The sequence below is a fragment of the Streptomyces sp. NPDC001914 genome, from assembly GCF_042891215.1.
Classification (GTDB): domain Bacteria; phylum Actinomycetota; class Actinomycetes; order Streptomycetales; family Streptomycetaceae; genus Streptomyces.
Genome location: NZ_JBIASW010000026.1, coordinates 1 through 57,671 on the forward strand (window position 1 = coordinate 1; position 57,671 = coordinate 57,671).

38 protein-coding genes (1 of these 38 running past the window's edge) are annotated in these 57,671 nt (G+C 69.9%); 21 read left to right on the forward strand and 17 right to left on the reverse strand.

Annotation, left to right across the window (positions count from 1 at the left end):
* Positions 1-80 precede the first annotated feature (80 nt).
* Positions 81-698 carry a hypothetical protein gene (locus ACFYYF_RS39095; RefSeq protein ID WP_388783640.1) on the forward strand — a complete coding sequence of 206 codons (618 nt, stop codon included), beginning with the start codon at positions 81-83 and terminating at the stop codon, positions 696-698.
* A 179-nt stretch (positions 699-877) separates the two neighbouring features.
* The gene (locus ACFYYF_RS39100; protein ID WP_388783643.1) at positions 878-1,822 is read left to right on the forward strand and encodes a serine/threonine-protein kinase; all 945 of its coding nucleotides are present in this window, start codon (positions 878-880) and stop codon (positions 1,820-1,822) included.
* 33 nt (positions 1,823-1,855) lie between these two features.
* On the opposite strand, the gene ACFYYF_RS39105 is transcribed toward ACFYYF_RS39100, so the two are convergent.
* Both ACFYYF_RS39105 and ACFYYF_RS39110 read right to left on the reverse strand, forming a co-directional pair.
* On the reverse strand, positions 1,856-4,114 hold the full coding sequence (locus tag ACFYYF_RS39105) for a UvrD-helicase domain-containing protein (RefSeq protein ID WP_388783646.1): 2,259 nt from the start codon (positions 4,112-4,114) through the stop codon (positions 1,856-1,858).
* Positions 4,111-11,010, reverse strand: coding sequence for a DEAD/DEAH box helicase (locus tag ACFYYF_RS39110; RefSeq protein ID WP_388783649.1), 6,900 nt, complete (start codon positions 11,008-11,010; stop codon positions 4,111-4,113). The genes ACFYYF_RS39105 and ACFYYF_RS39110 overlap by 4 nt, the downstream gene beginning before the upstream one ends.
* Before the next feature lie 405 nt (positions 11,011-11,415).
* On the opposite strand from ACFYYF_RS39110, the gene ACFYYF_RS39115 reads away from it, so the two are divergent.
* Together ACFYYF_RS39115 and ACFYYF_RS39120 are read left to right on the forward strand one after the other, a co-directional pair.
* Positions 11,416-13,110, forward strand: coding sequence for a hypothetical protein (locus ACFYYF_RS39115; RefSeq protein WP_388783651.1), 1,695 nt, complete (start codon positions 11,416-11,418; stop codon positions 13,108-13,110).
* Positions 13,107-13,544, forward strand: a complete 438-nt coding sequence (locus tag ACFYYF_RS39120) for a hypothetical protein (protein WP_388783654.1) — start codon at positions 13,107-13,109, stop codon at positions 13,542-13,544. The genes ACFYYF_RS39115 and ACFYYF_RS39120 overlap by 4 nt, the downstream gene beginning before the upstream one ends.
* Positions 13,545-13,787: 243 nt before the next feature.
* On the opposite strand, the gene ACFYYF_RS39125 is transcribed toward ACFYYF_RS39120, so the two are convergent.
* From ACFYYF_RS39125 to ACFYYF_RS39140, 4 genes are all read right to left on the reverse strand, one after another.
* On the reverse strand, positions 13,788-14,414 hold the full coding sequence (locus tag ACFYYF_RS39125; RefSeq protein WP_388783657.1) for a DUF4276 family protein: 627 nt from the start codon (positions 14,412-14,414) through the stop codon (positions 13,788-13,790).
* Positions 14,411-15,832, reverse strand: coding sequence for an AAA family ATPase (locus ACFYYF_RS39130; RefSeq protein ID WP_388783660.1), 1,422 nt, complete (start codon positions 15,830-15,832; stop codon positions 14,411-14,413). Before ACFYYF_RS39130 ends, ACFYYF_RS39125 begins: the two co-directional genes overlap by 4 nt.
* Before the next feature lie 111 nt (positions 15,833-15,943).
* Positions 15,944-16,369: an ATP-binding protein gene (locus ACFYYF_RS39135; RefSeq protein WP_388783663.1), complete on the reverse strand. Its 426-nt coding sequence runs from the start codon at positions 16,367-16,369 to the stop codon at positions 15,944-15,946.
* 233 nt (positions 16,370-16,602) lie between these two features.
* The gene (locus tag ACFYYF_RS39140) at positions 16,603-17,724 is read right to left on the reverse strand and encodes a hypothetical protein (RefSeq protein WP_388783666.1); all 1,122 of its coding nucleotides are present in this window, start codon (positions 17,722-17,724) and stop codon (positions 16,603-16,605) included.
* 546 nt (positions 17,725-18,270) lie between these two features.
* On the opposite strand from ACFYYF_RS39140, the gene ACFYYF_RS39145 reads away from it, so the two are divergent.
* Together ACFYYF_RS39145 and ACFYYF_RS39150 are read left to right on the forward strand one after the other, a co-directional pair.
* Positions 18,271-19,086: a Scr1 family TA system antitoxin-like transcriptional regulator gene (locus ACFYYF_RS39145; RefSeq protein WP_388783668.1), complete on the forward strand. Its 816-nt coding sequence runs from the start codon at positions 18,271-18,273 to the stop codon at positions 19,084-19,086.
* A complete protein-coding gene (locus ACFYYF_RS39150) occupies positions 19,083-19,289 on the forward strand; it encodes a DUF397 domain-containing protein (RefSeq protein WP_388783670.1) in 207 nt (68 codons plus the stop codon). Before ACFYYF_RS39145 ends, ACFYYF_RS39150 begins: the two co-directional genes overlap by 4 nt.
* Before the next feature lie 116 nt (positions 19,290-19,405).
* Here the strand turns inward: ACFYYF_RS39150 and ACFYYF_RS39155 are convergent, their stop codons facing one another.
* From ACFYYF_RS39155 to ACFYYF_RS39170, 4 genes are all read right to left on the reverse strand, one after another.
* Complete coding sequence (locus ACFYYF_RS39155) at positions 19,406-24,508, reverse strand: class I SAM-dependent DNA methyltransferase (RefSeq protein ID WP_388783673.1); 5,103 nt, start codon at positions 24,506-24,508, stop codon at positions 19,406-19,408.
* A 22-nt stretch (positions 24,509-24,530) separates the two neighbouring features.
* Positions 24,531-27,422: a DEAD/DEAH box helicase gene (locus tag ACFYYF_RS39160; RefSeq protein WP_388783676.1), complete on the reverse strand. Its 2,892-nt coding sequence runs from the start codon at positions 27,420-27,422 to the stop codon at positions 24,531-24,533.
* A 136-nt stretch (positions 27,423-27,558) separates the two neighbouring features.
* The gene (locus ACFYYF_RS39165) at positions 27,559-28,815 is read right to left on the reverse strand and encodes a protein kinase (RefSeq protein ID WP_388783679.1); all 1,257 of its coding nucleotides are present in this window, start codon (positions 28,813-28,815) and stop codon (positions 27,559-27,561) included.
* Positions 28,816-29,009: 194 nt separating this feature from the next.
* Entirely contained in the window at positions 29,010-31,205 is a 2,196-nt protein-coding gene (locus ACFYYF_RS39170) for an N-6 DNA methylase (RefSeq protein WP_388783682.1), read from the reverse strand.
* Between the two features lie 233 nt (positions 31,206-31,438).
* Between ACFYYF_RS39170 and ACFYYF_RS39175 the strand changes: the two genes are divergently transcribed.
* The 7 genes from ACFYYF_RS39175 (at position 31,439) to ACFYYF_RS39205 (ending at position 42,035) form a co-directional block, all read left to right on the forward strand.
* A complete protein-coding gene (locus ACFYYF_RS39175) occupies positions 31,439-32,665 on the forward strand; it encodes a DNA sulfur modification protein DndB (protein ID WP_388783684.1) in 1,227 nt (408 codons plus the stop codon).
* A 121-nt stretch (positions 32,666-32,786) separates the two neighbouring features.
* Positions 32,787-33,356: a hypothetical protein gene (locus tag ACFYYF_RS39180; RefSeq protein ID WP_388783687.1), complete on the forward strand. Its 570-nt coding sequence runs from the start codon at positions 32,787-32,789 to the stop codon at positions 33,354-33,356.
* Positions 33,357-33,528: 172 nt separating this feature from the next.
* Complete coding sequence (locus ACFYYF_RS39185; RefSeq protein WP_388783690.1) at positions 33,529-37,092, forward strand: HelD family protein; 3,564 nt, start codon at positions 33,529-33,531, stop codon at positions 37,090-37,092.
* Between the two features lie 85 nt (positions 37,093-37,177).
* Positions 37,178-38,875: a hypothetical protein gene (locus ACFYYF_RS39190; protein WP_388783692.1), complete on the forward strand. Its 1,698-nt coding sequence runs from the start codon at positions 37,178-37,180 to the stop codon at positions 38,873-38,875.
* Positions 38,872-39,432 carry a hypothetical protein gene (locus ACFYYF_RS39195; RefSeq protein ID WP_388783694.1) on the forward strand — a complete coding sequence of 187 codons (561 nt, stop codon included), beginning with the start codon at positions 38,872-38,874 and terminating at the stop codon, positions 39,430-39,432. Before ACFYYF_RS39190 ends, ACFYYF_RS39195 begins: the two co-directional genes overlap by 4 nt.
* Positions 39,429-41,486, forward strand: coding sequence for an Hsp70 family protein (locus ACFYYF_RS39200; RefSeq protein ID WP_388783697.1), 2,058 nt, complete (start codon positions 39,429-39,431; stop codon positions 41,484-41,486). Before ACFYYF_RS39195 ends, ACFYYF_RS39200 begins: the two co-directional genes overlap by 4 nt.
* A gap of 147 nt (positions 41,487-41,633) precedes the next feature.
* Positions 41,634-42,035, forward strand: coding sequence for a hypothetical protein (locus ACFYYF_RS39205; RefSeq protein WP_388783747.1), 402 nt, complete (start codon positions 41,634-41,636; stop codon positions 42,033-42,035).
* A gap of 39 nt (positions 42,036-42,074) precedes the next feature.
* Here the strand turns inward: ACFYYF_RS39205 and ACFYYF_RS39210 are convergent, their stop codons facing one another.
* The 3 genes from ACFYYF_RS39210 to ACFYYF_RS39220 form a co-directional block, all read right to left on the reverse strand.
* Positions 42,075-43,745, reverse strand: a complete 1,671-nt coding sequence (locus ACFYYF_RS39210; protein ID WP_388783700.1) for a protein kinase — start codon at positions 43,743-43,745, stop codon at positions 42,075-42,077.
* Between the two features lie 66 nt (positions 43,746-43,811).
* The gene (locus tag ACFYYF_RS39215; RefSeq protein ID WP_388783703.1) at positions 43,812-45,536 is read right to left on the reverse strand and encodes an aromatic amino acid ammonia-lyase; all 1,725 of its coding nucleotides are present in this window, start codon (positions 45,534-45,536) and stop codon (positions 43,812-43,814) included.
* A gap of 110 nt (positions 45,537-45,646) precedes the next feature.
* Positions 45,647-46,591: a glycine betaine ABC transporter substrate-binding protein gene (locus ACFYYF_RS39220; RefSeq protein WP_388783750.1), complete on the reverse strand. Its 945-nt coding sequence runs from the start codon at positions 46,589-46,591 to the stop codon at positions 45,647-45,649.
* Between the two features lie 359 nt (positions 46,592-46,950).
* Between ACFYYF_RS39220 and ACFYYF_RS39225 the strand changes: the two genes are divergently transcribed.
* The 4 genes from ACFYYF_RS39225 to ACFYYF_RS39240 all read left to right on the forward strand — a co-directional run bounded on the left by ACFYYF_RS39225 (position 46,951) and on the right by ACFYYF_RS39240 (position 51,082).
* Positions 46,951-49,512: an ATP-binding protein gene (locus tag ACFYYF_RS39225; protein WP_388783706.1), complete on the forward strand. Its 2,562-nt coding sequence runs from the start codon at positions 46,951-46,953 to the stop codon at positions 49,510-49,512.
* A gap of 2 nt (positions 49,513-49,514) precedes the next feature.
* Positions 49,515-49,988 (forward strand): roadblock/LC7 domain-containing protein, encoded by a 474-nt coding sequence (locus ACFYYF_RS39230; protein WP_388783753.1) that lies wholly within the window; start codon positions 49,515-49,517, stop codon positions 49,986-49,988.
* A 73-nt stretch (positions 49,989-50,061) separates the two neighbouring features.
* Positions 50,062-50,493, forward strand: a complete 432-nt coding sequence (locus tag ACFYYF_RS39235; RefSeq protein ID WP_361692326.1) for a DUF742 domain-containing protein — start codon at positions 50,062-50,064, stop codon at positions 50,491-50,493.
* Positions 50,444-51,082: an ATP/GTP-binding protein gene (locus tag ACFYYF_RS39240; protein WP_388783709.1), complete on the forward strand. Its 639-nt coding sequence runs from the start codon at positions 50,444-50,446 to the stop codon at positions 51,080-51,082. The genes ACFYYF_RS39235 and ACFYYF_RS39240 overlap by 50 nt, the downstream gene beginning before the upstream one ends.
* Positions 51,083-51,193: 111 nt before the next feature.
* Here the strand turns inward: ACFYYF_RS39240 and ACFYYF_RS39245 are convergent, their stop codons facing one another.
* The 4 genes from ACFYYF_RS39245 to ACFYYF_RS39260 all read right to left on the reverse strand — a co-directional run bounded on the left by ACFYYF_RS39245 (position 51,194) and on the right by ACFYYF_RS39260 (position 54,690).
* Positions 51,194-51,868, reverse strand: a complete 675-nt coding sequence (locus tag ACFYYF_RS39245; protein ID WP_361692324.1) for an ABC transporter permease — start codon at positions 51,866-51,868, stop codon at positions 51,194-51,196.
* The gene (locus ACFYYF_RS39250) at positions 51,865-52,572 is read right to left on the reverse strand and encodes an ABC transporter permease (protein WP_388783712.1); all 708 of its coding nucleotides are present in this window, start codon (positions 52,570-52,572) and stop codon (positions 51,865-51,867) included. The genes ACFYYF_RS39245 and ACFYYF_RS39250 overlap by 4 nt, the downstream gene beginning before the upstream one ends.
* The gene (locus ACFYYF_RS39255) at positions 52,569-53,708 is read right to left on the reverse strand and encodes an ABC transporter ATP-binding protein (protein WP_388783714.1); all 1,140 of its coding nucleotides are present in this window, start codon (positions 53,706-53,708) and stop codon (positions 52,569-52,571) included. Before ACFYYF_RS39255 ends, ACFYYF_RS39250 begins: the two co-directional genes overlap by 4 nt.
* Before the next feature lie 175 nt (positions 53,709-53,883).
* Entirely contained in the window at positions 53,884-54,690 is an 807-nt protein-coding gene (locus ACFYYF_RS39260; protein ID WP_388783716.1) for a CDP-alcohol phosphatidyltransferase family protein, read from the reverse strand.
* Between the two features lie 108 nt (positions 54,691-54,798).
* Here ACFYYF_RS39260 and ACFYYF_RS39265 point away from each other — a divergent pair, with 108 nt between their 5' ends.
* The 4 genes from ACFYYF_RS39265 to ACFYYF_RS39280 form a co-directional block, all read left to right on the forward strand.
* Positions 54,799-55,779 (forward strand): FAD-dependent oxidoreductase, encoded by a 981-nt coding sequence (locus ACFYYF_RS39265; protein ID WP_388783719.1) that lies wholly within the window; start codon positions 54,799-54,801, stop codon positions 55,777-55,779.
* Positions 55,780-55,916: 137 nt separating this feature from the next.
* Positions 55,917-56,315 (forward strand): 6-carboxytetrahydropterin synthase, encoded by a 399-nt coding sequence (locus tag ACFYYF_RS39270; protein WP_361692312.1) that lies wholly within the window; start codon positions 55,917-55,919, stop codon positions 56,313-56,315.
* Positions 56,312-57,535 (forward strand): glycosyltransferase family 4 protein, encoded by a 1,224-nt coding sequence (locus ACFYYF_RS39275; protein ID WP_388783721.1) that lies wholly within the window; start codon positions 56,312-56,314, stop codon positions 57,533-57,535. The genes ACFYYF_RS39270 and ACFYYF_RS39275 overlap by 4 nt, the downstream gene beginning before the upstream one ends.
* Positions 57,532-57,671: the 5' end (the start) of a class I SAM-dependent methyltransferase gene (locus ACFYYF_RS39280; protein ID WP_388783724.1), read on the forward strand. It continues 796 nt past the right edge of the window; the window shows 140 of its 936 coding nt (coding positions 1-140); the start codon lies at positions 57,532-57,534; its stop codon lies off the right edge, out of view. Before ACFYYF_RS39275 ends, ACFYYF_RS39280 begins: the two co-directional genes overlap by 4 nt.

A 57,671-nucleotide genomic window follows, 5' to 3' on the forward strand; every position in this document is an offset into this window, starting at 1 on the left:
AGAGACATCGACAGCCCCCAAGAACTCGCCTGCACCACCATCCATCACCCAGAGAATCGCCTAATAACCAGGCAAGACAGATGAAAACGACCTCTCAGACGGCGTATGCGAAGGAGGAGTGGAACAGCCTCGCCAATCTCGCCTTCGTGACCGGCCAGACGAACAAGATGATCTCTGCCAAGCTGCCTGCCGAATACGCCGTGGGGATCGCGCCGGAGCGCTTGACCGAGCAGTGGATCCCCGACGACCCGGACCTGCGGTCCCTGGACCGATTCCCCGATTTCCTGGCCGCACGCAGGCGCTTGCTGGCCGAAGTGCTCAACCAGATGCTGGGTCTTCCCTCGGGAGTCGGCCAGACCGACGGCCGGGACGTCGACGAGCTGCCGGCCGACGAGGAGGTGATCGCGGAGGACACCTCCGCGCCCACTCTTGTCGGAGCGGAGGCGCAAGAGCTCCGCACGGAAAACGGCGTTGAGGTCCACGCCGTTTACGACGGTCGGCGTGTGGACGGCTACTACGACCCGTCCTCGCGAGGAGTGACCATTCCGTCCGGCCCCGGCCAGGGTGCGTACGAGAGTCCCAGCGGAGCGGCGGTCGCCGTCGTGATGGCCCTCAACCCGCACGTCAGACCGCAGCGCAACGGCTGGTCCTTCTGGTTTGTCACGGCGACGGGGAAGCTCCTACAGAGCATTCGTTAGCGGAGCACCCCTCTGTAGGCAGCGGTTGTTCGCGGTCCGGGTCGGCTCCTCCTTCAGACGGGTGCGTTCCGCCTCGATGAGCGGGCTGGTTGACTACTCTCGCGGGCTGTCAACGGTGAGCCACTGGTCGGACAGTCGTGCGCCGACATCACCGCTGGCGCTCATCGGAGGAAGTGAACGTGGAGCAGTTCGCCGGGGGCAAGGTTCTGCGCGGCAGGTACCGGCTGGACCGGATCCTGGGCAGGGGAGCCATGGGACAGGTCTGGCAGGGGACGGACGTCTATCTGGAGCGTCCTGTCGCGGTCAAGACCGTAGCCGCTGATCTCCTGGCCCTGCCGGACTGGCGCCCCACCGCCCTGGCGCGCTTCGAGAGGGAGGCCAAGGCCGCCGCCGGACTGGACCACGTCAACATCACCACCGTGTACGACGCGGCCGTCACCGAGGACGTCTGCTGCCTGGTGATGCAGCTCGTCGACGGGACGACCCTCGACAACGTGATCGACGCGGCCGACGACGGGCGCCTGCTCGTGCCCGCAGCCGCGGCCGCCGCCGCACAACTGTGCTCGGGGCTGTCCGCCGCACACGCGGTCGGGCTCGTGCACCGGGACCTCAAGCCGCAGAACGTCATGGTGCGTGGCAGCGGTCTGGTGAAGATCCTCGACTTCGGTCTCGTGAAGGTCCTCTCGGACGCCGACCCGCGGCTCACCATGACGGGGGAGACGCTCGGGAACGTCTCCTACGCCTCACCCGAACTGCTGGCCGGTGAGAAGCCGTTGGACGGTCGCAGTGACCTGTACGCGGTGGGATGCCTGCTGCACCACATGCTCACCGGCCGGCCTCCCTTCTCCGGCGAGGGCCCCGCCGAGCTGGTGACCCGGCATCTCACCGCTGCCCCGCCCCGGTTGGCCGACTGCGGCGTCGATGCCCCGGTAGCGCTCCAGGAACTGCTGCACGGATTGCTCGCCAAGCGTCCCGAGGACCGTCCCGGCGACGCGACGGAGGTCTATGCGGCCCTCGCCCCGTTTCTGCCGGCCCCCGATCCGGCACTCGCGACCCGCAGGATGCCGCCAGAGGACCCCCGGCGGCCCTTCATCGTGCCTCAGGGGCCGGTCGTGCCGCGTTAGCCGAGGCGAGCCGCGGCACGATCCCAGCTTCGGTCAGGCCGCGGCCGGCGGCCGCACCCTGATCAGCTCCTGGAGGAACGGGCTCGGCTCCCCGTGCCAGAAGACGTCCAGACTGTCCCGGGCACGAGTGGCCGCCACGAAGAGCAGCGACCGCGCGCGCTGCATCTCCGTCCGGTACCGCGCCGGGTCGGTGGTACGTCGCTGCCGGACACTCGCGCGTGGCACCAGCCCGTCGGTCACCCCGGCGATGATCATGCGCTGGTACTCGAGCCCCTTGAACCGGAACATGGTGCCGATGTGGACGCCGGTGTCGCCGCGGGGGCCGTCCGGGCCGATCTCCATTGCCCGAATGCCATGCTGGGCCAGCGTGTACGCGGTTTCGCTCGCCATGTCGTTGGTCGGAACGGCGATGGCGATCTGCTCGTGCGGCACCTGGCCCCAGGATTCGATCAGCGCGGCGATGGCCTCCCGCTCGTCGGCCCAGTCGCCCAGCCTGTGCAGGTCGGGCACGCCGCCGCTGAGCACGGACCGGTACCCGGCCAGCGTCTCGCTGCCGCCGTCGAGGTCGTCGTACATCTCGTCGCCGAGAACGTTCAGCGCGGTGCGCAGGATCTGCCGGGTGGTGCGATAGCTGAGCGACAGCTTCGACGACCGGCCGCGGATGTTGATGCCGAGGCTGCCGAGCGTCACCTGGTTCTTGTAGATGCGCTGGTGGGTGTCACCGACCAGGAAGAGGTCGTTGCGGTCGGCGGCGGTCATCGCACGCAGCATCTTCCAGTGTGCGGGCCGCAGGTCCTGGGCCTCGTCCACCACGATGTGCCGGTACCGGTAGCGCAGCCAGCCGCCCGAACCGTCGGCCACGTGGATGTTGTCGAGGCCGCCGGCCTCGTCGCGCTGCCGGTCGAGGGCCTGGATACGCCGTGCGCGGTCAGTCTCCAGCTGAGCCGCCCGCTCCGCGATCTGATCCCATGTCTGGACCTCGAGCCGGTCCAGGCGCTGGGCGAACCGCTCGGCGAGCTGCCAGATCTCGGCCCGCTCGGACCGGCTGACCGTGCGCCCGCGACCGGCACGGCGTGCCCGGAAGTAGTCGGTGCGGGAAGTGACGGCCTGACCGAGGATCACCTGGGTCCACTCGTCGTGCAGGAACTCCGCGTCCCAGGCGTCCTCGCCGAGCTCGTCCAGGAGCGAGCGCCATTCGCGGACCGCCTGCGCCTCGTCGATGATCCGCTTGCGATTGCCGGGCTCCGCCTCCCGGACCGTGCGCAGAGCGAGCTGGTCGACGTGACTGATCTCGACCCGCGACAGCAGCGACTCGCCGCCCAGGGCGAGCAGCCGCGACCGCAGGTCCGCCGCGAGGTTCTTGTTGTACGTGGTCAGCAGGACGGGCTTGTTCCGGCCGGCCGGGAGCCGCTCGACCAGGTGCTTGACCCGGTGCAGCGCCACGATCGTCTTGCCGGTGCCGGGCCCGCCGCCCACCCGGGCCGGACCGCTGTAGTCCCGCGAGACGAGCTTGGCCTGCGTAGGGTGCAGGAACACCTTCCAGCGCCCGAAGTCCTCGCCCTCCAGCGCCTCCCGCAGCGCGTCGTCGGTCGTGGTGACGATGGTTGCGGGACGTTCGGCGGCGGCCCGGAAGTCCTCGGGGTCCACGTGATCCGGTGCCGCGACGGGAGCGGTGACCTGCTCCAGGACGTCGTCGTACTCCTTGCCGTCGTACAGCGCCAGCAGCACCTCGCCGGAGAGCTGCGGCGCGTACTCGACGAGGCCGAGGAGCTGGTCCTCGGTGGTCAGCGCGGCGACGACCGGGACGAGGGACGGGGCCACACCCAGATCGGTGAGCTGCTCTTCCGACCACTTCGCGAACAGCGGCCGCGGAGCGGCCGGCTCGGCGGGTGTGGCAGGTACGGCCGGTTCGGCGGTCTGCGGGGCCGGGGGAGTGAGTACCTCCTCCTGCACGACCTGCAGGTCCACGTACTCGATGCCGCCGGTGATGCGGTTGACCGAGTACGTGAGCCGGTCCAGGTGCGCGTACACGTCCTTGCGGTGCTTCACCGAGACGATCAGCCAGTCGTCGTCGGCTAGGCGCAGCAGCAGCGCCCGGTACTCGTCGTTGACGCGCGCCGAGTGCAGCTTGTCGTGCCCCTGCAACTGCTTGAGACGCAGTCCCGCGGAGTCGGGGTTGGTCTTGAACTTGTGCTGGAAGTCGTAGATCGCACCCTTGACCGGCCGGGGGAGCTTGAGGATCTCCCGGTCCGCCTTGTCGAGCAGGCGCAGCGTCACGTTCTTGCCGGTCACGGTTGTCCGTTCTCCCCGTTCTCAGTGATGGTGCCGTCGATCGGGGGACGTCCCCGGTCGCCGGACTGTGGTGCGCTGACGAGGCGATCCGCGATGTCACGGGCGGTCCAGTCGGCGGCGGACCGCACCTCCCAGCCCGCCGCCTCGAACGCCCGGTCGCGGTCGGCTGCCTCCGGATCCTCGTCCTCACCCTCCGGCAGGCGCGGGGCAAGGACGACACCGACGCGTGCGGCGGGCCAGGCGAGCTCGGCCAGCCAGCCGTTGTCGTCCAGCTCGTAGCCGTCCTCGGGAACCGGGGCGCCGAGTGCGGCAAGAGCCTCGGCGAGTGCGAGCAGGCCGGGCTCGTCCGGGTCGAGATATCCGACGACACGGTCCCATGCCGTGTCCCGGGCGCCGGTGGCGGGCTTCTTCGCCGCGGCCGGGACCTGTGGCGGGGGTACGACGGTCTCGGCCCGCGCAGGGGCGGTGTCGGCAGTCGCGGCTTTGGCGAGCGTGGCGCGGACACTGTCCAGGACGCCGCTGCCGCCCGTGACCGCCAGCGTCTCGACAGGGAACCCGTCGAGGAGGGAGGCCGTGAGCTGGACGGCGTCACCTCCGCCGCCGTCCAGGAACTGGAGCAGGTTGGACCAGTACAGCCAGGCCCGCCAGCGGCGCTTGTGAGCTTCCTCCTGGGCATGCACGCCCGGCGTGTCGTCGAGGAGACAGACACCGGTCCACGCGGGGGGCTTCACCCGGCCGTCCGCGGCGAGGACCAGGGGCAGTCCCGAACGGTCGTTGACCGCGAACAGCTGCACGGGGCCACTCGGCCCCGTGGGCTTTCCGCCGCGCAGCGCGAGCGCGATCTGCTCGCCGAGCACCTCCGGCGGCAGCGCGACGGGACGTGTTCCGCCGCCGATGAAGCCGGCCAGGGCCGCCTCCGCCCGCCACTGCCAGCGCTCGGCGTGCGGTCGGCGCAGATACTCCACGAGCTGCACGGCCGGGTTGACCCACACGGTCTCCGAGAGTTCACCGGGCAGCCCGCCCCGCACCCTGGCGTAGTAGTCGCGGGCCTTGCCCCGTGCCTGGTCGCCGTACGGCTCCCACACGGGGTCGGCCGGGCCGGCGCCCGCGTAGCCGGTGTCCCGGACGCGGCGCTGCCATTCCCGCACGTCGCCGTAGGTGAGCTGGAAAACCCTGAGGCCCTCCGCGCGCAGTCGGGTGCGCTTGTCCGCGTCGTCGCCGACCCGGTTGTGCTCCCGGCCGGCGTGGAACTCGTAGCCGTCCAGGTAGAGCGCCACGCGCGGGCCGGGCGCGTCGACCCGTTCGAAGAGGACGTCGGGGCGGGTGCCGTCGAGGACGCGCTGCTGCGACACGCGCCAGCTCAGCGTGGTGCCATCGGCGGCGGTCAGCCGCAGGTCGAGCGCATGGGTACCGGCCGGCGTTATGTACGCGTCGCCGCTCGCGTGGCTCTCCGGGAGCGCGGCCCATTCCCGCAGCGTGTCGATGAAAAGGACTTCGAGGTCGCTCTCGGCCTGCCGGTGCATCGGGATGTGCTGGGTGGTGGCGACGGGCGAGGTGTGCCAGCGCTCACCGTCCGCACCGAGCAGTTCGTCCAGCATCTGCCGGACCTCGTTGCGGCTGACCTTGTCGTAGTCGGCCGGGGGGACGCGGCGCAGCAGGCAGCGGTGGCAGCCGTCGAGCCCCTTCTCCAGACAGCCGCAGCCCTCGATCACCTCACGGGCTTTCAGCAGGACCTCGCGGAAGCCGTCGGAGGTCGCCAGCCGGTGCAGGTACCCGGTGCCGCCGGGCAGCCGGTCGTACACGACGAGGAACCGGCGCGGCCAGTCGCGGTCCTCGCCGTCCGGCATGGACGCGGCGGTGATGTCGATGTGGTCGGGGTCGCCGCCGTACCGGGCCGCGATGCCGGCGAACAACGCGGCGGTGAACGAGGCGAGCCGCTCCTTGGCCCGGGCCACGGAGGCCGGCAGCAGGATGCGCACGGCCTCCGTCGACAGCTCGTGCGCCAGCAGCAGCGGTACGTCCGTACCGGCGCCCTGCTCCTCGCCGCTGCCGCGCAGGCGACGGCGTGGGCACCAGAGCTGGTGGTGGGCGCTCGCGCGGGTGGAGCGGGCGAGCGAGGCGGTGAGCGCGTGCTGCGACTGGTCGACGACCGGCCGCCCGTCGGCCGTCGCCCCACCGCAACTCGTGCACACGTAGAACGGGTTCAGGCGCACATCGTCACCGGCCAGCGGAACGGTGCTGCTGCCGTCCTGCCGGTCGACTCCCAGGTTCAGGGTGCGGACGACTGCCTTGCGCGTGAAGTCGGCGCCGAAGACAGCGGTGTCGTGCCGCCACGAGCCGGCCGCCAGGTGCGCCGGGTCGATGTCGACCGTGGTGAGGACCGCGTACCGCTTCCGGTCCCGCTCGTCACGGTCGTCCCGCACCCGGGCGTCGTCCCGCTTGTCCCGGGACATCACCCGCCGGGGCTCCAGCACGTGGTGCACGCAGCCCGCGTCGGCGATCTCCCGGGAACCGCACCGGGGGCACGGCGAGGTGTCGTTCTTCGGGTCGCCGTGCGTGCGCGCGTATCCGCAGGCCGGGCACAGGCGCCACACCGCCCAGGCGCGCCGCTCCGGGCTGCCGATGTCGAGGGCGCGCACGACGTGCCGGTAGCCGTTGACGTAGAAGCTGTTGCCCGGTGCGAGTTCGGTCAGGGACAGCTTGCGGGAGCGCTCGTAGTCGCGCACCTCGCTGCGGTACACCCACTCCCGGCGCTCGTCGTCGCCCTCCGGGGCCTCCTGGCCCTCGTCGTCCCCGGCGGCCTCCTTCCAGTAGAGGGTGGCCTCCAGCGAGGTCGTCGTGTCGGTGAGGCTGTAGTTGGGCAGCAGACCCAGTTCGACGAGGGTGCCGTGCGCGCTGGTCTGACTCAGCTCGCGCAGCAGCTCGCCCGTGGCACGCCGCTCCGCGAGCAGCTCGCGCCGCTCGGCACCCTGTTCACGGTCCTCGGCGAGCAGCCCGTCCACCGCCGTGTCGATGGCGGCGATGCGACGGCGCAGCTCCTCGCGGCGCACCGTCCACTCCTCCTCGGCCTCCTGGAGGGCGCGCGCGATGCCGCCGGTGGCGTAGGCGCGCAGTTCGTCCGCCGCGTGCGAGGACACCCCCCGGTCGTCGTCCGGGCCGCCGTGCGGCTGCGGGAACAGCGCCAGGAACTCCTCCACCAGCCGCGCCCCATGGGTGAGCGCCGCGTCCGACAGGTCCTGGCACCAGCCGGTCGTGCCGAACAGCGCCGACGACAGGCGCGGCACCGGCATGAGCGGCTCGCCGTCCGCCGTCGTCAGCTCGCCGCGGGCCGCCCGGTCCAGCAAGTGGGCCGTGTACTGGCGGCGCAGGATCTCGACGGCCGACAGGTAGCAGCCCGGCGGCACGATGTCGCCGGCGATCATCTCAGTCGGGTCGTCGAGGTAGTACCGATCGCGGGCTCGGCGTCCGCCGAAGGCGACCACCAGGGCGTTGCCGGTCCTGCGCCCGGCGCGTCCGGCACGCTGCACGTAGTTCGCCGGACCGCCCGGCAGCGAACCGAGCAGCACCGCCGACAGGTCGCCGATGTCGATGCCCAGCTCCAGGGTGGGCGTGCAGGAGAGCACGTTGGGGTCGGTGTAATGGGTGCCCTGCCGGAACGTACGCTCCACGCGCTCCCGTTCGGGCCGGGTCAGCATGCCGGTGTGCTCGGCCGTGACGACCCGGTAGGTGCCGCCGGTCAGGTACAGGCGGCGGTAGTAGTCGGTCCGGTAGTCGCGCTCCAGCTTCCCGCCGAAGCCGCCGCTGCCCGCTCCGGTCGACGACATGCCGTACTGGGGAGGGGTGAGCAGGCCGGTGCAGCGCCAGCGCGGGCAGGGGTGCCCGTACCAGCGGGTGCGCCGCTCGGGCGGCACGACCTGCTGCCACCCGCACTCCTCGCACGACACGAACGCCTTGTTGACCAGGTCGTCCGCCAGCAGCCGTACGTGGATGTGGCCCGGCTGCAACCCGTACACGCGGGTCGTACGGTCCTTGGCGGTCCGCGCCGACAGCACGCCCTCGTCCGCGAGGACGGGCAGCAGCCTGCGCAGGTACTCGGTCGACTGTGCCGCGTCCAGGCCGAGACAGCGCCGCGTCCAGTCCTGGTACCAGGTGCCACGACCGGTGATCGTGTCGAACTTCGACTTCTCCTTGGGGCCCGCGAGCAGAAACCTCGGCGGTGCCACGTACCCCTCGGGGAAGGCGGGCATGCCCTCCGGTCGCTGCCCGGAGATCAGGTACTGGTTGACGCCCGCTTCCCTGATCCAGGTGTCCAGCCATCGGTGCCGCACGCCGCCGCGCAGCCGCACCCGCTCCAGCAGCCCCCGCACGAATGCCAGGTACCGCTCGGACGTGGGCAGGCCGCCGTCCAGCCCCAACTGACCCGGCAGCGTGAGGTGCAGGTCGCGGGCGAGCGCCACGATCCGGTCCGGATCGGCGACCACCACCTCCGCGGCCGTGGTCCGGGTCAGCTCCAGCGTGCGCCCGAGCCGCGAGCGCAACCCGAACTCCATCACGGTCGCGAAGGCGAGCCGTTCACCGATGAGTTTCCAGGTCCGCGCGTCCCCGGTACCGCGTCCCGACAGCAGCCGGTCCACACCCGGTTCGTCGTGCAGGTCCGGCGGGACGACCGCGGCCAGCGTCTGCGGGTCGTCCACGGAGTCCAGGACCTCGCCGATGAGGTCGTTGAGCGGAACCGGCGTACCGGCGTCGTCCAGTTGGTGCGCCAGCAGCGAGCGCAGCGAGAACTTGTACGAGGCGTTGGCGACGTACCCGGCGCGGTGCGCCGCGTCCTGCGTGGAGTCGTTGAACAGCAGCGTCTTGCGCTCCTCCGGCGCCAGCGCGATCTCGTGGCCGCCGGTGAACAGCTGGGTGACGGTGACGGATGCCAGCGCTGCGAGCGCCGTGCCGAGGAACCTGATGCCGTTGTCCGTGTCGCAGGCCGGACAGGTGTCGTCCTTGGCGGCCTGGTCGGCGGTCTTTTTGTCCAGGATCGCCCGCGCGAACCACGCGTCCTGCAGCCCCTCCCCGTCCTCGGCGACCGGCAGGCGGTAGGTGCCCTGCGCCCCGTCCAGCACGACCACGGACTGGGGGTCGACACCACCGGCCTGCTTCGGCGCGGTGCCGGTGAGCGCCGCGAGGGCGTCCCGCGCCTCGGCCGGCGTCGCCGAGATGAAGTACCGCAGCCGCCGCTTGTCCCGCCCGACGGCCGCCGACCAGATCCGCTGCGGGCTCGTCTCGAGCTTCTGCGGATCGGCCTCCGGGGACAGCGCCGCCCAGCCCGAGCGGCCGCACCCGCGGCAATAGACCGCGGGCAGATGGGCCTGGGCCGGCCGCTGCACGGTGTCCGAACCCGGCAGCGCCTGTGGCCGGCGCGAGTCCGCCGTCGGCCACTCGTCACTGTCGGACGGGTCCTCGGAGGCGGATGCCGTGGTGAGAGCGGAGCGCCGCGCGATGGTCCGCTCGTCCTCGTACCAGCGGAACTCCGGCCGTACGCCCACTCCGCCGAGCATCCGGCTCACCGGACGGACCCACAGATGCGCCTCGATGTGCAGCAGCGGACGCGGCCTGCGCTCGTCGGACCAGGGATCCCGCGCGGACGACAGCAGCGCCACGAACCGCGACAGCGCCTCCAGTGCGAGCCGCGGGTTGTCCCGCGCGGTGCGCGCCCACGCGTACCCGAAGCGGGCCATGCGGTCCCGCAGTCCCCACTCGTCGAGCGGCTCGCCGTTCAGCAGCGCGAGCACGCCGTGGGTGAAGTCGTGTTTCTTCAGCAGCCGCCCGATCTGGAAGGCGTCCAGCCCGCGCCGCCCCAGCAGCCGCTCGGCGAGCCCGTCCAGGTCGAGGCGGTCGGGGTCGGACTCGATGTCCGGACCGCCTGAGACGTCGATGACCTCCTTGGGGCTGGGAGGCTCGGGCAGCTCGTAGTCGATGTCGCCGACGAAGTCGTCGGCACTCAGCCGCTCCTCGCCGATCACCGCGTCCGGACCGAACGGCACACCGAACACCTGCTCGGCGACGGTGAGGATGCCGCCGGTGTCGCCGCCGCCCTCGCCGAGGGTCGCCGAGGTCGCCACCGGGCAGATCGAACCGAGCGGCCGCTCCGGCTTCGAGGCGCCCACGGCCGCCGCCAGCCGCCGCAGCAGCATCGCCACGTCGGTGCCCTGCGCGCCGTCGTAGGTGTGGAACTCGTCCAGTACCACGTACGCCGGATCGGCCCCCTCCCACAGCGGCCGGTCCTCGGCCCGCTGCAGCAGCAGGTCCAGCATCTTGTAGTTGGTGATCAATACGTCCGGCGGAGACTGGCGCATCTCCTCGCGCCGGGTCATCACCCGCCGGAAGTCCGTGTCCGGCTTGTCGCCGATGTAGAGACCGGCCGTCACCTGGGCCAGTTCCGGCTGCGCCAGATAGTCGCCGATGCGGCCGGCCTGGTCGGTCGCGAGCGCGTTCATCGGGTACAGCAGCACGGCCTTCACCCCGCGCCGTCCCAGCGCCTTCTGCCGCCGGCAGTGGTCGAGCACGGGGATCAGGAAAGACTCGGTCTTGCCGGACCCGGTGCCGGTCGTCACGAGCGTGGGCTCGGCCGCCCCCCGGTACGTGCTCAGCCGCTGCCACGCCTTCGCCTGGTGCCGCCACGGAATGAACGAGGGCTGCCACTCGAGCGCCGACCGCCATGCGTCGTCGGCGGGGTGGAACGGCGTCCTGATCCGCAGGTACGGCCCCCGGAAGATGCCCGTCTCCGGGTCCCCGAGGAACCGCTCCAGCGCGAGCCGTGTGTCCTCATCGGCCAGCGCGTACGTCGTCGTGAGGTACTGCGTCAGACTGCCGCGGAGCTGCGCGGCGGCCAGGGTGGGCTTCACGAGGACCTTTCGGGCAAGTCGGATTGCATCGACCGCCCGTGCCTGACACCGCGACAGCGGGTGAAGGCGAGTGGCGATCAGCGTCAAAAATAACGCCCACCTCCGACATCGGCACCCACCTGGTCGAATCTCGAACTTCGGCTGCGAACCATGCAAGAGGAATAGGGCACCGGCTCGGTGATGCCGATGGCCTGAAACACATCACCGGATCGCCCGCCCCCTTCTGCGGTGACCCTTCAACCACCAGTCTGTCTCCACCGTGGGGGAGCCGAGGGGGCGTGCGCGTTGGGACTGGGGACCGATTTCGAGCGGGTGGAGGAGAACACCGGCGAACCGGGCAGGAAGTCGAGCGCCCCACCGCCTCCGCGGAGACCGCGATGGACGGCCCTGCGCAAGGAACCGGTCATGCCGCTGCCGGGCGACGACCCGGTGGCGGACCAGCGCGCGGGGAAGAATGCCCCTCGCGAGAAGAAGGAGCCGCGCCGACCGGAGACCTCGGACGTGACCGGCTGGTTCTGCGCCGCCCCGTACCTGCGCGACGACCACGCCGAGAGGCTGGCCCGCTGGGTCTCGCGCCATGCGACCGCCGTGCCGCGCCTGACATGGATCTTCCTCACCCGGCGCGACCGGGAGAAGCGGGAACGAGCGCTGCGGGCCGTCGTCGAGGACCTGCGGCCGGTGGACACCCAATGGCCGGTGTTCCTCGGCCACGACTACGTCCGGTGGGTGCGCCGTCGTGTCTCCCGAGGGCGTCCCGTCCCGCCGCACGGCTTCCACCTCACCCCGGTCCTGCAGAGCGCGGCCACCGCGGAGAGCCTCACCCTCCTCAGGCGGGTGCTGCTCGTCATGGTCCTGGCTGGCGCGGCTGTCACCGGTTGGATCACGGGCTTCGCCCTGGTGCTGCCCGTTCTGGTGGGGGGCGCGTGGGCCGTGTGTTACCTGGACCGCCTTTACGCCTACGCGCGGTTCCGCCGGGCGCGCTGGACAGCCCGGCGCCCTGCCCGGGACCTGCGCTGGTGGATAGGGCCCCGGCGTCGCCGCGTGCTGCGCCGGGAACCGCCCGAGCGCGACGGACTCGTGGTGCCGTACGCGCTGCGTCTGCGGGGCGGCACCGAGCCCCGACACCACCTCGTGGGCGCGGGCACCCTGTGGTCGGACGACGCCATCGGCATCGACGTCATGGCGGCGGACGACCAGAACGGCACGCAGGACGAGACGGAGGAGGAGAAGATCATCCGCCGTACCTTCCGCAGCGTCGAGGAGATCGTGCACGGCAGGAAGGACCGCTCCTTCACCGACTTCACGCCCGACGAACTCCACCGCCATGTCGCAGGCGAACTGACGGAACTGCTCGACAAGCGGCCCGCCTACCACCCGGACAACAGACTCGATGTCTTCGACGTGGCCGCCGTCTCCGCCGAACGCTGGAAGGACATCACCGACTCCGAATGGGAGTCCCTCCTCGTCCTCGCCCGGCACGGCACCGGCGCGGACGGTGCCAACACGGCCCCCAAAGAGGCCCGCCGAATGCTGTGCACCCGGATCGTGTCCTGGGACGGCGAACTCGTCGCAGCGCTGTACGTCAGCTTCGCCTACGAACACCACTTCCTGCGCATCACCCTGCGCTCGCAGGTCATGAACCCGGTCCACCCGACGCTCCGCACCGGTATGAGGACGGCGCGGCGCGGTGGGGGCGCATGGCACGCCCGTACGGTGTTCAACGCGCTGCTGGACGTCTTCACGCTCGTCAACCGCCTGCGCGCGCCGCTGCATTCACGCCGTCCGCCGATGGACCCGGGCGACGGACCGGTGAGCCTGCGCGAGGTGTACTCCTCGCACTTCATGGACGACATGCTCCAGTACGACGACGCCCGCAGGTACGTGGACTGGATGCAGCGCTGCGTCTTCCGAGCGGCCCTCGGGTTCCTCCAGGAGCACAACGCCGACATCAGCGCCTTCGTGCAGCAGGCCACGTACATCCTGCAGAACAGCGGCGTCATCAACTCGGGCGTCATGGGCGACGTGCAGAACCAGCCCGGTGCCCGCAACTCCACGACCACCATGACCCGGACACCGCCGGCCCAAGGAGACACACCGTGAACCTGTTCCGCCGCGATGACGACGCGTCCGACGACGAGGTCGAGAGCGAGCCCGGGAACGCCGAGCAGACCGCCCGCAACTACAACTCCGGTGTCATCAACCACGGTTCCGCCGGCAACATCCAGAATCAGCCGAACGCCAGGAACTCCCACCAGAGCATCGTGACTGCGTCGGAACCCGAGGCTGTCGACCGCTGGGCGCGGACGATGGACGAGCTCGCAGCCGCTCTCACGGCGGAACGGAACAAGGTCACCGACGCCGTGACGTGCGAGGCACTGGTCGGTGTGCTCCGAGACCAGCAGGTCACCCAGGAACCGGACCGCAGCGCGGCGGGCGCGATGCTCAACAAACTGAGGACCTTCTGCGGCGATGCGAACAACGTTCTGACCGTGATCAGCACGGCGCTGGGGCTGCTGGGGCTCGCGGCGGGCTGAGCGCAGAACGTACGAAGGTCAGGTCCAGTCCGACAGGTCTCCGACGAAGTCCTCGTACGAGCGGCTGCATCACGACGCGTCGAGGGCGCGGGAGGACTTCCGGAGCACCTTCTCGGCAGGCACAGCGTTCGGGGGCACTTGAGGAAGATCGACGGTGATGCGTCCCCAGAAGCAGTCGATGCCTTCCGTCGCGACTACGATCTCGCACGTCTCGTCGGCAGCAACGTTCTGTGCCGCGTGCTGTCATGCTTGATCGAGCGCTGCTCTGAGATCGGCCATGAAAGCCTGCCAGGATGTCAACTTGGACACCGGCCCGTAGGGGTCCAGGGCTTCCAGGAGCTTGTGCCGGTGCCTGGGGAAGCGGCTGCGGAACGTGGCCAGACGGCGTCCGGAGACACCACTCGCCGTCGCCAGGGTCTGCTGCAGGAGTTTCTTCGGGTCAGTGATCCGCTCGGCGGCGCTTCCGTTGGGCAAGTCGAGACTCATTCGCCCACGAGGGTTTCCCGCGACCCGGCGGATGGCCGCTTCGTCGAGGAGCAACCAGGCTTCCAGGGCCCGCACCGGTACAACCGCTATGTGAGGGCGGCCAGACCATTCAGAGGTCACGGCCTCGGCCACCTCCTCGTACCGCTTGTGCGGAGATCCCCCGTCGGCGTCCCGGTGCACGATCACCAGGTCGTAGTCATCACCCAGACTCCGTACCGCGCGGAGCTTGTCCGCCACGGCATGACAGTCGGTCAACCCGAGGCGACCGAAGTCAGGAGCGGTCACCACCGCCTGCACACCGACTTCTGCCGCCACCGTCTCGACGTGTGGCACCAACCCGTTGTCACTCGTGCCTTCGCCGGTGAAGAGGATGCGCAGGGTCACGCCGCCCCCATGTCGAGCGTGATCTGAGCCCCAGGCGGAGTGGTGAGGTACGGAAGAATGTCTGCCTTGGTGACGTAGTCGCGTCTTCCGTCCGTGACGCGCCACGTGCCCTCCAGCGGGCGCAGCCGAAGGCCGTGGGTCAGTCTGCCGTCCTCCGTCCGCTGCATGGTCGCATCCGCGAAGAGCAGGTCGTCGGGGGAGACGAGCTGAACGACTCCGGGGGAGTGGGTGTTGATGAGGACCTGCCGAAAGGGATTGTCCGGTCCGGGTTCTTCGCCAGGGTGGACCGCGAGTTCCTGGACCAGTTCCACCATAGGGTTGAGGTTCGCCGGATGGATGCCGTTCTCGGGTTCCTCCATGCAGATCAGACCGCGCACGGTGGGATCTTCGAGCAGCACACACAGCGCGAGGAAGCGAAGTGTGCCCTCGGACAGGCTTCGCGCCGGCAACAGCATCCCGTCCGCCTCCCGGACCTGGACCGTCAGCAACTGGCGTACCTCGTCCTGGTCCACTCCGAGCTCGCGGACCTGTACTCCGGTGAGATCCGACAGCCGACCGGCCACGCGTGCATACACCTGGTCGGGATCTGTCTCGGGCAAGGTGTGCGCGACCCTGTAGAGAGCGGCCGGCAGGTGTGAGCCGTCGACGTCCATGCTCTGGGAGTCCATATATCGGTCAGCGCTGCGCAGGGCGGAGGGCTCGAGCGCGAGCCTGCGCCACGACTCCATCTCCCGCCTTGCCGCGAGGATCGTCGGGTCGTCGCTCGACGTGATGGTCGAGACGACCGTGGCCGGGGCACGTGAAGCCGCTGCGGGCTTGGGCTGACCGCGGCTGCCGCCGTCTTGGTGGATCTTGACGATGGGTTCACCGGACGATGCGTCCGTGTCGGTGGAGATGTAGGGCGCGCCGCTGCGGTGCCCGATGATGACCTCGTTGCGGAAGCGGCCGGCACTGTGGGGGAAGCGGAGATGGTTCTTGGCGGCTCCCTTGGTGATGTGGTGCAGGTTCTCGCGAAGCAGCGTCAACCGGCCGAAGCGGTCGAGCCCGGAGGGCTCCTGATAACCGATCTCCAGCTCGTAACGCAGGAAGGAGGTCGTCGGTTTGGCAACCCGCCCGAAGTCGTCCTCGATCACCGGCGGGACGATCATCTCGGCAGCGAAGCGCATGCGATGCTGCCCGGACTCGTACCCCTTCCAGAACAGGTCTCTCGGATCGCCGTGACGCTCGCCGTGCACCCCTCGGACCTCCTGTGCGGCCTCCATCATGGACCGGTCGGCAAGGAGGGAGAGGAACTGGATAGCGTCGAACACGTTCGATTTACCGGTTCCGTTTTCCCCCGCGATACAGGTGAACGGTCCGAATTCGATGGACAGGTCCAGCAGGTTCTTGAACCCGTCGACCTCCAACCGGGTCAGCATCGGTCCTCCGTGGCGTCTAACTTCCACGCGTGGTCGATTATCGACCACGCGTGGAACATCGTGGCCCAGCGTATCCGGGACGGCCGACATCGGGGCGCGCACTTGGTGCGGTCATTCCGCCGAAGGGCGGGACGCGCTCAGCGACGCCCACACCGTCTTGCCGGGGCCGGAGCGGCGGTCGGTGACGCCCCAGTCGTCGGCTAGGGCGGCGACGAGGAGCAAGCCGTAGCCGGACTCGGACTCGGACCCGGACTTGGCGTCGGGGGCCGTGGGGGTGGTGACGGCGGGCCGGCGTTCCGCGCGGGTGTCGGAGACCTCCAGGCGCAGCCGCCCGCGGTCCGGTTCGGCGGTCAGCCGGACGTGGAAGTCCCGGCCGGGGACGCGTCCGTGTCGTACGGCGTTGGCGCAGAGCTCGGCCGTGATCAGGGTCAGTGTCTCGTTGACGTGGCTGTCGTAGGGGTGCCCCCAGGCGTCCAGGCAGTGCGAGACGAACAGCCGGGCCAGGCGGGCGCCTCGTGGGGTGGAGGTGAAGGCCATGGCGAACTCGGTGGCGCCTGTGGGGCCAGGGGGTGGGGAGAGCGGGGTGTGTATGGGCTCAGCGTCGCGGCCGTGCCGGGCCCGCCACCAGGAGCGACGCTTGTACGGGAGTGTGCTGTACACGAGGCGGCGGGCCGCTGGTGAGGGTGTGGTGTCGACTCGCCGGAGGATGCCGGTTCCGGCTGCGTCGAGTGGTTCCCGTGGCGGACTGCCACCTCGTACCGTGTCCGGTGTCAGACCCGGCAGCAGCGATCCCGAAGCTCGGAGATGACGGCCTTCTCGCGCGAGTTGATGTCACCGTCGACAGCGGCCACCCGGTCGGCCGCGTCGAGGACGTCGCTCAGATCCCCCGGCTCGGCGTCTATGCGCTGCCACACGTCGTCGGGGTCGATGTCGACAAGACGGGCGAGCTGTTCGTCGATCACCTGGTGGTGCTCTCGGACCAACCGCACCAGGTGCCGCATCAACAGCGCCTCGTCGTCGGCTATCTTGCGGTTCGCCCTGATGACGAGCCACGCGACCCACAGCATCAACTGCGGGTGCCGACTCCGCTTGCTCAGGTTCTCGGCGAGTTCGATTATCCGCGCCTCGTTCCGGAAGACGGCCTGCGCGTGCCGGCCGGCGAGAAGCGTGGTGTAGCGGTTCAGCAGGACGGCGAGGGGGACGCCGACCAGGGGAATACCGATCTTGATGACGTTGCGCTGGAGGAGGTGCTTCCCGACGACGGGGAGCGCCCTCCCGGCGGTGATCGCCGATCCTGAGTAGAAGCGCTTGACCAACGGTCGCACCAGGGCCGGAACCGCTTTGACCACCGTCTTGTTGGCCGCTTCCCCGCTCTTGATCGTGAAGGCCACGCGGATGAGCTTCCACAGGTCCTCGGGGTCGTGCACGTCGAGCGGGACCCGGTAGAGCACGGAGATGTCGTAGGCCAGGCGAAGCTGGAGCTGGCTGATGAACGCGACGTCGACCATCATGGTCGCCACGGCCGCGGGGACGGTCGCGGGTGAGGCGCCCCCGAGGCTTCCGATGGTGGCGGCGACGGTCGCCGTGTAGGCGCCGGCGGAGAGCCCGCCTTCGAGCGCGGCGTACCGGGCCGCCATCTTGATCCGCTGGTCGACGATGGCGTCCGGGGGTACGCCCTCGTACCGCTCCTGGAAGTACTGCCAGTCGACCTTCTCGGTGTACGAGTTCATGGCATGGGCGGCGAGCTTGGTGAACCAGTTGCCCGACTTGATGTCGTCCGCGCTCAGACCCTTGATGAACTTCTTGAGCTCGGCCTGCTCCTCCTCGACGACCTTCCGGTCGGCCTCGTCGTCCCTGCCGATTTCGGCAGCGTCCGTCGTAGCTTGGGCCATGGCGAGTTCCCCCCGGGCGGTTCGGCGAATAGCCAGGTCGCGAGGTTCAGATGACCCCGCTGACGTCTCAACACGGTGACTCGGCAAGCGGCACGTCGGCCGACGGATGTCACGTTGAGCTGCACCTTAGCGTGTTGGCATGCCGTTGATGTGGGTGTTTCGACCTTCGTCATGACTGCCTTCGCCGCGGCGAACCGAGTCGCGCCTCAGGCAACTTGGAGTTGGTTCGAGGCCGTGAAGGGCAACGCGTCGGCCGCCTTCACCGCCTCGTCCGTAGCGAGCCCCTCCGCAACTTCCGTCTCCCACCGGGCTTCGAGCAACGACACGGGGTTCCTGGAGTGGTGGTGAGTTGCGCGGGTGCGTGTGTACAGGTGGGTGCTGTACGCCGGGGAGGGGGCCGGTACGCGGTGCGGGGGAAGCGGTGCCGAATCGGGGGACGGATACGGTGCGTGTCCTTATGGTGGGCGGAGGGTGAGGGGTGTGCGCCGTGCAGGAAGCATCTGTACCGGCGTTTCTGGGCGGGCGGGGCGAGAGGGGAAGGAATCGTTGACGGGGAACGGTGAGAGCGAGACGGGCATCATTCGGTGCTTCGGGCAGCAGGTACGGCTGCTGCGGACGAGCCGGGGGCTGACGCGGGTGGAGTTGGGCGCGAAACTCGGGTACAGCGAGGACATGGTTACGTCGGTGGAGTTGGGGCGGCGGATCCCGAAGCCGGATTTCATCGACCGGGCGGATGCTGTGCTGGAGGCCGGCGGTCTGCTGATGGTGATGAAGGAGGAGGTGGGGCGGGCTCGGTATCCGGCGTTCTTCCGGGATGCGGCGAAGTTGGAGGCGGAGGCGGTTGAGCTGCATGTTTATGCCAACCAGGCCGTGCCGGGGTTGTTGCAGGTCGGGGAATACGCACGGGTGGTGTTCGAGATGTGGCGCCCCCTTCTGGACGAAGAGACCGTGAACCAGCGTGTAGCCGCCCGGTTGGCTCGCCAGGAGGTCTTGTCCCGTAGGCATATGCCGACGATCAGCTTCGTCATTGAGGAGAGCACCCTGCGGCGGCCGCTGGGAGGCAGCGCGGTGATGCGGGCTCAGCTGGAGCAGATCCTTCTTTGCGGCCAGCAGCGCAACGTCGAGATCCAGGTCATGCCGACCGACCGGCGCCAACATGCCGGGATGGGAGGTCCGTTCACCTTGATGGAGACGAGCGAGGGCCAGAGGATCGCTTATGTGGAGGTGAACGAGCACAGCCACCTCTACAGTGAACGGCCGGTTGTCCGGGGGTTCGAGGAGCGGTACGGCATCTTGCGAGCGCAAGGCCTCACGCCCTCGGAGTCACTGGCATTCGTCCAAAAGCTGTTGGGAGACCTATGAACACGGAAGACGCGAGCCTCCAGCCTCGCTCGGAACTGCCTTGGCTCACGAGTAGTTACAGCAGTGGCGCGGGCGGCGAGTGCGTTGAAGTTGCTGTGGAGGCTGCCGCCGCTCATGTGCGTGACTCGAAGTGCGTGGCGCAGGGAGGGCCTGTGCTGAGGGTCGGCTCGGTGGCGTGGTCGGCGTTGCTTCAGGCGATGTGAGCGTGTTGGTGTCGTAAGTCAGCCGCCCCATGGCTGGTCGAGCGCAAACGTACAGCCGCTTGCGAGGTGGGCGCTTCTCTCAAGGATGCGCCCACCTGCGCTATCAGGAGCGGCACTCAGGCCTCGCGGCTCCCAGGGGGAGTCCAGCGGCCAGCGGCGATTTCCTTGTCCAATCGAGCTTGGAAGTGCGCGTGTGCGGCACGCATCTCGGCCTCGCGGTCCGCCTTGTAGAACGGAGCAGCGTAGCCAACTGGCGGCGGAGCGGTGGCGGGACTCTCCAAGTGGGCCAGCAGGTCGAGGTAGTCCTGCTTGGTTTGCTCATGGCCGTAAGTGTTGTAATTCGCGGCCAACTTTCTGCCATTCGCGTCGAAGTATGTAGCCGACTCGTAGTCGGAGAGCACCGGGAAGCGAGAATTATACGTTGCCACTAGTTGGTCGGCTGAAATTCCGAGCCAAACCGAAACGAGTGCGTCAATTTCGACGAGAGCCGCGCGACGCTCGTACTCCGTCCGGAGCGGCGTTTCGTATTCCCAAGTGGACTTTAGGTGGCTTGTGAGTGGCGCAAGGTGCGGCCAGTGTGGATTAGCCCAGGCCTCGTACCCGGGCCAGGTGGATTGGAACAGTTCCTCCCAGAGAGGTGCGTAGGCGATGGTTACGGCATTTAGGCGAAGGGTGCGAACAAGGAGAGGTTGTGCTAGTGGGTGGTCGAGCTCTGGGGCGGGCATCTTGGAGGCTTCACCGGTCTGGAGGTCGGACCGCCCAGTAATGCGGAGTAGGTAGTCCAATGCGAGGCTGGCCCAGAAGCCCGTGTTGAGTACAGTGGCGCGGTTATTTGTGAACGCCATGGAGTGTACGGCGTTAATGTGTGTTGGTCCTGGCGGGATCAGAGCGGCGTAGAGACTGCGCTCTGCGCCGGTGAGATCCATTCGACGTCGCCAGGCGAGACGGTAGTGTAGAGGAAATGGCTTACCTTCCCACACTTCCTGTGCTGTGGCTACCTGGAAGCCTTTGGGAGTGGTGGCGTGAATGTAGTTTACGCGTGGCGTGAACTCCGAAGACATTCCGAGAGGAGGAGTCTCCGACCAGTCCAGATGGTTCTTGCATTTTTCGTTAGGTTGTTTCTGGAAAGGAGTGGAGTTTCCGATGTGTGGTCCTTGCAGGATGACTTCCGCGAGGGACGGGGGCGTCTCGGTTTTCCATTTGATTTGCCCGTCACTCTTGGCGGACTTTTCGTGGAATCCCGAGCTGATGTGGTGCGGGACTTCCGAGACTTGTGATCTGAATGAGGCCAGAGCGGAGATGGCTCCTCGTTCGTGGATTGTGACTGGATAGAGGAGTGGTGTCTCGCGTACGGGAGACTTCGAATCTCCCGTTAGCGCTCGCCACTCCTCCAATAGCGTCTCTTTTACGTGAATAAGTCGATCTCTGTGAGGTCTTACATCCCAACTCCCGTTGTGTTTGATTCCGGGAATGTCCAAGCTTTCGGCGCCGGAGAGTGATTGAAGGATCGTGCTAGGGGAGAAAATCCAGCTGGCATGCACAAATTCGGGAGAGCGTGAAGAGCCGTAGATGTGAACGCCGAAGTTTCGAGTTCCTGCCACGTCTTCGAATAGCTGCAAGCGATTGGAGAAGTAGATATGAAATCTTAGGTGCTCGTAGGCTGCTGCCCGAAGGCGCCGCTCCCGACTCCCGGCGAAATGGGTGTCTGGATGGATTAGGCCGCTGATGCCCGAGGTGTTGCAGTTTTTCCAGACCTGGGACATGAAAGCGCGGTAAAGGTCAGGCTGCGTTCCTTCCAGGAGTGGAAATGTTGTTGCGCTGGACAAGAAAGTGACATTGCCGGAATTGGAGGCGAGTTCGCTGATGAAGTAATTTTGTCCGTGAGAGGGGCTGCCGATTAGGGCAGACTTCCGTTCGTGCCATGTGTGAGTGCTAGGCTTATCGGCAAGTTCGAACCAGGGTTCCAGTTCAGCGAGGACGAGGTTTTCCTTCCAGTCAGGCCGAACCCAAGGCGGATTTCCCACCTGTAGATCAAACCCGCCCCGAGCACCGAAAACCTGCCCGAACTCCAACTCCCAGTGGAAGAACCCCTGTCGCTCAGCCACATCCCGAGCAACCCCCGCCCACGGATACCGCGACTCCAGCGAATAGAACCGCTCCATGCCCATCCACTCGGGCAGCTCGTCCTCGTACCGCTCCAGCGCGTCCAGGGTGTCGAACTGGGCCACCAGCGAGTCCGCGGCCACGACCTGCGTGCCCAGCAGCGACTCGGCGAAGTCCAGCCAGTCGTCCAGCGAGGCCAGCGCGATCACCGGGCGGCGCTCGCCCCGGATCTGCTCCTTACGGCTGCCGCCCCTCGCACCCTTGGACTTGACCTCGACGACCTGGACGTCACCGAACAGGTCCTCCGACTCGTACGTCTCCCGCGCCGACGCACTCGACTGGGCCGGGACCGGGGCCGCCGACACGGTCCACCCCGCCGACTGCGAGGCAACCTCCGCCGCCCGCGCGTACGACTCGTGCGAACCGTCCAGCAGCGCAGCGCTCTGCACAGGCCAGAACCACAGTGCGCACCACGCGTCCATCAGCGTCTTCAGGCGCCAGTACGGGGTGTCGACCGCCTCCAGGTCGGCCTTGACCTTCTCCCTCGGGACGGCGACCTCGGGCGAACGCAGCCAACCGTCCTCCGCGCCCCAGACGTCGATCCGCCGCGAGATCTCCCGCTCGGAGATCTCCAGCCGGCGGACGACCAGCCCCCACAGGTACTCCGCCCGCCGGGCAAGGCCTTGCAACCGCTTGGTCTGCGCGGGACTCGGCGACTTGGTGATCGCCTTGCGCCAGGCAGCCAGCGCCTTCGACTCCTCCGGGGCCAGCGCCTTGGCCTCCTTCTCGGCCGCGACCGCGCCCCACTCCTTTGCCGGGAGGAGGAAGTGGTGGACGGAACCTTCCGGCAGCTCGGAGCCCGCCAGGGCTTCCGACAGCGGGAAGCGTTCCGGGGTGGTGCCCAGCCAGCCGCCCTTCTTCAGGCTCTCGGCGGAGTACACCTCCCGCCTCCCGCCGATCAGCGAGTTGCCCCGCCGCAGGTGCAGGCCGAACCACGGGGCCTCCATGCCGGGGTGCATGGTGTTCAGCCAGAGCGAGACCTCCGCCAGCTCCACCGCCGTGTTGTTGAGGTCGACGCCGTAGGAGTTGTGCAGGGCGATGTACGCCTTGGCCTTCTGGAGCTCGACCGCGTACTTCTCCGTGTCGACGGCGACGCCCAGCTCGTCCTGGCGGCGCCGCAGGTACTCCGCCGCGACCTGGTTGATCGCCTCGTTGAGGAACGCGCCCGAGCCGAGCGCCGGCTCGCAGATCTTCCAGTCGAGGAGTTCGCGCGCCTCGGTGACCGTGTCGTCCTGGTCCAGGCGGTGCTGCAGAGCCAGTTGGACCGTCACCCGGGTCAGCGACTCGGGCGTGTAGTAGGAGGCCGACGTCTGGCGGTCGCGCCCGGAGAGGCGGTACACGAACGCGCCCGGCGCGTACCGCACGCGCTCCTCCGCGCCGGTGTCCTCGTCCTTCTGGCGGACGAACACCTCGTCCGGGTACTCGTCGGCCTTCGTCGCCGGGACCAGCCAGGAGCCGTCCTTCGGGTCGCCGTTCTTCGCGACCTCGTACAGCTCCTCGCCCGCGACGAAGCCCGAGTAGGACATCAGGCCCTCGTACACGGCGCCGAGCTGGTTGATGCCGAGCTGGGCGTAGGAGATGAAGCCGCCGCGCTCGCGTTTCTTGCCGCGGGTCAGCATCAGCAGGCGCAGCACCCGGTACAGCGTCTCGTTGCGCAGGCGGGTGTCGACGAAGCGCTCCCCGCCCGGCTCACCCTCGCCGCCGGCGTCCGCCTCCGTGTCGACGCGCGGGTCCGGGACGGTGTCCCGGCCGATCAGCCGGATCGCCTCCGGCTCGAACAGCTTGGAGTGCAGCGGCTCGAAGCGCAGGCCCATGTCCTCCGACGTCTTCGCGGTCACGGCCTCGGCGGACTCCGCGTCCACGCCGTGGGTGCGGCGCGGGCGGTGGCCCTCCTGGACCTTGCGGAAGAGCAGGTCCAGCGACTCGTAGAGGTAGAAGCCCTGGCGGGACTTCTCGTCGACGAGGTCGCGTTCGGCGATCAGCTCGCCGAGGCGACCGAGGCCGTAGCCCATCTGGTACTCGGGGTAGTCCGACGGCAGGATGCCCAGCTCGGGGCGGGCCTCCGCGTAGAGCAGGAACAGGACGCGGTACAGGTAGCGCAGCGACTCGCGGGTCAACTGGCGGCCCAACTCGGGGAGTTCCTTGACCTCGTCCGGGCGGACGCCGGCCTCGCGCAGCCGGTCCAGGACCTCGTTGGCGATCAGTTCGACGCTCAGCCGCAGGCCGTCGCGGAGTTCGCTGGAGACGCCCACCGCGTGCTTGGTCGACTTGTCGAGCAGGGAGGCGAGGGGGTTCTCGCCGCCCTCCTCCGGGGTGCGCAGCGAGTCGGCGCCGAACAGGGCGGCCACCGTGTCGAGTTCGCCGCCCGCCTTGACGTCGTTGCGCTCCAGCGCCGCGTCCAGCGAGACCGCCAGGTAGCGGCCCTCGCCCCACGCGGCCCGGTCGGCGAGCACGACGACGCCGCCGACCAGCAGCAGGACGTAGCGGGGGGCGTCCTCGCAGGCGAACAGGAAGGAGGCGAGCTTGGAGCCGGTGGTGATCGTGTGCTGGCCGTCCAGGCGCAGCTCGTCCAGGAGGTGTCCGGCGCCGTCGGGGTCAAGCGCGTCGTCGGGCTCGGCGGACCAGCCGCAGTCCAGGGCGACGAGGTCCTTCTCCGCGTGCGCGACCTTCACCTCGTGGGACTGGTCGGCGCGGACGACGGTGAGCGTGCCCGGCTTGGCGTCGAAGCCGAGGGCTTGCAGCACCTCCGCGTTGAGCGCGTGGACGCGGTCGCGCCACTCGGGGGCGTCGTACGTCACGGCGTCGTCACCGGTCGCCGCCCGCTCCTCGTCCATCGTGAAGTAGGAGCGGGCCGCGAAGTAGGGGCGGCGCAGCGCCCGCAGGCCCGCGCGCGGGGTGACGGGCAGGGCGCCCTCGGGCCGCTCGGTGCCGGCGGCGTCCTCCTCGCGCTGCTTCCATTCGGCGAGCAGGCCGGACTTGAGGTCCTTGGGGAGGATCTCGGCGAGGTAGTGCGCGGAGAAGTAGTCGCCGCGGTTGACCAGGCTGTCGTACGTCATCTTCGTGTACCTCTGCGGTCGGTCAGGCGGCGTGGGCGGTGGCGGGGGCCAGGACGGCGAGCACCCGCAGCATCGGGCGGCCGGTGGTGAGGAGGGAGTCCGCGAGGGAGGCGAGGCGTTCGCGGGTGCCAGTGGGCGCGGCGGCGTCGTTCGCCAGCGTCGGCTGCTCCCAGGAGCCCAGGCGGGTCTTGTACTCCTCGATGGGGGCCCTGAGCGGTTCGTTCCATGCGGCGCGGTGCCGCTCCAGGAACGCGTCCGCGGTGTCCAGGACGCCGGGGATCGCCTCGGCGAGGTGGGCGGGGTCGTGGGCAAGGCCCGGGTTCGCCATCGTCGGGCCGACCTTCGCGCGGCGCAGCACCGCCACCATGTCGTCGTCGATCTCGCCGGCGGTGGTGACGGCCATCCACTTGACGACGGTCGGGCGGCCGAGCGCGTTGGAGTAGATGCCCTGGACGAGGTACGTGGGCTCCGGCACGTCGGCCGTCAGCACCGGGGCCTCCTGGCGGTCCAGGCGGACCAGGACCTTGTCGGTGAGCCACTCCATGACCGGGTGCAGGTCGGTCAGCAGGGAGATGTCGGGCCAGCTGGAGGTCGCCGAGGCGCGGGCGCGCGTCAGGCTGTGGTCGGCGAGCCGCCGGTTGAAGGTGACCTTCAGACGCTCGCGCAGCCCCTGCTCGCGGATGTAGTCCGGGGGCAGCGCCTTGAGGCGGTGGACCAGGTCGGAGGGCGGGATGAAGGAGAGAAGGCCGGTCTCGGGGTCGGCGGACAGGTCCAGCCGGTCGTGGGCGTCCGGGTAGACCTCGCGCAGCGCCTCGTCGAGGAACTCGCGGGCGGAGGCGAACAGCCGGGGCACGTGCGCCCGGGGCACCGCCCCGGTGCCGTCGCCGCCGTCCGCGCCGGCGGTGGCCGCGTCCTCCTCCGGTTCTTCGTTCACGGCGCCGAAGAAGTCGGCGAGGAAATCGTCCACGCCGTCGTCGGCGCCGTCGCCGGAGGTGCGGTCGGCGTCCAGGGACTCGTCCACGGTGCGGCCCCGCAGCAGGTCCTGGATGAGGGACTTCTCCTCGGCCTCCGCCCGGTACAGGCCGGAGACGGCCTCCGCCGTGCCCAGTGACTGGTGGGCCTGCGCCTCGCGCTCCAGCAGGCGTTCCGCGACGAGCGTGTCGTCCTTGGCGCCGTCGACGGAGCTGGTGAGGATCAGCGCCCTGAACTGCGGCTGGTGCGGCTGCCCGTAGCGGTCGATGCGGCCGTTGCGCTGCTCGATGCGGATGAGCGACCAGGGCACGTCGTAGTGCACGAGCTGGTGGCACTGGCGGTGCAGGTTGACGCCCTCGGAGGCGACGTCGCCGGTGAACAGGATCCGTACGGGCGTGTCCGCGAGGCCGAAGTCCTCCACGCACTGCATCTGCTGCTCATCCGACAGGCCGCCGTGCATGACCCGGGCCGCCTCCTGGGCAGCCTTGCCCTTGAAGCCGAGGGCCCCCGGCACGGTCCGCGCCAGCCACTCCAGGGTCTGCACCCGCTCGGAGAAGACCACGACCCGCTTGTCGGACCTCGGTCCGACCCTGATCTCCCGCAACTGCTCCAGCAGGGCGCCGAACTTGCCCGAGTCCTCCTCCGCCATGCCCGAGGACAGCTCCAGCAGTCGGTGCAGGGCCGCGCGCTCGGCGGCCGTCGACTCCGGGTCGTCCTTCTTCTCCAGCGTCTTGATGCGCGTGCTGACCGTGGACTTCAGCGCCGCGTGGGAGGAGAGGAAGGACTTCAGCAGGGTGTACGGGAACAGGGGGACGTCACTGACCGACTTCGAACCGTCGGACGGCAGCCAGACGGCGGCCAGTTCGTCGAAGACCTTTTCCTCGGCGGGGGTGGCCGTCACCCGGATCGAGCGGGAGGGGCCGCGGTCCGCCCACTGGCCCTTCATCTGCTCGCGCACCTCGGGGCTGACCTTGGTGCGCCGGATGAACAGGTGCTTGATGTCCTCGGCGCGGTAGTGCTCGGGGTCGCGGATCGCGGCCGGGTCGAGCAGGGAGATCAGCTCGGCGAACGAGCGGGCGTCGCCGTTGTGCGGCGTCGCCGAGGCCAGCAGCAGGGCGTCGGTGTGCGGGGCCAGCGTGCGGGCCAGCTGGTTGCGCAGGGAGCCCTTGTTGATGAGGTTGTGCGACTCGTCGATGACGACCGCGTCCCAGGTGATCCGCTCCAGGTGGTGCTTGTACTGGTCGGCGTTCTTCAGGGTGTCGATGGAGACGATGACGCGCTTGAAGTACGTGAAGGGGTTGCGGCCCGCGGGGATCTCCCGCTGGATCCGCTCGATGCCCACCGAGTCCAGACGCACCAGCGGGATCGCGAACCGTGTCCACAGCTCGTGCTGGAATTGCTCCAGGACGTGCTGCGGGGTGACGACGAGGATGCGTTCGCCCCGGCCGCGGCGGATCAGCTCGGCGAGGGTGAGGCCGATCTCCAGGGTCTTGCCGAGGCCGACGACATCGGCGATGAGCACGCGGGGGCGCAGGTTGCGGCCCGACAGGGCGAGTTGGGCGGGGCGCTGCTGGTAGGGGAGGGAGTCCAGGAGGAAGGAGTCCGCGAGCGCGAGGCCGCGCTCGGCCTGCGGCAGCGGCGTCTTGCGCAGGACCGCCTCCAGGAACAGGCGCGAGCGGCGGAAGTTTGGCGAGTCGTCCCGCACCAGACGGGTCCGCCGCGGGTCGAGCAGCTCGATCCGGTCCAGGCCGGTGAAGAACACCGCCTCCTGGTCGCGCACGAAGTCCGAGGCGCCGACGGCCTCGATCCGGGCGCCGTCGTGCTCGGTCCGTGTCGCGTTGCGGACCAGCCACACCTCGTCCCGTACGAGGATCTGGGCGCCCGGCGGGAACTGGGCGTCCTCGCCGCTCGTCGCGGGAGCGGTGCTGAGGTCGGCGGTCACGCGGGTGCCTCCTGGGCGGTCGTATCGGTGGGGTGGGTGCGTTCTGTCACGGATGGTCCGGTGGCGTGACCGTCGAAGCGGCGGGTCGCGCGGACGAGTGGCCGTTGTGTCATGTGCCGTAGGCCGGCTGCGGGTCTCAGAAGGGAGCGCTCGCCGCGTACGCGGCTCTGAGTCGTTCCGCTGTCTTGCGGGCCTGGACGGAGTGCCGCGGCGTGTTCGTCGAATCCCGGGGCCGCCTGGACGCCGTGGGCGGGCGGCCCGGCGCCGGCTGCTCGCGGCGGGAGCCGTCGGAGGGATCCTCCCTGACCGTAGGCGTGGGGGCAGGTGCCTCCTGGGTCGCCGGGTCGGCGAGGTCGGGGACGGTCTCGACCACGGTGGGGGCGGGAACGGGCGAGTCGGGGAGGGGAGAGGCGGGAACGTCCTGGGCGGCGGTGGTGTCCGCGTCCGGGACGGCGCTCGCGGGGGTGGGCCACGGGAGGGTGGGGGAGTGGTCCGCGGACGCGGTCTTGTGCCGTTGCCCTGCGGTGTGCGCGGTGAGCCTGCGACGGGCCTGGGCAATCTTCATGCCCTGGGCCTCGATCACCGAGCGGCACTGCTGCACCACGTCGGTCAGCGAGGGCCGGTCCGCGGCTTCGTGGGCGAGCATGCCGGTCAGCAGCGGCAGCAGTTCGCCGGGCACGCCGGACAGGTCCGGGGCCGTACCCGGGTCGGTGACGAGGTGGAACACCATGTAAGGGGTGGCCGCTTCGTGCGGGTAGTGACCCGTCGCGCCGAAGAGGAGCAACGCGCCCAGCGCGTACACGTCCACGGCCGCCGTCAGGGGCTTCACGCCGGCGGCCTGCTCGGGAGCCATGCAGATGGGAGTGCCGACGACCTGATGGGGAGCGGTGAGGGAGACATGCGACTCGGTGAAGGCGGCCAGGCCGAAGTCGATGATCTTCGGGCCGTTCGGTCCGAGCAGGACGTTGGCGGGCTTGAGGTCGCGGTGGAGCAGGCCCTGCGTGTGGACGGCCGACAGCGCCTCGGCGAGGACCGCACCGAGCGCGGCGGTGAGGACGGACGGGAGCGGTCCGTGCGTCTTGACGTGCCGGGCGAGGTCCGGGCCGTCCACGTACTCGGTGGCCAGCCAGGGCCGGTCCGCCTCCGCGTCGGCCCCCAGGAACGCCGCTATGCGCGGGCCCCAGATCGTCTTGAGCACCTCGATCTCCTGCGCGAACCGCTGACGCGACTCGGAGTCCACGACCGCAGGCTTGATCACCTTCACCGCGGCGGGTTCACCGCCGAGCGACTCCCCCAGGAAGACCTGACCCATGCCCCCCTGGCCGATCCGGCCGAGGAGTTCGAAGTCGCCCAGCGAGGACGGGTCTTCGGGGTTCAAGGGCGTGGTCTGCACGTGAGTCCTCGGAATTCGGTCGTTTCAGGCGTCTGATCAGCCGCGATGCGCGCCTGGAGACACCGTAGTGGATGAGGTCGGGGGCAGGTACATGGATTGTGGAACCGAGGTGTCAACCTTTCCGGGTGGAGAACTCGTGAAGAGTGCAGCCCAGGTGTGGTGGGGTGACTGCGGTTGCGGCGGCGCCGCTCTGACTAGGGGGACGAGTGGTTGCTGCGCGGATGTGGGGCCGCCTCTTGTGACGGCAGCAGCTGCCCGCCGGTCAGCCCGCCGGCCAGCAGCCGTGCCATGTCCTCGGCCAGCCGCGTCGCCCGTCGGGTCTCCGCCCGTAGCGCGTGCACATGCCGGAACGCCTCCCCGTACCGCCGCTGTTCCTCGAGCGGCAGCAGAGGTACGCGCAGCCGGCCCGGGTTGACCATCAGGGCCGTGCTGCCCGTCGAGGCGCCCGCGATGTTCTCCTCCGCGCCCAGGAACCCTGCGAGGAACCAGGGGTCCAGGCGGGCCGGGTCCGGGCGGAAGAGGTGGACGTTGCCGAGCAGTGCTCCGGCGTCATCCTCGCTCGCGACTCGGACCATGGGGCCGTCCCCGCCGACCATCACTCGCACGAGGACGTCCCCGGCGGCGATCACGGGAGCGGTGTTGTCGTACGGTCCCCTCGGGGCTCCCGTGGGGACCGAACCAGACGCGATGTCCGAGCTGGTGAGCACGGGCCGGGTCTCCGGATCCCCGCCCTCGCCGCTCTCTCCCCGCGTGGCCTGTGAGCGGGTGCGCGCGGCTTCCGGCAAGGGGCGCAGCAGGGTGACCGCTCCGCCGCGCGTCAGATCGGACGTCGTCGCCGTCCGCCATTCGCGGGCCGAGGTTCCCGCGGTGCTCCAGCCCTCGTGGCCGACCGTCCGCGTGAGGGACTTCGCGGCCTCGACGAGGTTCCCGCGGGCCGTGTCGACCTGCGCCGACAGTTGCGCCGGATCGATCTCCGCCCGTGAGGCCCGTACGAGTCGCGCAGGGGTCAGGTCCACCACGTCGTCCAGCAGGTCGACGACACTTGCCGCATGCGCGACACCGGGCTCGCCCTCGAACCTGTCCGGGTTCTGCGTGAACGCCTGCCAGGCATCCAGGGCTCGTGCCGTGGTCTCGTCCCAGTCCACGGACGCGGACCGGCTCCCGCCCCGCGTCCGCGCGGTCGTCGCCGTCCGCTCGCTCCCGGCCGGCCTCCGGTTGTCCGTCGTCGTGTCCACGAACAGCACCGACTTGCGTTCCGGACCGCCCGGCTCGGGGCGTTGCAGCACCCAGATCTGGAGACCGACGTGAAGGGGGACCGCCGCGCCGGGCGGTAGCGCGATCACCGCGCGCAGAGCGCCGCTGCGCACCAGCTCCGCTCGGATGCGGCGGCCCGATGCGCGGCCTGCCATGGCGGGCGGCAGGATCAGCGCCGCGTGACCGCCGGGCGCGAGGTGGGCGAGCGCGTGCTGCACCCACGCCAGCTCCGACTCGGCGCGCGGCGGTACGCCGTACGCCCAGCGGGGATCGTAGGCGAGCTCGTCGTGACCCCAGTCGCGGACGCCGAACGGCGGGCTGCACAGCACCGCGTCGACGAGCAGGCCGGGGAAGGCGTCCGAGCGGAGGCTGTCGGCGGCGCGCACGCTGACCGTGGCCTCCGGAGCCTCCAGCATCAGCCCGACGGCGCTGCGCCGGGCCTGCACGGGAAGCATGTCCTGGCCGTACAGCTCGCGCGCGCCCCGGCGGGCGGCGGCCGCCAGGAGGGTGCCGCTGCCGCAGGCCGGGTCGAGTACGCCGGCAGGGAGCCTGGGGAGCAGGCTGGCGAGCAGGTCCGCGAGCGGCTCGGGGGTCAGATATGCGCCGGACGCGGCGCTGTCCTCCAGCTCCCGTTCCGCGAGCACGGCCAGTGCTGCCTGGCCGCCCTCGTCGCGTACGCACGCGTATAGCCCGCGCAGCACCTCCGCGTCAGCGGCCGAGAAGGCCACGGGGTCAGCGGTCGGCACGGCGTCGGCCGCGGCGGACGCCTCACGCTCCGCGCGGGCGACGAGATCCGCGTCCGGCAGATGCGTGGCGGCCGTCAGCTCCTCGGGCGGCAGGGTCGCCGCTGCCAGCACGAGGAGCGGCAGGTCCGACGTGACGCCGTCGCCGCCGTTCTGTCCGTGTAGGCGCAGGAGCGTGCGCAGTTCCTCCGACGGGCTGGCCGCCGTGGCGTGGCCGCGCGAGGCGAGCCAGGCGCGCACCGCCTGAAGGTCGTACAGCGGGCTGCTGTCCGTCCCACCGGAAGGCGAGGGGAAGTCGTCGTGCCGACGGCGCCAGTTGCTGACCGTGGCGCGCGTGACCCCCGCGATGCGGGAGATCTCGGCGGCGGTCACCTGGGCGGATGACTCGGACATGGCTGGAGTCCTGGCTCTCTCGATGACGGACGTCAACAACCTACAGCATTCGTGAAATCTGTATTCCTGTTTGACGCTGCTTTCAGTGTCATGCTTATCTGTGATTGCTTCCACTGGGAAGCGGTCGTCCGTCAGGCTCGCTGCTGAGGCTGCCTGCGTGCCGTATCGGCGCGGAGGGCGACATCGTGCAGCGGGTGCCGTCGTGCCCGCTCGGAACACTCCGGGGGAGTTCCATGCGCCTCACCATGCCGACCGGCGTCATCGAGGGGACCCAGCTCGCCGTCATGCCGTTCCGCGAGGACGCGGTCGTCGGAACGATGTCCGTGCCCACGCTCGTCCAGCTCGTACCGTCGCCGCGCGCCGAGGAGGACCCGAGGAAGCTGAAGGCGGCCTCGGGCCTGGTACGGCGTCACGCGGAGCTGAGGGCGACCGTGCAGCGGACGCTGAAGTCGTCGCAGAAGGGCAGGAACGTCGCGCCCTATGCCGAGTACATCGCCGCCGGTCTGAAGGGCGAGCTGGGGGCCGCCTGGTCCACGCCTCCGGTCACCCTGTGGCACGCCGGACCGCTCGCCGCCATCAGTGACGAGCTCGTGCCGGGCAGCGGCGTGCGCACGCTCACCGTCACCCCGGGCACGATGGTCGTGGCCATCGACGGCGAGACGCAGACCGCCGCCTGGCACGAGCTGTACGACGACCCCGAGACGTACGGTCTGACGTACCCCGAACTCGCCCGTGTGCGCGTCCCGTTCGAGCTCTACGTCGACATCGCCCCGGCGGACGCGCGACAGATCTTCTACGACCGCAACGTTCAGGGCGTGACCGTCGCCAAGAACCTGGCCATGTCCATGGACCAGCGGGACTTCGGCACCCGGCTCGCGCACGTCGTCGCCGACTCCGTGAAGGTCGAGGTCGACGGACAGTGGGTGCCGTTCGGCGGGCTCGTCAACTCCAGCAAGAGGCAGGTCGCCGCCAGTGACCGCGAGGTCGTCACGCTCTCCGCGTTGCGCGCCCTCGTTGTCACCGCCATCTACGGCAAGGGCGGCCTCGCCCGCACCGCCGAGTCGGTGCACGAGGACGAACTGCCCGTCGGTACAAGGGCCGAGGAGGTGGAGGCCGTGGTCGTACCGCTACTGGCGCGGCTGATCTCCGAGCGGTTCCCCGCCTTCGCCGCGCGCAGCGCCCTCACGGCGCCCGCCGTCCTCGCGGGCGTCGGCACCGCGGCCCACCACACCACGCCGTGGAGCGAAGCCGCCTCCCGTATCGGCGCCGACGAACTGGACCGTCTGCTCGACGGCATCCGCTGGGAGCGCGAGGCCGCCTACTGGGACGGCGTCGCCGCCAAGGCCGGCACCTCCGGACGGCTCAACTTCAGCGGTGGCGTCAAGGACTCGGGCGGTCGCGTCGCCGACGCGGTCCTCTACCCGGCCACCGAGGCGGGACGGAAGATCCGCGGCCTCTGAGCCGCATCGCATCCACCGCGCGCGCCACCCGGCATCACGCGCGCCAGACCCGATGACAGCGCACGGTCGCTCAGCACTCGGCGGCCGAACCCACCACGCACAACGGAAACGGAGCACAGCCATGACCTTCCAGACCCCCGCACCCCAGCCCGGCGGCCCCCAGTACGCCTCTGGCCCCGGAACGCCCGCCGATCCCGGACAGCCCGCGCGGCCTCGCAGACGGTGGCTGAAGTACGGGGCGGTCGCTCTCGTGTCGCTGTTCATCGGAGTCGGCATCGGTGCGAGTGACGGCTCGGCTGAGACGGACAAGGGGGCGTCGGCCGGGACGAAGGCGGCTCCCCGCCCCACGGTCACCGTCACCAAGACCGCCGCGGCGGCCGACCCCGAGCCGGCGCCGACCGTCACCAAGACGGTCGCCGCGAAGCCGAAGAAGGCGAAGGAAGCCGGACCCGCGAGCACCTTCTCCGGCGAAGGCGAGTACGTGGTCGGCGAGGACATCAAGGCCGGCACCTACAAGACGTCCGGCCCCGAGGGCGAGTTCGGCTGCTACTGGGAGCGGGCGAAGAACGCCAGCGGAGAGTTCGGCGCGATCATCGCGAACAACAACTTGGAGGGCCCCGGCCGGGTGACGCTCAACGCCGGCGAGTACTTCAAGACCAACCGGTGCCAGGAGTGGAAGAGAGTTGGTTGATCGCACCTGCGACGGGTCGCTATTGTCCGATGAATCGTGACAGCCCGTGAAGTGACGGGCGTCACTACAACCAGAATCGGCCAAGCGGAGTCAAGGAATCAGCCATCCTCCGGCGGCCCCTCCCAAGGCGGTAAGACCACATCCCTGATCTGGAAGGGGCAGTACGGACAGCATGTCGAAGCACGCGCGACGGAGAGACGTCCTTGCCGCTGAGCAGCAGGCCGTCGACCACGCCTATCGCTGCTTGGAGAGCACCCGGCGGGAGGCCGCCGAGCTTAAGAGCGTGGGCGCCGCCGCCAGCGGCAAGGACGCGATCGACGTCAACCGGTCCTGGCAGCAAAAGCTGGACAGCCTCGATCTCGGCGGGAGCTCCCTGGTGTTCCTGCGGGCCGACGTCGACGAGGGGCCCGAGCGCGAGACCTTCTACATCGGGCGCAGGTCGGTCCTCGACGCGAGCGGCGATACCGCAGTCGTCGCCTGGAGCGCCCCGGCGGCCGTCCGATGGCGATTGACGAGCGAGCAGGAGCCCGGAGACGTACGACTGCTGCGTCAGATCGTCTGCGACGGTCAAGTCGTCAAGCGTTACTTCGATCTGCACGGAGCCGAGGCTGCCGACCGGCAGCCCTCGCCCGTGCAGCCCGTCCGGAACGACACGGGGAGCGAACCTCGGCCGCAGCCCGCGACGGGCGGGGGCAGCGACATGGCACCTGCCACCTCGCTCGACGAAGAGGAATGGCGCGACCCCCTTCTCGACGAACTGGATCGTGCTCGCGACGGCGCGATGCACGACATCGTCGAGACCATCCAGCGCGAACAACTCCGCCTCGTCACGGAACAGCCGAAGGGCGTACTGATCGTCCAGGGCGGTCCCGGCACCGGCAAGACCGCGATCGGCATGCACCGGGTCGGCTGGCTGCTCGATAACGAGCACATGGCGGGCGGCGACATGCTGATCGTGGGTCCCAACCGGGGCTTCCTGGACTACGTGGGAGCAACGCTCGTGGAACTGGGCAGCAACGGCGTGACCATGCTCGAACTGCCCGCCCTGTGGTCGGGCGGTGCCGCGCCCCGTGACCCGCACGAGGTCGCCGTCCTCAAGTCCGACGCCCGCATGAGCCGGGTCCTCCAGCGGGCCGTCGACGGCTACACCACGAGCACCGTCGAGCGTCTGGAGACGCTCGTGGGCGGGCCTGTCTTCACGTTCGAGCTCCGTCGGCGCGAAGTGGTGGTGCCGGTCGCCGAGATCGCCGAGATCGCGGCTGCCGCCCTCTCGGGGGACAGTCCCTATCGCGTGCGACAGGAGCGCTGTGCCCAGCGCATCACGCAGCACCTCACTCAGGCCTATACCGGGCTGCTGCCGGGTCCCGCCGACGCCGACTACTTCACCGAGATACGTCAGTTGCGGCCCGTCGTCAGACTGCTGCGCCGCATGGCACCGATCCTGACGGCTCGGGACGTGCTGCGTCGGCTTCTCTCCGGGGGCATTGCCATGACCTCGGCCGCCACAGGGATCCTGACTCCCGCTGAGCAGTCGGTGCTCGTAGAGCACCATGCCGAAGCGGTCCGCGCCCGGACGGTCGACGACCCCAGTCTCGAGGATCTCGTCTGCCTCGACGAACTGGAACACATCCTGTCCGGGCGTCCGGAACGGACATACGGCCATGTCGTCCTGGACGAGGCGCAGGACCTCACTCCGATGCAGGCACGGTCTCTCGCCCGCAGGTGCCCGAACGGTTCCATGACCATCCTCGGAGACCTCGCCCAGGCGACCGGGCCCTTCTCGTACCGTGACTGGGAGGAGGTCGGCACGACCCTGACCGGCAGGGACGGCTGGCGCGTGGCGGAACTGCTGACCGGATTCCGAGTACCGGGCGAGGTTATGGACCTTGCGCGCCCTCTGGGCGCACACTGCGCACCGGGCATCGCGATACCTGATTCCGTGCGGCGCACCGGGGTGAAGGTGACCGTCTCGGACGGGGCCGATCCCGCGAAGCGTGCCGCCCGGCACGCTCGCGAACTGGCCGTGGGTTCCGACGGCCGGTCGGCCAGCCGCACGACAGCGGTGATCGTCCCGGGGGCAGCCCCATGGCAGGAGTCAGTCGCCGCGGAGGTGGAAGCCGTCGACGCGGTGTCGGTGCTCACGGCGGAGCAGGCCAAGGGGCTGGAGTTCGATCACGTCGTCGTGGTCGAACCCTCCGCGATCGCCGCCGACGATCCCGTCGGACTGCGCCGTCTGTACGTGGCGCTCACCAGGTGTACCCAGTCGCTGACGGTGGTCCACCATCGGCCCCTGCCACGGTGGATCGGAGGCCCGGTGAAGCCGATGCCGACCCCTCAGCAGTTCCTGGCCCAGGTCACCGGAAGGAAGACACCGGACGGCGGAACCGGGCTGTGCACCCGCTACCGGGCGGAGGGCACGCGGTGCGACAACGAGACGCGTCAGTCCGACGGCTGGTGCCGGCAGCAAAACTGCGGAGGTTTCCGTACGGCGGAACCGCTGCCCCTCGGAAAGACGAGTTACCTGCGGGTTCCGAGGAACGCCGACGCTGCGTTCCGGCTGGAGCTCGCTCCGGAGAACGTGGCCGACGTGCGCATCAACTCGACGGCTTGTGGCTCGTTCGTGGCCCGGCACCGAGGCGGCCTCGGAGAGGCCGCCGTTGAACTGCACGCGATGCTCGGCCCGTTCCTGGCCGAGGGGCGGCACATGCGCTTCAAGGATGGCTGGTTCCTCGATCTGATGGGTTACCGGCTCGTACTCGACGGTGACGCGCGCACCGTGACCGGTTACTCATCCGTGCACCCCGAGCGCAGCTATGCCCAGGTGGCGGCGGGAGTTCCCTCCCGGGTGGGGCAGGACGCGCGAGCCGAGCGCAGGTCGGCCCTCACCTCGCCCGCCCCCGACCCCGGCCCGGAGCACGTCGACGATTCCGCCCTGCGGAGCCTGGCTCCCGAGGATCTGCACATCACCGCGCGTGCCTGCGTCGGCTACGAGCGGCTCACCGAGTCCCGTGACGTGCCGGACCACGAGTTTCTCAGGCTTCTCAGGGAGGAGCTCGCGGCTGATCTGAGGAACGGGCGTACCGAGTCGGCGCGACGCCGCCTCTTCGTCGACGGCGAACGGTGCCAGTGGTCGATCAGCTCCGACGGCCGGGTCCTGACCGCCGTCCGCAAGACAGGAACCGAGATCCATCGGGGTCCGACCGTCGAGGAGACGGGCATCCCCGAGCACGAAGGGGAGGACATGCCGACGACAGGCACCGAGGTCGAGCCGGTGAATATCGGTGCGGGAACGGCGAACGCCCTTGGCCTGGCCGACGCGGTCGCCGCACGCGAACGCGCGAGGCGGGCGGACCGCGCGCACGAAAGCCTGCGGCATCGGCTGCTCGCCGATCTCTACGAGTTCTCCGTTGAGGCGGGGGACAGCGCCCATGTCGACGCCTGGAGCCTCGCCCCGGACGGTCTGACCCTCTTCGAGGTGGTGGGCGACGAGGCCTGCGGCTACGAGCAGATCAAGGCAGCCGCCGTGCATCTGCTGGAAGCGGCCTTTCTCCATCCACGAGGGCAGGCCGAGTATCTCGTCATCGTGCTCCGTGAACCCCCGTCCGAGCCATGGATCGCGGATGTCGCCCAGCGCGCGTTCAGCGTGGGGCTCGCATGGCGTGACGGCGGCGGCTGGGCCGGCCCCGACGCGGGACGTGTCACCGGTACGTCGCCCGACGGGGACGACTTCCAGTGAGCGGAAGCGGGCGACGAGGCATCTCCGGGACGGGAGCGGTTGGGTCGTCGGACGGCACGGTCGTATGCGAGCAGTGCGAGGACAGATGAAGTACGAGAACGGGACGGTTCCGGGTGAGGGGCCTGAGGCGTCCTCGTCGCGGGCGGAACTGGTCGAGGCCTGGCGCGAACAACGTCGTGCGCGACGGCTTCAGACGGCGAAGACCGGAGCGGACACCGAGAGCGGTCCAGACGGATTCGCCCTGCGCCGTTGGCGAAGGGCCGGAGTGTTCGGTGCCGAAGCCGTGCCCCGAGTGGAACGGCTCCTGAAGGACCTCCTGGATGCCGAACCCGGCGACGGCGCCGCACCTGACTGGGCCGTGCGGACCGTGCGGCAGTGCCTGGACGGCGATCCCGTCGCGCAACTCCCCGCTGCGGTACGCGCCGTGCTCGAAAGGGTCGGGGAAGGTCACACTGTCACCGTGATGGAGGTGATCCACGACGCGGGGCTGCCCTGGCTCACGCCGGTCGGTCAGCAACGCTTGGACCACCTGCTGGGTTCAGGTCCGGAACTCCTGGAGCACGATGCTCTTCCGACCGTGACCGAGGACGTGTCAGGAGCGTTCATGCTTCAGTACGCCATGCGTCATGCGGATCTCGTCACCCTTCCGTCGACTGTTCGTGGCCGGATCCTGCCCTGGGCGCCGCTCGGTACGGTCGACGACCTGCTGGAAGCAGGCTTGGTCACTCCTGACAGCACCCCCTGGAATCTGCGCTCCGACGATTACGACCGTTGCTACCTGCTGGCCCGGCTCGCCCCTGAACAAGTGGAACCGCTCACCGCATCCGCCATCGGCTGGCAACAGCCGGTCCAGAGGCAGCGATTCCTCGAGGGCGAGGACGTCGACTGCGAGGAAGGAAGCACCTACGACCTTCTGCACCGCGCAGCCGAAGGGGACACCGGCGTGCTCAAGGAGCTCGAGCAGCACCTGTCTCGCCCTCTGGTCCTGAGACTGCGGCGCGTTCAGGACGGTGCCCTCACCGGTAACTGGGATCCCGACGTCCTCGAAGACCGGGGCCTGTGGCGGCTGATGGCCACCCTTTGGGAACCCAAAGCGGCGGTCAGTCCCGGCCGAGGTCCCTTCCACGCCCTGATGGCACTGCGTCATGCCTACGACGTGATCTGCGCCGGTGACTTCAAGAAGGCCCGTGCTCAGGTGGCCAAGCTCGCAGCTCACGAGGAGGGTGACCCGCACCATCGCGCAGAGTCACTGAACATGCGAGCGTACCTCGCGTTGCTGGAGGAGGATACGGACAGCGCGTTGATCGCGCTTTCGAGCATCCCCGACCCTCCTCCGCTGGTCGAGGCCAACATGGAACTGGTCAGGCGGCGTCGGGCGACCCCGCGGAACGACCGGCCCCACCCGTCCAACCCCTTCCTCGAACTCGGGCTGCCCAACGGCTCCGAAGTCTGGAAACAGCGTTACCGCGACCTCCGCCGTACATATGTAGACGAACGCGACGAAGCGGCCCGGATCAACCGGGCGATGCGCCGCATCCAGCAGGCCGAACGGGATGAGGACTGGTCCGGCTTTTTCGCTTTGCCCTTGGAGGACCGCTCCTTCGATCTGCCTGACGGCCCACCCCTGACGCTGGTGCCTCCGGTCGCCCCCATGCCCAGGCGGACAGTGCCGGAAAACCCCGCCGACTTCGAGGTCGTTCGCCGCCAGGCCGTCGCCGACCTGCTTCCCACCCTTCTCAATGCGCCCCGGCGCCCGGATCATCAGCACAGGACGTCAGAATGAGCAAGCCCAGGCACTGGTCCAACCAGACCGATTCGCAAGGCTTTCGCCAACGAGGAGCGAAGGGAAGATCCATCACGCCTGAACTTCTTATGTACAGGCCGGAGGAACTGCTGGATCCCGGCGAGCTTCTGAAGCGCTTCAAGGACAGCGCCGGCCGCCTGCTCGACGCTATTCCCGACGAAGACCAACCCAAGCAGTCCGAGGTGTTGGCCGCTCTGAGACAAGGTGTGCTCGAGGCATTCCGCACCCGGGAAGAGCACTTGGCCCGGATGGTGGAGAGCGATCTCGAAGCACGGGGTTCGGGCAATCGGATGAGTACGCTGAAGTGGCAGGTCTCTATCCGGAAAGCCCTCCTCGGGCTCGGCGTGCGCGTCGTCGAGACGCCTGACGAACAGGAGCTGTTCGTGGTCGTCGAGGGCGAAGGCGACGCATTCGAGATTGTTCGCCCGGCCTACCTGGACCAGGCCACGAACAAACTGATTCTGGTCGGACAGCTGCGCCGCGTTGTCGGCTCGACAGACTGCGACAGCACAGCTGAAGGGGAGGCGAAGGCATGACCGCGACGGGCATCGACTTCGGCACCACCAACTCCGTTGTGGCTCAGTGGCAGGCGGACGATGTCGAGGTACTGCCGCTGGACGCGCACCATTTGGACGCGGACTGGCGCCACCCGGGCTTCGAGCTGCTTTTCCCCTCGGTCGTAGGGATGAGTTCCCTGCGTAGAGGGCCGCTCTTCGGCTGGGAGGCGAAGCTGCGCTCGGAGGAGGCCGCCGAGGCTTGCAAGCGTCTGCTCAAGAGTGACGAGTACGTCACTGTGCAAGGAAGGCGTTTCGCCGCCACGACCGTCGCCGCTGGTGTCTTCACAGCTATGAAGGATGGTGCGCGCCACAATCTTACGGACATCGACCGAGCCGTCATCACCGTTCCCGCTAACGCCACCGGCGCGGCTCGCTACCGGACTCGCGCCGCTGCGCGGTTTGCCGGCATCGAGGTGCAGGCCCTGCTCAACGAGCCGACGGCGGCGGCCATTTCGTACGTGCACGACATGCGTGAGGACATGCAGATCCTCGTCTTCGACTGGGGCGGTGGCACGATCGATGTCACGGTCCTGGACTACGAGGACGGATTCTTCGAAGAGCGCGCTTCGCGCGGTGTGACCGAGCTCGGCGGCCTGGAGATCGACCGGCGGCTGCGCAAGCTGGTCCTGGACCGGGCGCCGGCGCGCAAGGAGTGGACCACGGCTCAGGAACGGCAGTTCCGCCTCGATGTGGAGCGTAGCAAGATCCTTCTATCCTCCCAGCCCTCCGTGACGATCAGAACCCCGGACGGTCGGGAAGTGGACATCTTCCAGGGGGAGTTGGAGGAGGCGATTACCGATCTCGTCGATCGTGCTCTGGCCCCTCTCGAGGAGTGTCTCAGAGATCTGCACATGGCGCCGCTGGACGTGGACGACGTCCTCATGATCGGTGGCACGAGCCAGATTCCGAGTGTTCGTGCCGCGGTGGCGGAAGCACTTCAGATGGAACCCGTGCCCGCGCATCTGTGCGACCCGATGACCGCGGTGGCGCGTGGCGCGTCGATCGCGGCAGCCGTTCTGGCCAAAGAGACATCCGGGGTCATTCAGGTCGCCAACAGTCACGCGCTGGGCACGGTGGTCAAGGACACGACGGGCCGCCGGCGGTTCAGTGAGATCATCCCCCGCAACTCACCCCTGCCTTGGAGCGAGCGGAAGAGCTATACCCCCACTCGAGATCACGAGCGGAAGCTCACCGTGGAGATCTGGGAAGGAGACCCCGACAAGGAGCTCTCCGACTCCGATAACGTCCAGCTGACCGAGTTGACCCTGCAATACCCGACACCCCGTGCCCGTGAAGAGTCGCGGTTCGACCTGGAGTACACGTACGACTCGGACGGGCTGCTGCACGTGAAGGCCACCCTGGAGCACACAGGTGAGGTCGTGGTGGACGAGGAGGTGAAGAGCTTCGGTTCCGGCGGGCCGACTCCCGAGGTGCGCAGGGAACTGGACGACCTTCTGGCGACCAATCTCGCTCCGTCCCCTCTGCTCATGTCCAATACGACGAGTGGCGGAGTGCAGTCCACGGTCACTCGTTCTCGCGTCGGTGATTCCGAGCCGGGGGACGACGTGCACACCCTCGTGGTCGATGGATCCAATCTGGCCTGGATCGGGCACTCGCCCAGTCGGCCCGGTGTCTACGAAACGGACGACCGCCCGAGTTACGCACAACTTGTCGAGGCCCGCGAGGCGCTTGCGAAGAAGTATCCGGATGCCGACATCCACCTGGTCGTGGACGCGAGTTTCCGGCACAAGGTCTCGGAGGCGGAGCGGGCGGAGGTGATTTCCGCGCTCAGCAAGGGAGACATCGTTCAGCCCCCGGCCGGAACCGAGGGCAAGGGGGACGCACTGGTGGTCGCCATCGCGGACGAGTCGTCCGCGGTCATCGTCACGAACGACAACTACATCGAATTGCAGCGTCGTTATCCCTGGTTGCGTGAGAGTGGGCGGGTCCTGGGGGCCACGTACACAAAGCGGTCGTGGACCTTCCTTCCGCGGACCTGCGTGGCACCGCGGAGAAAGGGCCGAGTTGCGTGACACCTCGCTTCGGATCCGGCCCTTCTTCGTGGCCGCCTGGAGCCCGTCGCCTTGACGGCGGCCGTTGGCGATACGGGGCGGTGGGGGTGGAGTCGTGAGTCGCTGGTGATCGGGGGCCCGGCGTGGGATCGTTTCGCGGTGACCGACATGGCTTCCGGAACGACCGCGTCGGGGCGGCCCGACGACCGCCTGCCGTCCGTTCTGCGTTTCACGACGGAGATCGTGGCCTGGGTGGCGACCCCCTGGGCGCTGTCCGACCGTTCGTGGCTGCTCGCGGTGGCGTCCGTGGTGCTGCTCATCGGTCTGCCGACGGTCTTCTCGACGCCCGGGGACAAGGCCAACGTCGTCGTTCCGGTGCCCGGTTGGGTGACGGTGCTGCTGGTGCTGCTCCAACTGGTCGCGGCGGTGGTGTTCTCGTGGCTCGCCTGGCCCGCCTGGGCGGCGATCCCGGCCACCGCGCTGGCCGCCGCGACCTGTGTGACGGAGCGGGAGCGCTGGAAGTGGCTGCTGACCCGGCCCAGGAACGGCACAGGAGGCCCGGGAGCCTGAACCCCCGCCCGGACGGCGCCCGTTCCCGACCGAGCGAGGTCAGTCGCTCGCGCCGAAGTGGCTGCCGGTGATCTCGCCGTCGTCCGTCTCCGCCGCGGCGACGCAGCGGAACACCCGTAGTCCCTCGGCCCATTGCGGGGCGGTCGGCGGCAGGACGTCGACGTCCCAGTGGGTGCCGTCGGAACGGCTCGCGGACATGAGGGAGTCCCGCATCACCCGCTGGGAACACAGCGCCCTGACGTCGGGATGCTTGACGAGGTCCCTCGCGTTGTAGGTCATCCCGTCCTTGGGCAGCGGGGCGATGGCGAAGGTCTGCCACACGTGCGAGACATGGCAGTCGGCGCCGCTGACGGTGATCGTCCCCGAGATGTCGGTGATGCCGCTCCAGCACTCGGGGCTCGTGACACAGCGGCCGCCCACGCCCCCGACGCCCGCGGCGGGGCAGTCGCTTCGGGTGGTCCGTACGCCACCGAAGGCCGTACCACCCTGGGGCGAGGCCTTGCCCGAGGTGCCCGGTGCCGGTGAGTCGCCCACGGACGAGCCGGGGCCGTCGGGCGACCCGTACTCGTTGACCACCCAGGTGACGGACACGCTGACCGAGATCATGACGGCCGCCAGCACGCCGATCAGGACCGGACGCCGCCGAGAACCCCCGCGGTTCGCCGGCTCCGTCACCGTGCTCGCCCCTCCACCGCCGGTGGAGGAGCCGTCCGGACGGCCCGGGCCCGGAGACGGTCGGTCCGAGGGTGGTAGGTCCGTAGAAGGCCGGTCGGCAGGCGATGGGTGAACCGTGGCCGGCGGGGTCCAGGAAGGGGGAGGCGCGTCGCCGTGGGCGGGGATGGTGGCGGCCGTCCCCGGCGCCGGCCCGAAGACACTCCGGGCGGCGCTGTCGACGTCGACGGCGGCCAGGGCGTCCCGCAATGCCCGCGCGTCTTGTGTCCGGGAGCCCGGATCCGTCTCCAGGGCCGCCCTCAGTGCTGCGTTGAGGGAGCCCGGCACGCCCGGCAGGTCGGTGTAGGGCCAGGTGTGCCGGACGATGAGCTCCGCGAGACTGAGCTGGGTGCCGTCGTCCGGGTGGTGCGGTGGGCGGCCCCGCAGGAGCGCGTAGAGCGTGGCGGCGAGCGAGTAGACGTCGCCCGTCGTCGTGGGTTCGGCCAGGTGGAAGGCCTCCGGCGGCGCGTACGCCGGAGTCAGCGCCTCGCGCGTCACCGACAGTTCCCGGCCGGGCCTCGGCATGGCGGCCAGTCCGAAGTCGGTGAGGGCGGCCCCGCCGTACCGGTTGACCATGATGTTGCCCGGCTTGATGTCGCGGTGCAGCACCCCGGCGGCGTGCGCCGCGGCCAGCGCGTCGGCGATGCCGAGCCCGATGTCCCGGGCCTCCTTGACGGCGAGCGGGCCGTCGCGGTGCAGGCGGTCGCCGAGCGAGCCGCCCGGACACAGCTCCATGACCATGTACGGGCGGTCGTCGCCGAGGACACCCGCGTCGTACACCGGGACCACGTGCGGATGTCCGGACAACCGGCCCGCGGCCGTGACCTCGCGCAGGAAACGCTGCCGGTCGCGCTCCGTGGCCAGGACCCTGCTGTCGACCTTCAGCGCGACGTCCCGGCCCACCGCCGTCTGACGGGCCCGGTAGACCGTGGCGAACCCGCCTCGGCCGAGGACCTCCTGGATCTCGTACCCGGAGAGTTCCACGTGCTCGTACCGCATGGTGCCGTCATCCCCCAACGCACAGCCCGCCCGCGGCGGAATGTCCGACCGGGGGCCGCGCCGACTCTAGCCCAGTCGTTCGGGTGCTTCCTCTTCGTCGGTGAGTTCGGCGAAGCCGTCGAGCAGGGCCGCCGCCACGGTCACGTCGTCGCTGAGGGGGCGGTCCCTCATGTCCGGGTCGAGTGCCGCCGCCGCGCGCAGGTAGGCCCGGCCCGCCGGGGTGCCGGGCGCGGGCGGCGTGCCGCGCTGCCGCAACGCCCGGACGGCGGCGACGAGTTCGCAGGCCAGGACCAGCCGGTACGCCTTCGCGGCGCGCAGCGTCTTGCGCGCCGCCTGGGTCGCGAAGGTCGCCGCCTCCTCCACGCCCTGGGACAGCACGACATGCCCGAGCGAGGCCGGGGTGGCGCACGCCTGCATCTCGGCGAGGGCGGAGGCGGCGCCGTACTCCAGGATCATCATTCCGGACCCGGCCGAGGAGGCGTCGGCCAAGTAGGAGCGACGGCCGGTCAGTTCGGGTCGCCCGAGGGCGGACAGCCGGGCCGCCGAGAGCCGGGCCGTGCCGAGCGCGGCGAGGCCCAGCCGGTCGAGCGCGAGGGCGAGCGGCGCGGTGAAGAAGCCCCCGTGATGCCGGGCGACCGGAGTGCCCGTGGCCTCGTCCCAGCCGATGAAGGGGTTCTCGGTGGCGGCGTTGAGGTCGATGGACAGCACCCGCTCCAGATCGGACCACGCCTCCATCGCGGGGCCGTGAGCCTGCGGGAAGCACCGGAAGCCGAAGGGGTCCTGTACCCGGGTCGGCACGCCGCCCGACGGCACCGGTACACCTGCGGCCGTTGCTGTCCCCGTGCCCGCTTCCGCACGTGTGCCCGCACCGTCCCCGGCTCCGGCCACCGCGCCGAGCAGCCACCGGACGCGGGCCGCCACCCGGGCGACCCACGGGTGCCCATGGGCCGCGTGGACCTCCGGTGCGTACGGTTCGAGCGAGCCGTCCACGGCGTGCAGGGCGAGCGAGGCCACGACGGGCGCGGCGCGCAGCGGTGTCCCGAGGTCGTGCCAGGCGAGCGCGGATTCTCCGAGGGTGAGGGCGTTGCTGCTCATCAGGGCCAGCGCGTCCCCGCGGCGCAGCGGAAGGGGCTCGGGAAGGGGATGACCGGCCAACGGTCCGTCGAGCAGGGGGCTTTCGGGCAGCCACGTGTCATGGCCGAAGAGCACGAGCCCCAGTCGGGCCAGCGCGGTCAGGTCACCGGTGCCCACGGACCCGTACTCGGGAACCCGGGGATGCGCTCCCGCCCGCAGGGCCCGTGCGAGGGCCGTGGCGATCTCGGGACCCAACCCCGACCCTGCGGCGAGGAGTTGATTGACCCGTACCACCATCATCGCGCGGACGTGGCGGGCGGGCAGCGCCTCGCCCACCCCGCCCGCGTGGCTCAGCAGGAGCCGCAGATCGTGGCCCGCGCCGTCGTGTTCCTCGACGGCCAGACCCCGGTGCGCTCCCACGCCGGTGCTGCGTCCGTAGACACGGGCGCCCTCCGCGGCCAGCCGATGGGCCGCCCGCCGGGTGCGTTCCATCGCCTCGAGCGCGACGGGGCTCAGGGAAGGCGGCGGCGCCCCGTCGGCGACCCGGGCCACCATCGCGGCACCGAGGCCGGTGCCGTCGAGGACGGCACCGGTCGGTGCGCCACCGGTCGGTGCGCCACCGGTCGGTGCGTAACCGATCGGCGCGGTCCCGGCGGGCGGGTTGTCGGGGGCCGGGGCTCCGGGAACCGGGGCGGCCTCGGCCGTGCGCTCGAGCATGACGGACTTCACTCCTCAGCCGTACACCGTGACCGTCGTCGTCGAGGGGCCGGGCCGGGAGGACTGCCTCCCGGCCCGAGGCGCCCGTCGTCCGGCCGCCGGCAGCGGCGTCAGCTCAGTCCCGCGGAGGCCAGCCAGTTCTTGGCGACGTCCAGCGGGTCCTTGTTGCCGTCCTGCACCTCGCTGTTGAGCTTCACCAGGGTTTCGGTGTCGAGCTTCGACGAGACGTCGTTGAGGACGGAGACTCCGGCCGCCGGAAGAGCGCTCTTGTATGTCAGCGGAGTTACATTCTCGAATCCGAAAAGATTCTTGGTGTCCTGTAGCACGACAAACTTGTTCTTGCTGATTCCGGGGTCCGTCGTGAAGATGTCCGCGGCCTGGATGCTGTTCCCCTTCAGGGCCGCCACGGTGAGCGGGCCGCCCGCGTCCAGTGCCTTGAAACTCTTGAAATCGAGACCGTATACGGACTTCAGGCCCTTCAGGCCCTGCTGCCGGGTCTGGAACTCGGGCGAGCCGCCGACGACCAGGTCCTTCGCCGCGTCGGCGAGGTCGCTGATGGACGACTTCTCGGTGAGGTTGTACTTCTTGGCCGTCGCCTCGTTCAGGGCGATCGCGTCCTTGTCCTGGGCCTCGGACGGCTCCAGCAGCGAGAGCTTCGGGTCGAGCTTGGCGGAGATGGCCTGGCTGGTCTCGTCGACGGACGTCGGCGCGGCCTTGGCGTCCAGGTAGGCGAGCAGTGCGCCGTTGTACTCCGGAAGGACCGTGATGGTGCCGTTCTTGATCAGTCCGTACGTGGTCTCGCGGCTGCCGATGTTCAGCTTGTAACTGACCTTGATTCCCTTGGACTTGAGCGCTTCGCCGTAGATGTCGGCGAGCAGGATGCTCTCGGGGAAGTTGTTGGAGCCGACCACGACCGTACCGGCCTTGGCGGCGTCGCCCTTCAACGGGTCCTTGTTGCCCGAGTCGTCGGAGGAACCGCAGCCCGTCAGCGCGGCGGCGGCCACAACCAGCAGGGATACAGCGGAGGTTGCGGAGGTACGAGTGCTTCTGGCGATGGTCACTTGTTCATCCAGACTTGGCAATCGGCGGGGCGTCGGTGGCTGGTGGGCTCGGGTGACGGAACCTGACGATCCAATCGAGCCGCCTCAACTACCGTCAAGACACGAATAGATCACTACTGATGGGGACCGCGCAGCTTCAGCCCGTAGGCGCAACGTGACTGAAACATGAGCGAACCAGGCTTCTTCGCGTGCCACTTTTCGGTTGATCATGGCCGTACTCTGACGGCAGCCGCTAGTGTTGGCCGCGTCGAGGGCCCCCTTCCACTTGTCGGCCCGATCGCGCTGCTCGTGACCATTGATCCACGCAAGCCTGCCATTGGGCTGCCAACGGGGAATGAAGTCAAGGAGGTTGGGTGCCCGCGCACAGAAAGGCCGCCTCGGGGCAGCCGTCCACTGCTCTCGGGACCGGCCGGACACCATCTCTGCTGGACCGCTGGCCTTTCCGCCGCAAACTCAATGTCCTGGTGATCGTGCCGCTGGCCGTCATCTCCGTGATGCTCGCCTATGTCGTCTCCGGAGAAATCGGCAAGGCACGGTCCGCCGCCGACACCGCCCAGCTCGTCCGCGACAGCACGCAGGTGACGAAACTCATCGACGCCGTGCAGACCGAGCACCGGCAGGCACTGCTGGTCTCGCTGCGCTACGAGGCCGCCGGTTCGGGGAAGGGGAAGGACGCCCCGGACACCGCCGCCTATCTGGCGGCCCAGGACAAGGTCGGCGCCCGCATCGCGGCCGTCCGCACCGCCTACGGCGACCGGCTGCCCGAAGGCGAGGCGCAGGCGCTGAAGGAACTCGAGGGCCTGGACAGCCTCCGTACGACCGTCGAAGAGGGCCCCATCCCCGCCGACAACATCGACCCGGCCTACGGATCGGTGATCGAGGGGCTGATCGACGGCCTCGGCCTCGGCCGCTCGGGCAGCGAGTCCTCCGCGTCCGCCGGCAATCTGCTCGACGCCCTGCTGCGCGCCGACACCGCCCACGCCTCCTTCGAGACCAGCGTCTTCGCCGCCCGCACCCGTGACGCCAACGCGCTCATCGAGTTCACCGGCGCCGTCGGCGACTACGACCAGTACACCTACCAGGCCGAGCGGTTCACCCGGTTCGCCGGACCGGAGCAGGGCACCGACCTCGCCGAGATCGAGCACAGCCCGTACCAGAGCGTCATCACCCAGCACTGGGCGGCGCTCCAGGTCGACACCGGAGCGCTGGTCGCCGAGAACGCGACCCAGCTGCGGGCCGCGCTCGACGAGGCACTGCGCGCCGACCCCACCTACGAGCGGCAGGCCGAGAACCGGCTGAAGATCGTCCAGTCGCTGATCGGCGGGATCGCGGAGAAGGCCCAGTCCGCGTCGAACGCCGCCTGGTGGCGGGTGGTCTGGCTGGTCGCCGGCATCCTGGCCGCCTTCACCGCCTGGCTCGCCTTCTCCGTACTCACCCGGCGCTCCGTGGTGCGGACCGTGCGCACGCTCACGGCGGCGGCCCAGCACGTGGCCGGCGCCGCCAAGAGCGAACTCGCCCGGGTCGCGGACGACGACGCCGACGACGCTGGCCCGCCGCGCCTGGAGGCCGTTCCCGTGCCGGTGCGCGACGAGATCGGTGAACTGGCCGAAGCCTTCAACCAGGTTCAGGTCACCGCGAGCGCGCTGCTGGAACGCCAGGTCGTCAGCCGGCGCAACATCGCCGAGATGTTCGGCAACGTCGGCCGCCGGGTCAGCAACCTGACGGCCCGCCAACTCGCCCTGATCGACTCCGTGGAGCGCGGCGAGACCGACCCCGAGGTGCTGGACCGGCTCTACCGCATCGACCACATCGCCGTCCGCCTGCAGCGCAACGCCGACAGCCTCATGCTGCTCGCCGGGATCAGCGAGACCGGCCTGAACACCGAACCGATGCGGCTCAGCAACATCGTGCGCGCCGCGCTCGGCCAGATCGAGGGCTACCAGCGCGTCACCCCGCACGCCGAGGGCGATGTCAACGTCGTCCCCGACATCGTCGGCGACCTGACCCTGATGCTCGCCGAACTCCTGGAGAACGCCGTGATGTTCTCCCCGGCGACCAGCGGCGTCGAGGTCGTCCTGCGGCCCCGTCACCAGGGCGGCGGAGCCCTCGTGGAGATCATCGACCACGGTCTCGGCATGAGCCCCGAGCGGCTGGAGCAGGAGAACGCCCGGCTGATCAGGCGCGAGCGCCTCGACCTGGCGCCGACGGAGGTGCTCGGCCTGTTCGTGGTCGGCGGCCTGTCCCGGCGCTGGGGCATCGAGGTCGCCCTGTCCCGTACCCCCGGCGGCGGTGTCACCGCCACCGTCGCGGTGCCCGCGGCCCACCTCGTGCCCGGCAACCAGATCTCCGCCCCCGCGCGGGCCCCGCGCATGCAGCCGCCGCCGCGCCGTTCCGGCCCCAGCGAGCCGCGTCAGGCGCGGATCGAGGCGCCGACCGGACCCGCCGGCCTGCCGCGCAGGGTCCCCTCCTGGTCCCGGACCGCCGAATCCCCCGGCCACGCACGCCGTTCGGAGGCGACGGACACCGGCACCGAGCGCGCGGCGACGCACGGCGGCGCCCGCCCCGGCAGCGGAGCCGACCCGGCACCCACCGGCCCGGCGCGGGCCGGCGAGGCCGGCCCGCTGCGCCGGCGGGTGCGCGGGGCGACCCTGTCGGCCGGCACCGCGGCGAGCCGGCTGCCCCGGCCCACGGAACCCCCCACCCACCGCAGGCCGCCCTCCTGGCAGCCCACGGACGCCGAGGCAGCGCGCTCCGAACTCGACGAGTTCGAGGCCGCCGTCCTGCGGGCCGAGCGCGAGAGCGCGGCCGAGGACCGAGAGACCGTCGTGACCCGGCCGGGCGGCAGACCCGGCGGCCCGGCCGGGACCGACACCCAGAACAGAAGACCCTCTTCCCCGGAAGGCATGAGCACGTGACCATGTGGACAGGCGGACCCGAGTCCCGGACAGCGGAACCCGCGGCGGACGTGAAGACGGCCGCCGCCGACTTCAACTGGCTGCTCAACCGATTCGCGACCGAGACGGCCGGGGTCGTCGACGTGATCGGTGTCTCCTCCGACGGACTGCTCATCGCGGTCTCCCAACTGCGCGGCCAGGCCGACTCCGAGCGGCTCGCGGCGATCGTCTCCGGCATCACCAGCCTCGCCATGGGGGCCTCCGGCAACTACGGCCTCGGCAGCCTCAACAAGGTCATCATCGACCTGGAGGAAGGGCACGTGCTGGTGTCCTCGCTCGGCGCCGGAGCGGTGCTCGGAGTGGTCACCTCGAAGGAGGCGAAGCTCGGCAACATCGCCTACGAGATGACCCTGTTCGCCAACCGGGCCGGTGCGGTGCTCAGTCCGCAACTGGTGATGGAGCTGAAGAGAACCGTGGGCATCGCACCGGCCGGCTGACCACGGGCGGACCGATGTCCGGCGGCGCGTCACATGACCGGTGACGCGTGTCGAGTTGAAGGGGGAGGACGTGATGACGTCCGGCGAGCCACTGGCCGACGACGACGCCGAACGGGGCGGGGAACGCCCCGCCTCGGTCGTCCGGCCGTTCCTGCTGACCGCGGGACGGATCGCAGGCGGCGACAGTCTCGTACCGCCGATCCCGATCGAGACCCAGGTGGTGGCCACGCATGTGGGGCTGGCGGCACTGGACCGTTTCGTCTTCGACCAGCACCGCGACATCATCACGGTCTGCCGCGAGCCGCAGTCGCTCGCGGAGATCGCGGCGAGACTGAGGATGCATTTGAACGTGGTCCGGGTTCTCGCCGATGATCTGCGCGCCGACGGGCAACTGGTCCTGTACGCGCCGCAGGCCCGTTCCAACCGCGATGTCACTGTTCTGCGAAGGGTGATCGATGGTCTCAGAGCTGTCCCCGACTCCCGGGGCGCGATCCGTGAGGGATGACGACGAGCGTCCCCGGCCGCCGCTGCCGGTGAAGATGGTGATCGCGGGCGGCTTCGGCGTGGGCAAGACCACGACGGTGGGGGCCATTTCGGAGATCGAGCCGCTGACGACCGAGGCGTCCATCACCTCGGTCGCGGCCGGTGTCGACGACCTCACCCACACCCCGGAGAAGGTGACGACGACGGTCGCCATGGACTTCGGCTGCGTCACCCTGGACCCGACGCTGAAGCTCTACCTGTTCGGAACCCCCGGCCAGGAGCGGTTCGGGTTCATGTGGGACGACCTCGTCGAGGGCGCGCTCGGCGGGCTCGTCATCGTCGACACCCGGCGGCTCGACGACTGCTACGCGGCCGTGGACTACTTCGAGCACCGCGAGATCCCCTTCGCGGTGGCCGTCAACGCCTTCGACGGCAAGGTCGAACACGATCTGGACGACGTACGGTGGGCGCTCGACGTCGCCGACCACGTGCCGCTGACCGTGTTCGACGCCCGCGACCGGGGGTCCGTGCGGGACGCGCTGCTCGTCGTCCTCGAACACGCACTCGCCAGGGCCGAGGGCGGGGCGCACGCCCCACGGGAGCGTTCCTGAGGGACGCCACCCGCCCGCGAGCCCGGCCCGCGCGGGGACCGGAACGGGGACGGATACGGATAGGGGGAGGGGGACAGCCCTGGGGCTGTCCCCCTCCCCCTATCCGTCCTGCTACGAGGTCCGGCGTCTGCTGACTCCGGGAGAGACCGCCACCCGGCTCGCGCCCCAGAAGAGCACGAGGACGAACAGCGCGAGAACGGCGGTGACGGCGGCTCCGCCGGCCACCTTCTCGTAGTTGTGCTGGTACATGCCGTCCACGATGTACCGGCCGACCCCGCCGAGGGAGACGTACGCCGCGATCGTGGCCGTGGAGACGATCTGGACCGTCGCCGAGCGCAGCCCGCTGAGGATCAGCGGCAGTGCCGCGGGCACCTCGACCTGGAACAGGATCCGCGATTCCGGCATGCCCATGCCGCGGGCGGCGTCGACGGGGGACGGGTCCACGGTGCGGACCGCCTCGTAGGTGGTGACGAGGACCGGCGGGATCGCCAGCACCACGAGCGGGATCATCACCGGCACGATGCCGAGGCCCAGCCAGATGAACATCAGCACCAGGAGCCCGAAGGTCGGCAGCGCCCGGGCCCCCGCGGACAGGAAGGCCAGCGCGTTGCCGCCGCGCCCCGTGTGCCCGGTGACCAGCCCGATCGGCAGACCGATGGCCGACGCGATCGCGAGGGCCCCGGCCGTGTACTGGACGTGCTCCCACACGCGTTGCGGGATGCCGTCGTAACCGTGCCAGTGGGAGCCGTCGCTGAAGAAGGCCTGCATGAAGTGCAGTACGTTCACGAGGCGCCCTCCGGGACGCGGGCGGCGTCCGCGGTCGTGACCGCGGAGCGCCCGGTGGCGCGGCCGGACGGAGGCTGCCAGGGAGTGAGCAGCCGCCGCAGCAGGACCAGCAGGGCGTCGATCACGATCGCGAGAACGGCCAGGGTGACCACGGCCGTCACGGCGAGCCGGGGGAGGCTGTACAACTGCGCGTACGTCAGCAGGTTTCCGAAGGCGCCCTGGTTGCCGATCAGCGCGCCGACGCTCACCAGGCTGATGCTGGAGGCGACGGCCACCCGCAGTCCGGCCATGATCGCCGGTACGGCGATGGGCAGTTGGACCTGGAAGTAGCGGCGCGCGGGCCCGATGCCCATGGCCGAGGCGGCGGCGTTAGTCTCCTCGGGGACCGACCGGACCCCGTCGACGACCGCCGGGACGAGCACGACCAGGCTGTACAGACACAACGGGATCATCACGGTGAGTTGACTCAGCCCGGTGTAGTCGATGAGCACCACGAAGAAGGCGATCGAGGGGATCGCGTAGAGGACCGTCGAGGTCCACAGCACCGGCGCGTAGAGCCAGTCGAAGTGGACGCAGAGCAGTCCGATCGGCAGGGAGAGCAGCAGGCCGGCCAGCACGGGCAGGAGCGCCTCCTCCATGTGGAGGGCGATCAGGCCGCCGTAGCCGTGCTGGATGGCGCTCGGCATGTCGAAGTACCCGTTCATCGCGCGGCCTTCGCCGTCGGCGCCGCCGGCGGGGAGTCCGCCGCCCGTCGCCGCCGGGCCGACCGGATCGCCGCGGCGATGGTCTCCTGTCCGGCGACCCCGAGGACCTTCCCCGAGCCGTCGAGGGCGACAGCCCGGCCGGTCGGCGACAGCACGGCCCGGTCCAGGGCGACCCGCAGCGAGTCGCGGCCGGCCTCGAAGCCCGGGCCGTACGGTTCGAGGTCCCCGATGTCCCCGCCCCAGCTTCCGGGGTCGGCCCAGCCGAGCGGCCTGCGGTCGGCGTCGGTGACCAGCACGGGCGTCCCTTCGGGTCCGCGTGCGGCGATCTCCCGCCAGTCGGAGCCGACGGGGAAGACCCGGGAGCGGTCGAGTTCGAGATCGTCGGTGCTCAGGAACGACAGACCGCGGATGCCCCGGTCGGAGCCGAGGAACTGCTCGACGAACGGATCGGCCGGCGCCGAGAGGATCTCGTCGGGGGAGGCGAACTGGGCGAGCCTGCCGCCGGTGCGCAGCACCGCGATGCGGTCGCCGATGGTGATCGCCTCGTCCATGTCGTGGGTGACGAACACGATGGCCTTGCCCAGTTCGCTCTGGATGCGCAGCAACTCCTCCTGCAGGCCCCGGCGTACGACCGGGTCGACCGCGGAGAACGGCTCGTCCATGAGCAGGATCGGCGGGTCGGCCGCCAACGCGCGGGCGACGCCGACCCGTTGCTGCTGGCCTCCGGAGAGCTGGTACGGGTAGCGGCGGGCCATGGCCGGGTCGAGGCCGACCCGTTCCATCAGTTCCGTCGCGCGTTCCCGCGCGCGCTGCTTGGACCAGCCCAGCAGCCGGGGCACAGTGGCGATGTTGTCGACGACGGTCCGGTGCTGGAACAGGCCGGCGTTCTGGATGACGTAACCCATCGAACGGCGCAGGGTGTTGACCGGGCGGCTGCGGATGTCCTCGCCGTCGACGCGGATCGTGCCGCTGCTCGGCTCGATCATGCGGTTGATCATGCGGAGCGTGGTGGTCTTGCCGCAGCCCGAAGGTCCGACGAGAACGGTGATGGAGTGGTTCGGTATCTGGAGGGACAGGCGATCGACGGCCACCGTGCCGTCGGCGTATCGCTTGCTGACATCTTCGATGGCTATCAAGCGTCGAGAACCCTTCGGGAACGGACTTGCCCGCGCGTGGCGCGATCACGTGCACGAGGGTGCGTAGTCTAGTCAGACGATGTTCGTTCCCGGTCATGACAGATCGTGAATGTCGTGCGTCCGTACGCCTTTTCCGGGTTTCCGAGATACCCGACGAACCCGTGTGGTTCGGTGATCAGCCCTCGGCACCCATGCGGGCCGGGCCGGCGGTGACCAGTTCCCGCGGGCGCCCGGTCTCCAGGGGCCGGCCGGTCCGCTCCGCGGGCCCGCGGCCGCCCTGCCGCCACAGCCACGCGATGTCGCGGCCGAACGACCACACGAGCAGCGCGAGCGCCGTCAGCACGGCGGCCATCTCCGCTGCGTACGGCAGGAGTCCGGAGCCCGCGACCAGCAGGATGACGCCCTGCAGGGCCGCCACCGTCTTGCGCGCCATGCTCGGCGGCAGCTCGCCGTTCAGCCACGGCAGCACCCGGGCGGCGGCGACGAACGCGTACCGCATCGTCCCGATCAGCAGTACCCACGGGCCGAGCGACATCCCGACGTACACGCTCAGCACGAGGATCAGGAACGCGTCCACCTCCATGTCGAAGCGGGCGCCCAGGGCCGAGGACGTGCCGGTCCGCCGGGCCACCTTGCCGTCGACACCGTCGAGGATCAGCGCGACCGCCGTCAGACCGACGAGCAGGCTCACCGGCGGCGAGCTCTCGAAGGAGTCCGCGACCAGAGCGGTGACACCGCCGACCAGGATCGCGCGGCCGAGCGTCACCCGGTTGGCCGGTCCGAAGGAGCGGGGCTGTGTGCGCCGCAGCGCACGGGTGAGTACAGCCCAGGTGGCGAAGGCGAACACCAGGCCGGTCAGCCAGCCCGCGGGCCCCATCCCGATCGCCGTGCCCAGCAGGGCCAGCACCAGGAGCTGCACGCCGGCTCCCACCATGGTCTCCTGCTGGGGAAGCCTTGCGCCGTACATGTTGTTCAGGGCCACCGCAGATCCTCCGGCCGAATGACAGATTCGATCAACGCCGCGTACCGTGTGCGCGACTTGTCACCGCTCCGTACGTGAAGATCTGCGGAACCGTTCAGAGGGACGCTCATGGAACTCACAGCTCGCGCCTTCTGGCTCGCATCTCCGGGCCACGGCGAGATCCGTGACATCACCCTGAACGAGCCCGCGGAGGACGAGGTACTCGTCCGTACGCTCTACTCAGGAGTCAGCAGGGGCACCGAGACCCTCGTGTTCCGCGGGGGAGTCCCGGAGAATCAGCACGCCTCGATGCGCGCGCCGTTCCAGGACGGGGATTTCCCCGCACCCGTGAAATACGGCTATCTGAGTGTCGGCCGGGTGGAGCAGGGACCCGAGCGGCTGCTCGGGCGGACGGTGTTCTGTCTCTACCCGCATCAGACGCGGTACGTCGTCCCGGTGAGCGCCGTGACCGTCGTACCCGAGTCGGTGCCCGCCTCCCGCGCCATCCTCGCCGGCACCGTCGAGACCGCGGTGAACGCCCTGTGGGACGCCGCCCCGCTCATCGGCGACCGGATCGCCGTGGTCGGCGGCGGCATGGTCGGCTGCTCGGTCGCCGCGCTGCTCGCCCGCTTCCCCGGCGTACGCGTCCAGCTCGTCGACGCCGACCCGGCACGCGGCGCCGTCGCCCGGGCCCTCGGCGTCGACTTCGCGCTCCCCGAGGAGGCCGAGGGCGAACGCGACCTCGTCGTGCACGCCAGCGCCACCGAGGCCGGACTCGACCGCTCCCTTCGCCTGCTCGCCCACGAGGGAACCGTCATCGAGCTGAGCTGGTACGGAGACCGCCGGATCGCCCTGCCGCTCGGCGAGGCCTTCCACTCCCGCCGGCTGACCCTGCGCAGCAGCCAGGTGGGCTCCGTGTCCCCCTCGGCCCGGGCCGACCGGACGTACGCGGACCGGCTCGCGCTCGCTCTCGACCTGCTCGCCGAACCGGCCTTCGACGCCCTGATCACGGGCGAGTGTTCCTTCGGCGAACTCCCCGACGTGATGGGGAAACTGGCCTCCGGATCGATACCCGCCCTGTGCCACCGAGTGGCCTACGACGAGGTTTGAGCCGACGAGAACCGGCCTGACCTCCGCGGACTCCGAGAAAAGGCCGACACGCGGCTGAACAAGGTGAACGGGGCAGCCGTATTACACGACGTGATCCCGGCAGGGGATCAGACGCACCGCACCTGGAGGGTCGTCCGTTGTTCAGCATCACCGTCCGCGATCACCTGATGATCGCCCACAGCTTCCGCGGCGAGGTCTTCGGACCCGCACAGCGCCTCCACGGGGCGACGTTCCTGGTGGACGCCACCTTCCGTCGCCCCGAGCTGGACGACGACAACATCGTCGTCGACATCGGACTGGCCACGCAGGAGCTCGGCGCCGTCGTCAGCGAGTTGAACTACCGCAATCTCGACAGCGAGCCGGACTTCAAGGACACCAACACCTCGACCGAGTTCCTGGCGAAGGTCATCGCCGACCGGCTCGCCGACCGCGTGCACGCCGGAGCCCTGGGCGCGGGCGCCCACGGTCTCACCGGCCTCACCGTCACCCTCCACGAATCGCACATCGCCTGGGCGAGTTACGAGCGTGACCTGTGACCGACGTGACCCTCGACAAGGCGTCCCCGCTGTCCGGCCGCGCCGTGCGGGCCCCCGGACCCGGCGCCCTGAACTACGTGCCCGTGCAGAACGCGGCTCTCCAGAACGCCGAGATCATCCCCATGTCCCTGCGCACCGTGCACTTCGTCATGCCGGGCGGCGTCGACGACCCGGCCACGCCGAGCGGCGGCAACGCCTACGACCGCCGCCTCTGCCTCGACCTGCCCGGCTTCGGCTGGCACGTCCAGCGGCACATCGTCGCGGGCGAGTGGCCCCGCCCCACCGCGGCCGCCCGTACGGAACTCGCCAGGACGCTGGCCGACCTGCCCGACGGCACGGTCGTCCTCCTCGACGGGATCGTCGCCTGCGGAGTCCCCGAGATCGTCGCCCCCGAGGCCGACCGGCTGCGTCTCGTCGTCCTCGTCCACCTGCCGCTCGGCGACGAGACGGGACTCGACCCCGCCGTGGCCGCCGAGCTGGACGCCCTGGAACGTACGACCCTGCGGGCCGTGTCGGCCGTCGTGGCCACCAGCGAATGGGCCGTCCGCCGGCTCGTCGCCCACCACGGCCTCGCCCCCGACCGGGTGCACGCCGCCGCGCCCGGCGCCGACATCGCGCCGCTCGCCTCCGGCACCGACGGTGTCTCGCGGCTGCTGTGCGTCGCCGCGGTCACCCCGCGCAAGGGCCAGCACCGGCTCATCGAAGCCCTCGCCACCGTCACCGACCTGCCCTGGAGCTGCGTCTGCGTCGGCGGGCTCACCCAGGACCCGGCCTACGTCGACCACCTGCGCACCCTGATCGCGCAGCACGGCCTCGGCGACCGGCTGCACCTCGCCGGACCCCGGGCCGGCGCCGAACTCGACGCCAGCTACGCCTCGGCCGACCTCATGGTCCTCACCTCGTACGCCGAGACCTACGGCATGGCCGTCACCGAGGCCCTGGCCCGCGGCATCCCCGTGCTCGCCACGGACGTCGGCGGAGTGCCCGAGGCCGTCGGACGCGCCCCCGACGGCGGAGTGCCCGGCATCCTCGTGCCCCCGGAGGACCCGGCGGCCCTCGCCGCCGAGCTGCGCGGCTGGTTCGGCGAGGCCGACGTACGCCGCCGGCTGAAGGCCGCCGCCCGCGGGCGGCGCGCCGCGCTGGACGGCTGGGCGACCACCGCGCGCAGCCTGGCCGGAGTGCTCGGCCGGCTGCCCCAGGAACCCCGGAGGGTGGCATGAGCACCGCGACCACGCCGGCGAGCGGGCCGGACTCCGGCATCCCCGAGCAGAAGGTGAGGACGGGCGTGCCCGGTCAGCGAGTCGGGGACCCGAACGCCGAAGAGGTGCGTTACGCGCCCCAGTGGCTCCAGCTGCG

Bases quoted from the DNA above. Each gene is read 5' to 3' on its own strand.
- ACFYYF_RS39095 (WP_388783640.1), top strand. From the start codon at position 81: ATGAAAACGACCTCTCAGACGGCGTATGCGAAGGAGGAGTGGAACAGC.
- ACFYYF_RS39115 (WP_388783651.1), top strand. From the start codon at position 11,416: ATGCCGCTGCCGGGCGACGACCCGGTGGCGGACCAGCGCGCGGGGAAG.
- ACFYYF_RS39130 (WP_388783660.1), bottom strand. From the start codon at position 15,832: ATGCTGACCCGGTTGGAGGTCGACGGGTTCAAGAACCTGCTGGACCTG.
- ACFYYF_RS39135 (WP_388783663.1), bottom strand. From the start codon at position 16,369: ATGGCCTTCACCTCCACCCCACGAGGCGCCCGCCTGGCCCGGCTGTTC.
- ACFYYF_RS39140 (WP_388783666.1), bottom strand. From the start codon at position 17,724: ATGGCCCAAGCTACGACGGACGCTGCCGAAATCGGCAGGGACGACGAG.
- ACFYYF_RS39150 (WP_388783670.1), top strand. From the start codon at position 19,083: ATGAACACGGAAGACGCGAGCCTCCAGCCTCGCTCGGAACTGCCTTGG.
- ACFYYF_RS39155 (WP_388783673.1), bottom strand. From the start codon at position 24,508: ATGACGTACGACAGCCTGGTCAACCGCGGCGACTACTTCTCCGCGCAC.
- ACFYYF_RS39170 (WP_388783682.1), bottom strand. From the start codon at position 31,205: ATGTCCGAGTCATCCGCCCAGGTGACCGCCGCCGAGATCTCCCGCATC.
- ACFYYF_RS39175 (WP_388783684.1), top strand. From the start codon at position 31,439: ATGCGCCTCACCATGCCGACCGGCGTCATCGAGGGGACCCAGCTCGCC.
- ACFYYF_RS39180 (WP_388783687.1), top strand. From the start codon at position 32,787: ATGACCTTCCAGACCCCCGCACCCCAGCCCGGCGGCCCCCAGTACGCC.
- ACFYYF_RS39185 (WP_388783690.1), top strand. From the start codon at position 33,529: ATGTCGAAGCACGCGCGACGGAGAGACGTCCTTGCCGCTGAGCAGCAG.
- ACFYYF_RS39190 (WP_388783692.1), top strand. From the start codon at position 37,178: ATGAAGTACGAGAACGGGACGGTTCCGGGTGAGGGGCCTGAGGCGTCC.
- ACFYYF_RS39195 (WP_388783694.1), top strand. From the start codon at position 38,872: ATGAGCAAGCCCAGGCACTGGTCCAACCAGACCGATTCGCAAGGCTTT.
- ACFYYF_RS39200 (WP_388783697.1), top strand. From the start codon at position 39,429: ATGACCGCGACGGGCATCGACTTCGGCACCACCAACTCCGTTGTGGCT.
- ACFYYF_RS39205 (WP_388783747.1), top strand. From the start codon at position 41,634: ATGGCTTCCGGAACGACCGCGTCGGGGCGGCCCGACGACCGCCTGCCG.
- ACFYYF_RS39210 (WP_388783700.1), bottom strand. From the start codon at position 43,745: ATGCGGTACGAGCACGTGGAACTCTCCGGGTACGAGATCCAGGAGGTC.
- ACFYYF_RS39215 (WP_388783703.1), bottom strand. From the start codon at position 45,536: ATGCTCGAGCGCACGGCCGAGGCCGCCCCGGTTCCCGGAGCCCCGGCC.
- ACFYYF_RS39230 (WP_388783753.1), top strand. From the start codon at position 49,515: ATGTGGACAGGCGGACCCGAGTCCCGGACAGCGGAACCCGCGGCGGAC.
- ACFYYF_RS39235 (WP_361692326.1), top strand. From the start codon at position 50,062: ATGACGTCCGGCGAGCCACTGGCCGACGACGACGCCGAACGGGGCGGG.
- ACFYYF_RS39240 (WP_388783709.1), top strand. From the start codon at position 50,444: ATGGTCTCAGAGCTGTCCCCGACTCCCGGGGCGCGATCCGTGAGGGAT.
- ACFYYF_RS39250 (WP_388783712.1), bottom strand. From the start codon at position 52,572: ATGAACGGGTACTTCGACATGCCGAGCGCCATCCAGCACGGCTACGGC.
- ACFYYF_RS39265 (WP_388783719.1), top strand. From the start codon at position 54,799: ATGGAACTCACAGCTCGCGCCTTCTGGCTCGCATCTCCGGGCCACGGC.